This window comes from Sphingomonas faeni (assembly GCF_024273235.1).
GTDB lineage: Bacteria > Pseudomonadota > Alphaproteobacteria > Sphingomonadales > Sphingomonadaceae > Sphingomonas > Sphingomonas faeni_A.
Window position 1 is genome coordinate 1 of record NZ_JANBVH010000002.1, and the last position, 57,671, is coordinate 57,671.

At 66.6% G+C, this 57,671-nt stretch carries 54 protein-coding genes (1 of these 54 running past the window's edge); 29 read left to right on the forward strand and 25 right to left on the reverse strand.

The window, feature by feature from the left end; genetic code table 11:
- Positions 1–184: 184 nt before the first annotated feature.
- The 10 genes from NLI89_RS01005 to NLI89_RS01050 form a co-directional block, all read right to left on the reverse strand.
- Entirely contained in the window at positions 185–865 is a 681-nt protein-coding gene (locus tag NLI89_RS01005) for a class I SAM-dependent methyltransferase (RefSeq protein ID WP_254685289.1), read from the reverse strand.
- A complete protein-coding gene (locus NLI89_RS01010) occupies positions 862–1,515 on the reverse strand; it encodes an aspartyl/asparaginyl beta-hydroxylase domain-containing protein (protein ID WP_254685290.1) in 654 nt (217 codons plus the stop codon). The genes NLI89_RS01005 and NLI89_RS01010 overlap by 4 nt, the downstream gene beginning before the upstream one ends.
- A 75-nt stretch (positions 1,516–1,590) precedes the next feature.
- On the reverse strand, positions 1,591–2,355 hold the full coding sequence (gene fliA, locus NLI89_RS01015; protein WP_254685291.1) for a FliA/WhiG family RNA polymerase sigma factor: 765 nt from the start codon (positions 2,353–2,355) through the stop codon (positions 1,591–1,593).
- Complete coding sequence (flhA, locus tag NLI89_RS01020; protein WP_254685292.1) at positions 2,352–4,412, reverse strand: flagellar biosynthesis protein FlhA; 2,061 nt, start codon at positions 4,410–4,412, stop codon at positions 2,352–2,354. Before flhA ends, fliA begins: the two co-directional genes overlap by 4 nt.
- Positions 4,413–4,415: 3 nt before the next feature.
- Complete coding sequence (locus NLI89_RS01025; protein ID WP_254685293.1) at positions 4,416–5,261, reverse strand: lytic transglycosylase domain-containing protein; 846 nt, start codon at positions 5,259–5,261, stop codon at positions 4,416–4,418.
- Positions 5,262–5,472: 211 nt separating this feature from the next.
- Complete coding sequence (locus NLI89_RS01030; protein ID WP_254685294.1) at positions 5,473–5,790, reverse strand: flagellar protein FlgN; 318 nt, start codon at positions 5,788–5,790, stop codon at positions 5,473–5,475.
- A complete protein-coding gene (flgM, locus tag NLI89_RS01035; RefSeq protein WP_254685295.1) occupies positions 5,777–6,076 on the reverse strand; it encodes a flagellar biosynthesis anti-sigma factor FlgM in 300 nt (99 codons plus the stop codon). The genes NLI89_RS01030 and flgM overlap by 14 nt, the downstream gene beginning before the upstream one ends.
- 100 nt (positions 6,077–6,176) lie before the next feature.
- Positions 6,177–6,671: a flagella basal body P-ring formation protein FlgA gene (locus NLI89_RS01040; RefSeq protein WP_254685296.1), complete on the reverse strand. Its 495-nt coding sequence runs from the start codon at positions 6,669–6,671 to the stop codon at positions 6,177–6,179.
- Positions 6,668–7,189, reverse strand: coding sequence for a hypothetical protein (locus NLI89_RS01045; RefSeq protein ID WP_254685297.1), 522 nt, complete (start codon positions 7,187–7,189; stop codon positions 6,668–6,670). The genes NLI89_RS01040 and NLI89_RS01045 overlap by 4 nt, the downstream gene beginning before the upstream one ends.
- Complete coding sequence (locus tag NLI89_RS01050; protein ID WP_254685298.1) at positions 7,186–7,860, reverse strand: motility protein A; 675 nt, start codon at positions 7,858–7,860, stop codon at positions 7,186–7,188. Before NLI89_RS01050 ends, NLI89_RS01045 begins: the two co-directional genes overlap by 4 nt.
- 646 nt (positions 7,861–8,506) lie before the next feature.
- Here NLI89_RS01050 and NLI89_RS01055 point away from each other — a divergent pair.
- The 13 genes from NLI89_RS01055 to NLI89_RS01115 all read left to right on the forward strand — a co-directional run bounded on the left by NLI89_RS01055 (position 8,507) and on the right by NLI89_RS01115 (position 19,195).
- Entirely contained in the window at positions 8,507–8,845 is a 339-nt protein-coding gene (locus NLI89_RS01055; RefSeq protein WP_368077231.1) for a flagellar basal body rod protein FlgB, read from the forward strand.
- Between the two features lies 1 nt (position 8,846).
- Complete coding sequence (gene flgC, locus NLI89_RS01060) at positions 8,847–9,257, forward strand: flagellar basal body rod protein FlgC (protein WP_254685300.1); 411 nt, start codon at positions 8,847–8,849, stop codon at positions 9,255–9,257.
- A gap of 2 nt (positions 9,258–9,259) precedes the next feature.
- Positions 9,260–9,940, forward strand: a complete 681-nt coding sequence (locus NLI89_RS01065) for a flagellar hook assembly protein FlgD (RefSeq protein WP_254685301.1) — start codon at positions 9,260–9,262, stop codon at positions 9,938–9,940.
- A gap of 28 nt (positions 9,941–9,968) precedes the next feature.
- Complete coding sequence (locus tag NLI89_RS01070) at positions 9,969–11,237, forward strand: flagellar hook protein FlgE (protein WP_254685302.1); 1,269 nt, start codon at positions 9,969–9,971, stop codon at positions 11,235–11,237.
- A gap of 23 nt (positions 11,238–11,260) precedes the next feature.
- Positions 11,261–12,013 (forward strand): flagellar basal-body rod protein FlgF, encoded by a 753-nt coding sequence (gene flgF, locus NLI89_RS01075; protein WP_254685303.1) that lies wholly within the window; start codon positions 11,261–11,263, stop codon positions 12,011–12,013.
- A gap of 13 nt (positions 12,014–12,026) precedes the next feature.
- Positions 12,027–12,815, forward strand: coding sequence for a flagellar basal-body rod protein FlgG (gene flgG, locus NLI89_RS01080; RefSeq protein WP_254685304.1), 789 nt, complete (start codon positions 12,027–12,029; stop codon positions 12,813–12,815).
- Positions 12,815–13,495 (forward strand): flagellar basal body L-ring protein FlgH, encoded by a 681-nt coding sequence (locus tag NLI89_RS01085; protein ID WP_254685305.1) that lies wholly within the window; start codon positions 12,815–12,817, stop codon positions 13,493–13,495. Before flgG ends, NLI89_RS01085 begins: the two co-directional genes overlap by 1 nt.
- A gap of 131 nt (positions 13,496–13,626) precedes the next feature.
- Positions 13,627–14,721 carry a flagellar basal body P-ring protein FlgI gene (locus tag NLI89_RS01090; RefSeq protein WP_254685306.1) on the forward strand — a complete coding sequence of 365 codons (1,095 nt, stop codon included), beginning with the start codon at positions 13,627–13,629 and terminating at the stop codon, positions 14,719–14,721.
- Positions 14,718–15,041, forward strand: coding sequence for a rod-binding protein (locus NLI89_RS01095; protein ID WP_254685307.1), 324 nt, complete (start codon positions 14,718–14,720; stop codon positions 15,039–15,041). The genes NLI89_RS01090 and NLI89_RS01095 overlap by 4 nt, the downstream gene beginning before the upstream one ends.
- Positions 15,038–16,384 (forward strand): flagellar hook-associated protein FlgK, encoded by a 1,347-nt coding sequence (gene flgK / locus NLI89_RS01100; RefSeq protein ID WP_254685308.1) that lies wholly within the window; start codon positions 15,038–15,040, stop codon positions 16,382–16,384. Before NLI89_RS01095 ends, flgK begins: the two co-directional genes overlap by 4 nt.
- 5 nt (positions 16,385–16,389) lie before the next feature.
- Positions 16,390–17,310: a flagellin N-terminal helical domain-containing protein gene (locus NLI89_RS01105; RefSeq protein WP_254685309.1), complete on the forward strand. Its 921-nt coding sequence runs from the start codon at positions 16,390–16,392 to the stop codon at positions 17,308–17,310.
- A gap of 111 nt (positions 17,311–17,421) precedes the next feature.
- The gene (gene motA / locus NLI89_RS01110) at positions 17,422–18,285 is read left to right on the forward strand and encodes a flagellar motor stator protein MotA (protein WP_056061555.1); all 864 of its coding nucleotides are present in this window, start codon (positions 17,422–17,424) and stop codon (positions 18,283–18,285) included.
- 4 nt (positions 18,286–18,289) lie between these two features.
- The gene (locus NLI89_RS01115; RefSeq protein ID WP_254685310.1) at positions 18,290–19,195 is read left to right on the forward strand and encodes a flagellar motor protein MotB; all 906 of its coding nucleotides are present in this window, start codon (positions 18,290–18,292) and stop codon (positions 19,193–19,195) included.
- A gap of 86 nt (positions 19,196–19,281) precedes the next feature.
- Here the strand turns inward: NLI89_RS01115 and NLI89_RS01120 are convergent, their stop codons facing one another.
- Together NLI89_RS01120 and NLI89_RS01125 are read right to left on the reverse strand one after the other, a co-directional pair.
- On the reverse strand, positions 19,282–19,782 hold the full coding sequence (locus NLI89_RS01120; protein ID WP_254685311.1) for a MucR family transcriptional regulator: 501 nt from the start codon (positions 19,780–19,782) through the stop codon (positions 19,282–19,284).
- Between the two features lie 48 nt (positions 19,783–19,830).
- Positions 19,831–20,142 carry a hypothetical protein gene (locus NLI89_RS01125; protein ID WP_254685312.1) on the reverse strand — a complete coding sequence of 104 codons (312 nt, stop codon included), beginning with the start codon at positions 20,140–20,142 and terminating at the stop codon, positions 19,831–19,833.
- Here NLI89_RS01125 and NLI89_RS01130 point away from each other — a divergent pair.
- Positions 20,141–21,592: an O-antigen ligase family protein gene (locus NLI89_RS01130; RefSeq protein WP_254685313.1), complete on the forward strand. Its 1,452-nt coding sequence runs from the start codon at positions 20,141–20,143 to the stop codon at positions 21,590–21,592. The genes NLI89_RS01125 and NLI89_RS01130 overlap by 2 nt on opposite strands.
- Here NLI89_RS01130 and NLI89_RS01135 read toward each other — a convergent pair.
- On the reverse strand, positions 21,576–23,516 hold the full coding sequence (locus NLI89_RS01135) for an acyltransferase family protein (RefSeq protein ID WP_254685314.1): 1,941 nt from the start codon (positions 23,514–23,516) through the stop codon (positions 21,576–21,578). The genes NLI89_RS01130 and NLI89_RS01135 overlap by 17 nt on opposite strands.
- 124 nt (positions 23,517–23,640) lie before the next feature.
- Here NLI89_RS01135 and NLI89_RS01140 point away from each other — a divergent pair, with 124 nt between their 5' ends.
- From NLI89_RS01140 to NLI89_RS01180, 9 genes are all read left to right on the forward strand, one after another.
- Complete coding sequence (locus NLI89_RS01140) at positions 23,641–24,816, forward strand: glycosyltransferase family 4 protein (RefSeq protein WP_254685315.1); 1,176 nt, start codon at positions 23,641–23,643, stop codon at positions 24,814–24,816.
- Complete coding sequence (locus tag NLI89_RS01145) at positions 24,813–25,823, forward strand: glycosyltransferase (protein WP_254685316.1); 1,011 nt, start codon at positions 24,813–24,815, stop codon at positions 25,821–25,823. Before NLI89_RS01140 ends, NLI89_RS01145 begins: the two co-directional genes overlap by 4 nt.
- Entirely contained in the window at positions 25,820–27,157 is a 1,338-nt protein-coding gene (locus NLI89_RS01150) for an oligosaccharide flippase family protein (RefSeq protein ID WP_254685317.1), read from the forward strand. The genes NLI89_RS01145 and NLI89_RS01150 overlap by 4 nt, the downstream gene beginning before the upstream one ends.
- Positions 27,154–28,323 (forward strand): glycosyltransferase family 4 protein, encoded by a 1,170-nt coding sequence (locus NLI89_RS01155; protein WP_254685318.1) that lies wholly within the window; start codon positions 27,154–27,156, stop codon positions 28,321–28,323. Before NLI89_RS01150 ends, NLI89_RS01155 begins: the two co-directional genes overlap by 4 nt.
- Complete coding sequence (locus tag NLI89_RS01160; RefSeq protein ID WP_254685319.1) at positions 28,320–29,447, forward strand: glycosyltransferase; 1,128 nt, start codon at positions 28,320–28,322, stop codon at positions 29,445–29,447. The genes NLI89_RS01155 and NLI89_RS01160 overlap by 4 nt, the downstream gene beginning before the upstream one ends.
- Before the next feature lie 10 nt (positions 29,448–29,457).
- Positions 29,458–30,822, forward strand: coding sequence for an O-antigen ligase family protein (locus tag NLI89_RS01165; RefSeq protein WP_254685320.1), 1,365 nt, complete (start codon positions 29,458–29,460; stop codon positions 30,820–30,822).
- Positions 30,822–32,417, forward strand: coding sequence for a hypothetical protein (locus NLI89_RS01170; protein ID WP_254685321.1), 1,596 nt, complete (start codon positions 30,822–30,824; stop codon positions 32,415–32,417). The genes NLI89_RS01165 and NLI89_RS01170 overlap by 1 nt, the downstream gene beginning before the upstream one ends.
- A 128-nt stretch (positions 32,418–32,545) precedes the next feature.
- Positions 32,546–33,418 (forward strand): WecB/TagA/CpsF family glycosyltransferase, encoded by an 873-nt coding sequence (locus NLI89_RS01175; protein ID WP_254685322.1) that lies wholly within the window; start codon positions 32,546–32,548, stop codon positions 33,416–33,418.
- The gene (locus NLI89_RS01180) at positions 33,411–35,873 is read left to right on the forward strand and encodes a WD40/YVTN/BNR-like repeat-containing protein (RefSeq protein ID WP_254685323.1); all 2,463 of its coding nucleotides are present in this window, start codon (positions 33,411–33,413) and stop codon (positions 35,871–35,873) included. The genes NLI89_RS01175 and NLI89_RS01180 overlap by 8 nt, the downstream gene beginning before the upstream one ends.
- Before the next feature lie 16 nt (positions 35,874–35,889).
- Here the strand turns inward: NLI89_RS01180 and NLI89_RS01185 are convergent, their stop codons facing one another.
- From NLI89_RS01185 to NLI89_RS21850, 6 genes are all read right to left on the reverse strand, one after another.
- Positions 35,890–36,741, reverse strand: a complete 852-nt coding sequence (locus NLI89_RS01185) for a hypothetical protein (RefSeq protein ID WP_254685324.1) — start codon at positions 36,739–36,741, stop codon at positions 35,890–35,892.
- A 350-nt stretch (positions 36,742–37,091) separates the two neighbouring features.
- Complete coding sequence (locus NLI89_RS01190; RefSeq protein WP_254685325.1) at positions 37,092–39,212, reverse strand: GumC family protein; 2,121 nt, start codon at positions 39,210–39,212, stop codon at positions 37,092–37,094.
- 64 nt (positions 39,213–39,276) lie between these two features.
- The gene (locus tag NLI89_RS01195) at positions 39,277–40,665 is read right to left on the reverse strand and encodes an outer membrane beta-barrel protein (protein ID WP_254685326.1); all 1,389 of its coding nucleotides are present in this window, start codon (positions 40,663–40,665) and stop codon (positions 39,277–39,279) included.
- A 77-nt stretch (positions 40,666–40,742) separates the two neighbouring features.
- Positions 40,743–41,294 carry a polysaccharide biosynthesis/export family protein gene (locus NLI89_RS01200; protein WP_254685327.1) on the reverse strand — a complete coding sequence of 184 codons (552 nt, stop codon included), beginning with the start codon at positions 41,292–41,294 and terminating at the stop codon, positions 40,743–40,745.
- A gap of 124 nt (positions 41,295–41,418) precedes the next feature.
- Complete coding sequence (locus tag NLI89_RS01205; protein ID WP_254685328.1) at positions 41,419–41,961, reverse strand: glycosyltransferase; 543 nt, start codon at positions 41,959–41,961, stop codon at positions 41,419–41,421.
- On the reverse strand, positions 41,958–42,578 hold the full coding sequence (locus NLI89_RS21850) for a UDP-N-acetylglucosamine transferase subunit ALG14 (protein WP_254685329.1): 621 nt from the start codon (positions 42,576–42,578) through the stop codon (positions 41,958–41,960). The genes NLI89_RS01205 and NLI89_RS21850 overlap by 4 nt, the downstream gene beginning before the upstream one ends.
- 236 nt (positions 42,579–42,814) lie before the next feature.
- On the opposite strand from NLI89_RS21850, the gene NLI89_RS01215 reads away from it, so the two are divergent.
- The 5 genes from NLI89_RS01215 (at position 42,815) to NLI89_RS01235 (ending at position 50,109) form a co-directional block, all read left to right on the forward strand.
- Positions 42,815–43,612, forward strand: a complete 798-nt coding sequence (locus NLI89_RS01215) for a metallophosphoesterase family protein (RefSeq protein WP_254685330.1) — start codon at positions 42,815–42,817, stop codon at positions 43,610–43,612.
- Between the two features lie 104 nt (positions 43,613–43,716).
- On the forward strand, positions 43,717–43,989 hold the full coding sequence (locus NLI89_RS01220) for a hypothetical protein (RefSeq protein ID WP_254685331.1): 273 nt from the start codon (positions 43,717–43,719) through the stop codon (positions 43,987–43,989).
- A 420-nt stretch (positions 43,990–44,409) separates the two neighbouring features.
- Positions 44,410–47,007, forward strand: coding sequence for an O-antigen ligase family protein (locus NLI89_RS01225; RefSeq protein ID WP_254685332.1), 2,598 nt, complete (start codon positions 44,410–44,412; stop codon positions 47,005–47,007).
- 76 nt (positions 47,008–47,083) lie between these two features.
- Complete coding sequence (locus NLI89_RS01230) at positions 47,084–47,785, forward strand: polysaccharide biosynthesis/export family protein (RefSeq protein WP_254685333.1); 702 nt, start codon at positions 47,084–47,086, stop codon at positions 47,783–47,785.
- 137 nt (positions 47,786–47,922) lie between these two features.
- The gene (locus NLI89_RS01235; RefSeq protein WP_254685334.1) at positions 47,923–50,109 is read left to right on the forward strand and encodes a GumC family protein; all 2,187 of its coding nucleotides are present in this window, start codon (positions 47,923–47,925) and stop codon (positions 50,107–50,109) included.
- 31 nt (positions 50,110–50,140) lie between these two features.
- On the opposite strand, the gene NLI89_RS01240 is transcribed toward NLI89_RS01235, so the two are convergent.
- Positions 50,141–50,620, reverse strand: coding sequence for a Rap1a/Tai family immunity protein (locus NLI89_RS01240; protein ID WP_254685335.1), 480 nt, complete (start codon positions 50,618–50,620; stop codon positions 50,141–50,143).
- Positions 50,621–50,676: 56 nt separating this feature from the next.
- Here NLI89_RS01240 and NLI89_RS01245 point away from each other — a divergent pair, with 56 nt between their 5' ends.
- Entirely contained in the window at positions 50,677–51,792 is a 1,116-nt protein-coding gene (locus NLI89_RS01245; RefSeq protein ID WP_254685336.1) for a cell wall hydrolase, read from the forward strand.
- Positions 51,793–51,822: 30 nt separating this feature from the next.
- Here the strand turns inward: NLI89_RS01245 and NLI89_RS01250 are convergent, their stop codons facing one another.
- From NLI89_RS01250 to nagE, 5 genes are all read right to left on the reverse strand, one after another.
- Positions 51,823–52,965: an acyltransferase family protein gene (locus tag NLI89_RS01250; RefSeq protein ID WP_254685337.1), complete on the reverse strand. Its 1,143-nt coding sequence runs from the start codon at positions 52,963–52,965 to the stop codon at positions 51,823–51,825.
- The gene (locus NLI89_RS01255) at positions 52,962–53,258 is read right to left on the reverse strand and encodes a hypothetical protein (RefSeq protein WP_254685338.1); all 297 of its coding nucleotides are present in this window, start codon (positions 53,256–53,258) and stop codon (positions 52,962–52,964) included. Before NLI89_RS01255 ends, NLI89_RS01250 begins: the two co-directional genes overlap by 4 nt.
- Entirely contained in the window at positions 53,255–53,665 is a 411-nt protein-coding gene (locus NLI89_RS01260) for a hypothetical protein (RefSeq protein ID WP_254685339.1), read from the reverse strand. The genes NLI89_RS01255 and NLI89_RS01260 overlap by 4 nt, the downstream gene beginning before the upstream one ends.
- Before the next feature lie 75 nt (positions 53,666–53,740).
- Complete coding sequence (locus NLI89_RS01265) at positions 53,741–56,089, reverse strand: glycoside hydrolase family 31 protein (RefSeq protein ID WP_254685340.1); 2,349 nt, start codon at positions 56,087–56,089, stop codon at positions 53,741–53,743.
- Positions 56,090–56,256: 167 nt separating this feature from the next.
- Positions 56,257–57,671, reverse strand: the 3' portion of a protein-coding gene (gene nagE, locus NLI89_RS01270; RefSeq protein ID WP_254685341.1) for an N-acetylglucosamine-specific PTS transporter subunit IIBC. The gene runs 295 nt beyond the window's last position; 1,415 of the gene's 1,710 nt are visible here — the last part of the coding sequence; its start codon lies off the right edge, out of view; it ends in the stop codon at positions 56,257–56,259.

Sequence of the window (57,671 nt, forward strand, 5' to 3'; positions counted from 1 at the left end):
AACCAGAGCCAGCAGAGCGTGCTGAAGCTGCTCGGCTGATCCGGACCGGCACCGGCACCGCCCCCCGCAGGGTGACGGTGCCCGGTCGGACCCGCCTTTCGGTACATCTGTGAGGCGGTATGGAACCCCGGTGGCTCACGCCATCGGGGTTTTCCGGTTCTGGACCGCGGCGTGCTCGCGCGGATCAAAGTTTCCGGAACGCGACCATGTGCTGGCCGCGCGGGTGGCCCCAGTCGCCGATATGCTCGACCGTCAGCGGCAGATCCTCAACGACAAAGCCAAGGTCGCGGCGGTCGTAATGGTAAAATGCGCGGTCGCTGTGGCTCACGACGCCCTCGGGCGGGTGTACGATCGCCGCCTCGCGATCCTGGCCCGGTTCGACCTCGAAGATCGTCGCGTACAGCCGCGCATCGGTCCTCAACGATGGCGCCAGCCGCGCGAGGCATCGGCGGATACGGTTGAGCGACAGGTGCGTGAACAGCGAGTGCGCGATGGCGACATCGAACCGCGCGTCGATCCGGTCGAACGCGAAATCGGCAAGGCACAGCAGTTGGTCGCGCGGCTGGCGATCCTGCACCCCGCAGCGGCGCAGCTCCAGGTCATAGCCGATCCGCAGCAGCGTCTCGTTCTTGTCGATGCCCCAATAGTTGCCGGGATCGAGATAGGGGATGATCCTAACGCCGGCGCGCAGCGGGCCGCAGCCGATGTCGAGCAGGACGTGATGCGCCGCCAGTCCGCGGGCGATCAGGAACTCCAGCTGGAGACGGCCGATCTCCTCCCATGCCCCGCCTATGACGGCGCGGTGCCGGCCGGCGAGAGTCTGCCGATCGATTTCCGACGGGTCGTCATAGGCCGATTCCGTCATGATCGCGGTGCGCAGGCGATGCGCGTGCGGATGACGGCGACGGCCATCGCCCGGCGATCGTCGTGATACGCGCATCGCCCGATTGCGTTCGGCAGCATGTCGACCAGCAGGTGGATGCGGCGTTGCGTGCCTGTATTGCGGACGGCGTGCGGGGCGATGTTGTTGAGCTCGTACATTATGCCCTCGGCCAGCGTGTACGGCGCGTCGTCTATCTCGAACACGACGTCGGCATTTGTGACGATCGGCACGTGCAGGCGGTGGATCGCGGCCAGGATGCCGTCGTCGCGGTGTCGCCCGATCGCGGCGCTCGGTGGCAGGTCGGCGATCTGCACGCGCAGGGTGTCGCAATGCGGGTAGGTCGGACGGATCGCGGTTTCGATCAGGCGGTCGACGATGTCGAAAATCGGATGCCGCATGTTGCGCAGGACGTTGACGATCCCGCTCGTGCGCGCCTCGTCCAGCGTGCAGCGGTCGAACGTCGCGGGCGTGTCGTTATACAGGAATATCGCGGCACCCGGCCGGTCGCCGGCGAGCGCCACCCGGTCCGCCTTGTCCAAGCTCCAGGCATCGGCGTCCAGCGACAGCACCGCGGTCCTTAGCGCAACGATATCGACGCGCCCAAGCTCGATCAACGACGTGTCGAGGTTCATCCGGTCCCGCTCCCTGTAGAGGGGAGCATAGGCTGAATTACGCCGCGGTAAACGGCTGATCGCGCAGTGGCCGGATCAATGCTGGCGGGCGAGCGCCTTCTTCAACTTGGCGTGGGCGGACGCCTTTATCTGGCAAACGCGTGCGGAGCCGACGCCGAAGACTTCGCCGATTTCCTCGAGGTTGAGTTCCTCTACGTAGTATAGCTGGATCACTTGTGCCTCGCGTTCGGGGAGTGCGGTGATCGCCTTGATCAGGGCTTCGCGCATGTCGCTGTCGGCGAGCTGCTCGAACGCGTCGGGCGTGTCGTCGGCGAACCAGGGGAGATCGTCCGCATACATCTCGTCGATCGAATCGAAGCGGATTGAGTCGGCGGTGACGTAGTCGGTGCGGAGTTTCTCGATCGTGACGCCGATATGCTCTGCGATCATGTCTTCTCCCGGGGCTTTGCCGGTGCGGGCGGTCAGCGTCGAGATCGCGTCTGCGTATTGGCGACGGCGACGCATTGCGCCGCGCGTGCTCGTGGCCTGGCGGCGGAGTTCGTCGATCATGCTGCCGCGCAAACGCGTGATCAGGTAGGTCTTGAACGGCATGCCGCGCTCGTCGAAATTCGCGGCGGCCTCGACCAGTGCGACCAGGCCGACCTGGATCAAATCCTCGACCTCGACGCTGCTGCTCATGCTGCCATGCACGTGCCAGGCGATCCGGCGGACCAGCGGCAGATGCTGTTTGACGAGCTGGTCCGCGTCGCCGCCGGGGCGTTGGTGCGGGCGGTAGGTGAGGGGCTGGCCGGTGAATGGCTGCGAGTCTGCGAAGGCACCGCGCATCGGGAGGGCGCTCATGCGGCCAGCGCCTGTTGCGAGGCGCCGATGACGGCGACGACTTCGACGGCCTTTTCCTCCGGCACCTCGAAGAACGACATCACCGGCGTATCGGGCAGGCAGGTCTTCACCAGCTTGCGGATGGCGATGCGGATGGCCGGCTGGACGACCAGCGCGAACGGTTTCGCCTCGGCGATCAGCGGCTCGGCGGCGCGTTGCAGCGCCTCGACGATGCGGCGGCCGAGATCGGGTTCGATGACGTGGCGGCGCGATTGATCGGCGCGCATCGCCTGGCCGAGCAGACCTTCCAATTGACCCTCCAACGTCATGACGCGCAGCGGTTCGCGCACGCCGCACAGTTTCTGGATGATGAGCGCGCCGAGCTCGGGACGGATCGTCTCGATTATCTCCTCGGCATCCTGCGTGCGCTGCGCCGCGACCGCGATGGCCCCTGCGATGCGCCGGAATTCCTTGAGCGGCACGTTCTCCGCGAGCAGACCTTTCAGGACCTGCGTCAGCGTCGTGATCGGCAGCGGCGCGAGCGCGGCCACCAACTGCGCGGCGCGCTCCTTGAGGCCGTCGAGCAGCGCCTGCACCTCGTCCTGGCCGAGCAGCTCGGCCGCGTTCTGGCCGAGCAGGTGGTTGAGGTGCGTCGCCATCACGGTACCGGGATCGACCACGAGATAGCCGGCCCCCGTCGCGGCATCGGCGTCGCTCGCATCGACCCAGGTCGCGTCGAGGCCGAAGGTCGGATCCTTGACCTTCTTGCCGAACAGGTCGCCGAACGCCTGGCCCGTATCGAGCGCGAGCATCTCGTCGGGCGACACGGTGTCCTCGCCGACGACGACGCCGTTGACGAGGATGCGATAGACGTACGGCGCGAGGTTGATGTCGTCGCGCACGCGGACCTGCGGCACGACGAACCCGAGTTCCTTCGACAGCTGCCGACGCACACCGGTAATCCGGCCCATCAGCGGCGACCCGCGCCGCTCGTCGGCAAGGGGGACCAGTCCGTAACCAATGTCGAGATTGACCTGCATCCCGTCGGTGACCTCGTCCCAGCCGATCCTCGACTGGTCGATCGTCTCGACCGGCACGATGACGACGGGGGCGGGGCGCAGTTCGATCTGGCGCAGTTTCCACGCGGCGAACCCGGCGATCGCGGCCGCGGAAAGGATCACCATGTGCGGCATGCCAGGCAAGATGCCGAGGAGGGCGAGGATGACCGCGACCGGAGTCCAGGTGCGGGGCGACCCGAACTGGCCGCCGATCTGGCCAGCGAGATCCTTGTCGGAGGTGACGCGCGTGACGATCGAGGCGGCGGCGATGGACAGCATCAGCGACGGCAACTGCGCGACGAGCGCGTCGCCGATCGCGAGCAGGATGTAGTTATGCGCGGCGTCGGCGATCGTCATGCCGTGGCTGACGGGCCCCAGGATCAGGCCGCCGATGATGTTGGCGGCGAGGATCAGCATCGCCGCGACCGCATCGCCCTTCACGAATTTCGACGAGCCGTCCATCGAACCGTAGAAATCGGCTTCGGTCGAGACTTCGACGCGGCGGGCCTTGGCCTCGTCCGGGGTGATCAGGCCGGCGTTCAGGTCGGCGTCGATCGCCATCTGCTTGCCGGGCAGTGCGTCGAGCGTGAAGCGCGCGCTGACTTCGGACACGCGACCCGCGCCCTTGGTCACGACGATCATGTTGATGATCATCAGGATCGCGAAGACGAAGATGCCGACGACATAATCGCCGCCGATCAGGAACGTCCCGAACGCCTCGATGACATGGCCCGCGGCGCTCTCGCCCTCGTGGCCGTGGACCAGCACGATGCGCGTCGAGGCGACGTTGAGGCCGAGGCGGAACAACGTGGCGAACAGCAGCACGGTCGGAAAGGCGGAGAAGTCGAGTGGCTTCTGTGCGTTGAGCGCGACCATCAGCACGGCGAGGCTGATCGCGATGTTCGCCACGAAGAAGATGTCGAGCATGAACGCCGGGATCGGCACGACCATGACGAGCACGAGCAGCAGGATCGCGAGCGGCAGCACAGACGCGCGAGCGTTGGAAAGGATGCGGTTCATCGCTTAGCCGCCCAGCCGTGCGAGCATCATGTACGCGAGCCGTGCGGTCTCGGGGGTCGGGCGCAGGATGCTGGCAGCGGCCTGCGTCGTCCGACCGGTGAACTTGCCCATCGCCGTTGTGGCCCAGGCGAGCGCGTCGTCGGCGCTTTCGTTGCTGCCGGTGATGACCGTGCTGCCGTCCATGTCGAGCGCCTGTGACGCGTAGCTGGTGGACGTTGCGGTCGCGCTAGCGCCGGCGGCGGCACCGCCGAGCTTGTCGGCGAAGCGGTCGTAGATCGCGGACAGCGTGCGCGGCTGGTTGTTCGAATCGTAGAAGACGTTGTGGTTGGCGCGCGCGGCGGCGGGGAACAGCGCGGCGCCGCTCGCCTGCGGGTTGGCCTGCATCGTCTTCAGGAACTTGGTCGCGCCGCCGAGCCCCATGAAATGCGCCATGTAGAGATCGGTGCCCGACGCCGGGCGGTTCAGCGTGGCTTCGAGCGAGGCCTTGTTGTCCGACGCATATTCCGCGGCCATCAGCGAGGCGGCGTTGGGATCGTTGCGCAGTGCGAGGATTGCGGCCTTGGTGCCGGCATCGCCGACCGAGAGACGCCCGCTCGACGACTGGCCGATGCTGTTCGCAGCCCAGGCCATGCCGTGCTCGGCGCCGTGCTTCTTGACGACGGAGAGCCAGCTCTGTTCGATGAACTGGTAGAGGCCGGATGCGCTCGACGTGCCGGCCTTGGCATTGGCGTTGAGCCCGCTCTCGAGCTTCGCCTGGCCCAGCAGATAGTCGAAATCCACGCCCGTCTTGCTGCTCGCAAGCGCGATCGCGGACTGGATCCGGCCGGTAGTGATAGGATTGACGGTCATGCCCGTGTGCGGTGCCCCTGGTTCAGGGGGGTCTCAGCAAGGGGCGTGCCAGTTTTGTAAGTGCAGGCTGCAATCGCCCCGGTCCACAACGTGCTCCCCTCCCTGGAAGGGAGGGGCAGGGGGTGGGTCGGCCGGCTTGTGCCTCGACGGTTCGAAGCTTGGGGAAGCCGACCCACCCCCAACCCCTCCCTTTCAGGGAGGGGCGCAGAAGTCAGGCGTACGCCGCCCTCAGGCCCGGCCGATAGCCGGCAACGGCGCCGTCGCCGGTCAGGGTTTGCAGGCGGCGGCGGACATTTGCCGCCATCAGATTGGTATAGATCCGGCAGGTCTCGTTGAGCCGGTTGGCCTCGTCGGCCAGCTCGCGGATCTCGGTGCCCGCGGGGCCGGTACCCAGCACCGCGATCTGTTCGATACCGGCGAGCTTGTCCGCCGTCGCACGCTCCAGGCTGGCGACGTCGTTCGATTTCAGCGCGGCGATCTCGGCATGGAGCGCGTCGATCACGCGGATCAGGGCATCACGCCTTGTCATTCGAAGTCCAGTCCAGGCGAAGCGCCATCAGCCGATCGGCGATGGTCGCGGGAAGGATCGGGAAATTGCCGCTGGCGATCGCCTTCTTGATCTCGGCGACGCGCGAGGCATTGACCGGCGGGGCGGATGCCATCGACTTGGCGAGCGCGATCGACTTCGGTTGTGGCGCAGCTTGCGTTGCCGTCTGTACCGGCGTCTGAACGACCGTCGTCGGCGTCGCGGCGGCGATGCGCGCGACGGAGCGATCTCCTGCTACTGACGGCTTCGCGCCGATCGAGTCCACCATGTCCGCATCCTCTGGTTTGCGCTGACATCAGGAGAAACGGCCGCACCGACAAAAGCTTTAGGCAAATTAATCTGTTGGTCGGAATTTAGTTCGACCGGGCTCAGTTCGACCAGCCGGGAAGCGTCGCGCGGCCGGCGTCGACCGCGATCGCCTGGACCGGCGTGCGGGTGTCGTCGACCTTGACCATAAAGCGGCCGCCGGGGGCTGCGTCGCCCATCGCGACGCCCTCGCGGCTGATCGAGAATCCCTCGGTGCCGGCCTCGATCACGATCGGATCGCCGCGCTTGATGACCGGGGCGACCTTGGCGGCGGGAACGAACGACGCGGCGATCGCGGCGGGGGCGTTCGCCGGCCGGATGACCGGCACGAAGATCCGCCACGCGGGGCCGGCGCAGGATATGACGACCGCATCATGCTGCTCGGTGCGCCACGACAGCGACACCGTCGGACAGGTCGCGAGGCGCAGTCGCGCGTCGACCGGCGTACGCGCGCCACCCTCGGCGCCGGTCGGGCGGCCGGTAAAGGCGGCGACCGAGCGATCGAGCGCGGCGGTATCCTGGAAGCTGGCGGCGACGAGCAGGAGCGGGAGGATCATGGGGTTGTCCTAAGCGGTTCGCCGACAAAGGCGACGGAGACGATGGCGGCGCGGCGGCCGGGCTTGGTGGCGGTGACGATCGCGACCCGAGCCGGTGCGACCGCGGCGAGCGCGGCGGCGACGGCGCGCGCGCGGTCGGCGGCGAGGATCGCGGCGCTGCCGGTCACGCGGTCGATATCGGCGGGCGTGCCGTCGGTCGAGCCGGTGACGGTGAACATCACGCGGGGATCACGCGCGGCCTCGCGCGCCCAGGCGACCAGCGCGCCGGGCGTGGTCGGCAGGATCGCCGAGCCGGGCGCGAAATCGAGGATGCCGGCGGCGGCGACGGGCATCGGCGCCGGCTCCGCATCGTTCGCACCGAAGCCTTCGCGGATACCCTTTGCCAAATCCTTGCCGCCGATGTGCTGCGTCGCCTGCAGGAGCACGAGAAAGCCGACCAGCAACAGCGCGAGGTCGGCGAGCGTGATCAGCCAGAGCGGCTTGCCGGTCGGCGAGTCGGGGTATTCGCTGGCGTTCACGCGACGGTGGCCAGGCTTGGACCTGGATGGGGTGTCACATACCCGCGCGGCGTCTCGCGTTCGGCGAGCGCCACGAGCGGCGCTTCGATCCGGGCGCGTTCGAACGCCTCGTTGCGGCCCTGCGCGCGCAGGCGGTTGGCGATCGGCATGAAGAGCAGGTTGGCGAATAGTGCGCCGTACAGCGTGGCGAGCAGTGCCACCGCCATCGCGCCGCCGATCGCGCCGGGATCGCTCATCGTCGCGAACATCTGCGCGAGGCCGATCAGCGTGCCGACCATGCCCATCGCCGGCGCGACCTCTGCCGCGCCGGCCCAGACGTCGGCGGCGGCGACGTGGCGCTCTATGCGGGCGCGACGGCGGTGCTGAACGAGCGTCGCGACGTCGGTGGCCGAGGCGCCGTCGACGATCGCGGCGATGCCCGCGGCGACGTCCCTGTCGGTGATGACCGAGCGATCGAGTGCCATCACGCCGTGACGCTTGGCGATGCGGGCGAGCGCGGTGATCTGCTGGAGCAACGGGTCGGCATCGAACCGTCCGCGGGCGAGCGTCGTGACGGCGGCGAGCGCGCGACCGAGATCGCGGAAAGGGGTGCGGAGGACGACCGCCAGCACCGTGCCGCCACCGACGATGGCGAACGCTGCGGGGTCGAGGAGTTGGGCGAGCGTGATCATGTGCGTGGGGTGATGCAAGGGGTGTGCCGGATTGGGAGGGCGCGGTCCTGCGTGATGTTGGGGCCCTGGTCTTCTGTTCCCCTCCCTCGTGAAGGGAGGGGCTAGGGGTGGGTGGGTTCGTTGCTGTCTCCGGAATTCGCCAAGCGGCCCACCCACCCCCGGCCCCTCCCTTCACGAGGGAGGGGGGAAGAAGGGTAGTGTTTGGGCCATTCAGCACCACCCCGGCGCTCCACCCCGGCGAAGGCCGGGGCCCAATTGGAGAGGTCGCAGTAACGACGCGCGCGCTCAGTGAGCGACGTCCCCCAATTGGGCCCCGGCCTTCGCCGGGGTGGTGGAGATTGCCAGCGACAGCACTCCGCTCCTTGTTCTCCCGCGAAGGCGGGAGCCCAGTCTGGGTCCCCGCCTTCGCGGGGAAACATAGTGGTCGTGCGGGCTGGCAGTTCGGTTTGCCGCTTTCAATTAAGCCATCGCATCATACGGCAACCGCCTTGCCGGCCAACCCTGCAACACCGGCAACCGCTTGCCGTTCGCCTTGCCGCCCCCTTGCCGCGACCCGGCAAACCACCATCCGCCACCCTGATCGCCAAAACTGGCACGGCCATTGCTTATGTCCGGTTGCGCAATCGGTGCGCCAGGAGACAGGTCTGTGTCAGGCGACACGCTTTTCGGAGTTCATGGGGCGGCACTCGAGGTGCGCTCGCAGCGCATGGGTGTGCTGGCGTCGAACATCGCCAACGCGTCGACGCCCGGCTTCAAGGCGCGCGACATCGATTTCCAGGCGGCGCTCGCGTCGGTCGAGAATGATGGCGGCACCAATGCGGCCACGAAATACCGCATCCCGACGCAGACCTCGATGGACGGCAACACCGTCGAGCTGAGCCAGGAGCAGACCGCGTTCGCCGAGAACGCCGTCCAGTATCAGACGACGCTGTCGTTCCTGAACGGGCGGATCGGCCAGATTACGCGCGCCTTGAAGGGGGAATAGGATGTCGAACCAGCCCATGACGATCTTCCAGGTCGCCGGCCGCGCGATGTCCGCGCAGCTCGTCCGGATGAACACGACCGCGTCGAACCTCGCCAATGCCGGCGGCACCGCCGGATCCGCCGAGGCCGCGTACAAGACCATGAAGCCCGTGTTCCGCACCAGCTTCGACGCCGCCAGCGGCATGTCCACGGTCGACGTCGAGCGCGTCGTTACCGCGGGCGACGCGCCGACCAAGCGCTACGATCCCGACAATCCGATGGCTGACAAGGATGGCAACATCTTCGAGGCGGCGGTCGATGAAACCCGCGAGATGGTCGACATGATGGAAACCGCCCGCAGCTACCAGAACAACATCGAAGTGATGAACACGGCCAAGTCGCTCATCATCGATACCCTCAAGCTAGGCCGCTGATCATGGCATCCTCCTTCGATACCACGCTGTCCAACCTCGGCATCACGCGCACGTCGACCGCCGCGGCGGCGACCACCACCAAGTCGTCCAGCACGCTAGGCCAGTCCGATTTCCTGAAGCTGATGACCGCGCAAATGCAGAACCAGGATCCGTTCAACCCGGTCGACAACACCCAGATGGTCGCGCAGATGGCGCAGATCTCGACCACGTCGGGCATCTCCGAGATGAACTCGACGATGAAGGCGATCGCCGACAAGCTGGGCGTCACCAGCACCAGTGAAGCGATGGGTTATGTCGGCAAGACCGTCCTGACCGAGGGTAGCACCGCTTACGGTCGCGCGGGCGGCGGCATCGCCGGGTCGGTCGAACTGGCCGGCGCCGCGACCGACGTCAACGTCACGATCAGCGACGCGAACGGCGCGGTGCTGAAGACCATGTCGCTCGGCAAGCAGGCCAAGGGCACGATCGGCTATGACTGGGACGGCAGGGATGCCGCCGGTGCTGATGCCGGCAGCGGGCCGTTCACGGTCGCGGTCGCAGCGCAGAACGACGGCACCACGGTCGGCGCGACCGGCCTGGTCTGGGCGCCCGTCCAGTCGGTGTCGACCACCACCGGCGCCGCCATCCTCACGCTTCCCGGCATCGGCGAAGTCCCCGCCACCGCCGTCCGCCAGATCGGCTGAACCCAGACTTTCCAGGAGCTAAATCGCCATGTCCTTCTATACTTCGCTCTCCGGGCTGCAGGCGTCTCAGACCGAGATGTCGACGATCTCGCACAATCTCGCCAACGTCGCGACCAACGGCTTCAAGAAGAGCCGCACCGAATTCGCCGACGTGATCGCGTCGAGCGTGTCGCAGGCACCGTCGCAGCAGGTCGGCTCCGGTACGGTCGTGAAGGCCAACCGCCAGCAATTCTCGCAGGGGAATTTGATCCAGTCGTCGAACAGCCTCGACCTCGCGGTGTCCGGCGACGGCTTTTTCGCGGTCAAGCCGAACGCGGAATCGGCGACCGTGAACTACACGCGCAACGGCGGCTTCCTGGTCGACGCCAACCGCTATGTGGTCGATGCGCAGGGCTCGCACCTGCAGGTGTTCCCGGTCGACGGCTCGGGCACGGTGGTCGCGACCGGCGTCGATGCCGCACTCAGCCTCCGCTTGCCCGAGACGAGCGGCGTACCGCTGCCGACCAAGACGGTCGGGATGACGCTCAACCTCAATTCCAACTCGGCGATCCCGACGACCACGACGTTCGACCGGTTCGATCCGTCGAGCTACAACCAGTCCGCCCAGACCACCGTCTACGACGCGTCGGGCAACGCGATGACGCTGACCAACTATTTCAAGCGCGTGTCCGCCCCGACGACGGGTAACGCCGACAGCGGCTGGGAAGTCCACAGCTTCGTCGGCGACAAGGAGCTTACGTCGGGTGGTACCGCCGGCACGACGATGACGTTCGACGGCACGGGCAAGATGACCGCCCCCGCGGGGACGATCAAATACGACGAGTTCACCACCGCCAACTCGACCGCGCCGCAGCAGATCGACTTCACCTTCGGCACGGGCACGACGCAGTTGTCGGGCGCGTTCAGCGTCGCCTCGCGCACGCAGGACGGCAAGGCGGTCGGCCAGATCCAGGGCGTGACGGTCGACGAAAAGGGCGTCGTCATGGCGAGCTTCTCGAACGGCGACACCCAGGCGCTCGGGCAGGTGATGCTCGCCAACTTCTCCAACCCCGAAGGCCTGCGCCAGCTCGGCAGCAGCTATTGGCAGTCGACCGGCATCTCCGGCTCGGCGACGCTGGGCTCGGCGGACACCAACGGCTTCGGCAAGCTGATGTCGGGGACGATCGAGGGGTCGAACGTCGACATCACCGAGGAGCTGGTCAACCTGATCGCGGCACAGCGCAATTTCCAGGCGAATTCGAAGGCCCTGGATACCGCCAACCAGATCTCCGAAACCATCTTCAACATCCGCAGCTAAGCACTAGCGGCAGGGGATTCTGAATGGACAAGCTGGTCTACACCGCGGCGACGGGCCTGCGCGCGCACATGGCGGCGCAGGCGGCGATCGCCAACAACATGGCGAACGCGTCGACGACGGGATTCCGCGCCGATCGCGTGGTGTTCGACCGGCTCAACCTGAAGGGCGACGGCAGCACGATCGAGGCACGCGCGCCGACTTCGGAAGAGGTGACCGACGCCGATCGTTCGCCGGGCGCGATCCAGCTGACCGGGCGTCCGCTCGACGTCGCGATCACCGGCACGACCGCGTGGCTCGCGGTGCAGGCGTCGGATGGCTCGGAGGCGTACACCCGCCGCGGTGACCTGGAGGTGGCGCCATCGGGGGTGCTGCAGACCGGCGACGGGCATCCGGTGATCGGCTCGGGGGGGCCGATCACTCTGCCGCCCTACCAGTCGCTGACGATCGCCGCCGACGGGACGATCTCGATCGTGCCGCAGGGTGGCGACGCGAATGCGCCGCAGGTGATCGACAAGCTCAAGCTCGCCGACACCAAGGGGTCGGATACCGTGAAGGGCCTCGACAATCTGCTGCGCGTGCGCGGCGGCGGGGCGCTGCCCGAGGACATGGACGCGAAGGTTCAGGGCGGCGCGATCGAGGGATCGAACGTCAACATGACGCAGGCGCTGGTCGACATGATCGAGAACCAGCGCAGCTACGAAGTCCAGGCCAACATGATGAAATCCGCCAAGGAAATCGACGAAAGCGGTGCATCGCTGATGCGCCTGCCGAGCTAGAAGGAACAGACGAATGTCATCCGCAGCCATGCATATCGCGCGCACCGGGCTCGACGCCCAGGACATGCGCATGCGCGTCATCTCGAACAATCTCGCCAACGTGAACACGACGGGTTTCAAGAAGGACCGCGCCGCGTTCGAGACGCTCGCCTATCAGACCGTCACGACGCCCGGCACGCAGAGCACCGCCGAGACGAAATACGCGACCGGGCTCAACCTCGGCACCGGCGTCCGCATCCAGGGCACTGCGCGGATGGATACGCAGGGCGCGATGCAGACGACCGGCAACAGCCTCGACCTCGCGCTCGACGGCGACGGCTATTTCCAGGTGCAGATGCCCGGCGGCACGCTCGGCTACACCCGCGCCGGCAATTTCTCGCGCTCCGCCGAAGGCCTGCTGGTCACTAGCGAAGGCTATCAGGTGCAGCCCGGCATCACCGTGCCCGAGGGGACGACGGGGATCACGATCGGCCGCGACGGCACCGTCTCGGCGATGGTCCCCGGCCAGACCGAGGCGTCGCAGATCGGCCAGATCCAGGTCGCGAGCTTTCCGAACGGGGCAGGGCTCCAGGCGACCGGCGACAATTACCTGGTCGAGACCGCAGCGAGCGGCGCGGCGAACGTCGGCGTCGCTGGGCAGGACGGTCGCGGCGGGATCAAGCAGGGCATGCTCGAGGCGTCGAACGTCAACGTCGTCGAGGAACTGGTCGACATGATCGAGACTCAGCGCGCGTACGAGGTCAATTCGAAGATGATCTCGGCGACCGACGACATGCTCAAATACGTCAACCAGAACCTGTGATGCGCACCGTCTCAACATCGCTTGCCGCGCTCGCCGCGATCCTCGCTGCGCCGTCGGCAGACGCCAGCCTGTTCGGCAAGAAGGCGCCGCCCGAGGATTTCTCGGTCGCGCGGCCTCTGCCGGTCCAGCCGGTCCCGGTCGTCGCGACCGGTTCGATCTTCCAGGCGCAGGACGGCTATGCCGCGCTGTACGAAGGCTGGCGGGCGCGGAAGGTCGGCGATCCGCTGACGATCGTGCTGGTCGAGCGCACAGCCGCGTCGAAGTCGTCGGGCTCGAAGCTCGACAGCAACGGCTCGGGCAGCATCACGCCACCGACCACGGGCTTCCTCAACCTGTTCAACAAGAGCGACGCGACGCTCAGCGGCGGGCGGACCTTCAACGGCACCGGCGCGGCGGACCAAGCCAACTCGCTGTCGGGTGAGGTCAGCGTCACGGTCGCCGCTGTCTATCCGAACGGCACGATGCTGGTGCAGGGCCAGAAGCGCGTGACGCTCAACCGCGGCGACGAGTTCCTGAAGATCAAGGGCCTGGTCCGCACCGCCGACGTCGACGCCAACAACCGCGTGCAGTCGACCCGGGTCGCCGACGCGCAGATTTCGTACACCGGCAAGGGCGACGTCGCCCGCGCCGGCCGCCAGGGGTGGCTCAGCCGCTTCTTCTCCGTCGTCAGCCCGTTTTGATGATCCGGCGTGCCCTCACCCTTCCCACCCGGCAAGCGCCGGCCGGGCCCCTTCCCTCTCCCCCAAGGGGAGAGGGAGAGACGCCGAAGGCGGCGAAGGGTGAGGGCACGCGTTCCGGCTTGAGGTTTCCCATGATCCGCTTTCTCTTCGCTATCCTCGCCGGTTGCCTCATCGCCGCGCCAGCCTCGGCCGACCGGATCAAGGACCTGGGCGGGTTCCAGGGTATCCGCTCGAACCAGCTGACCGGCTATGGCATCGTCGTGGGCCTCCCCGGCACCGGCGACGACAATCTCGAATACACCGTCCAGTCGCTGAAGGCGGTCGCATCGCGCTTCGGGCTCCAGCTGCCGCCGTCCGCGAACCCCGGCATGAAGAACGCGGCGGTCGTGATGATCACCGCCGAACTGCCGCCGTTCGCCAAGCCGGGCCAGCGGCTCGACATCACCGTCGCATCGATGGGGAAGGCGAAGAGCCTCCGCGGCGGCAGCCTGATCATGACCCCGCTGCTCGGTGCCGATAACCAGATCTACGCGATGGCGCAGGGCAACCTCGCGGTTGGCGGGCTCGGCGCGGAAGGCGCGGACGGGTCCAAGATCGTCGTCAACGTGCCCTCGACCGGGCGTATCCCCGAGGGCGCCACCGTCGAACGCGCGGTCGCGACCGGGTTCGACAGCGCGCCGACGCTCACCTTCAACCTCGCACGCGCCGATTTCACGACTGCGCAGAACGTCGCTGGCGCGATCAACTCGAAGCTCGGCTTCGGCAGTGCGCAGGCGATCGACGCGGTCTCCGTCGCGGTGCGCGCACCATTCGGTGCCGACGTCCGCGCCACGCTCATGTCGACGATCGAGAATCTCGACGTCGTCTCCGCCGAGCCCTCCGCCAAGGTGATCGTCAACGCGCGCACCGGCACCGTCGTCATCAACTCGGCGGTCCGCGTGGGGCCTGCGGCGATCACGCACGGCAAGATGACGGTGCGGATCGACGAGAAGCCACAGGTCAGCCAGCCCGCGCCGTTCAGCCAGGGCCAGACCGCGATCGTCCCGAACAGCCGCGTCGCGGTCGAGGAGGAGCGTCGCCCGATGTTCCTGCTGAACCCAGGCCCGAAGCTCGCCGACATCGTCAAGGCGGTCAACGCAATCGGCGCATCGCCGGCCGATCTGGTCGCGATCCTCGAGGCGCTGAAGGAAGCCGGCGCGCTCAAGGCCGAGTTGATCGTCCTGTGAGCCCGCTTTCCGCACCCGCCCCGACGACCGGCATCTCGACCGATACGAGCCGCCTCAAGTCGAAGGACAATCTCGACAAGGCGGGCGAGAAGTTCGAGGCGGTCTTCACTGGCATGATGCTGAAGAGCATGCGCCAGGCGAAGCTCAGCGATCCGCTGTTCGATTCGAAGGCAATCGACACCTTCACCGATATGCAGGACGGGCTGATCGCGAAGTCTATGGCGGAGCACACGCCGCTCGGCATCGGCAAGGCGATGACGGACTTTCTCGCCAAGTCTCAATCCGATCTTAACCAGACCGGCGCAGACTCGCCGCCATGAGCGATCTCCTTTCGATCGGCGCCTCGGGCGTGCGCGCGTACCAGACCGCGCTGTCCACGGTGTCGGAGAACATCGCGAACACCGGCAATGCGGGCTATACAAGGCGGACGACGACGCTTGCCGAAGTGTCGTCGGTCGGCGGCGGGCTGAACGCGCGGACCTCGGTCAGCAGCAGCGGCGTCACGGTTACGGGTACCGGTCGCAGCGCCGACGCATACCGGTCGCAGGCGGTCCGCTCGGCGGGCACCGATCTCGCCAAGACCGAGACCGGCGTGACCTGGATGAACCGGATCGAGACGGCGCTGGGCGACAACCAGCTCGGCGACCGGCTCACCAGCTTCTTTACTTCGGCGCAGAAACTCGCCGCCGATCCGACCTCGGAACCGGCGCGGTCGGTAATGCTCGAATCCGCCGGGACGGCCGCGGCGGCGTTTGCCGCGACCGGGCAGGCGCTCGATACCGCGGCCGCCGATCTCGATTCGACCGCATCGCAGGCGGTACAGTCGCTCAATGCGCTCGGCACCGCGCTTGCCAAGATCAACGACGGCATCGCGCGCACCGCGCCGGGATCGTCGACCGCGGCGCAACTCGCCGACCAGCGCGACCAGATGCTCGAACAGATGAGCACGATCACCGACATCACCACGTCGTTCGACGATCTCGGGCGGACGACCGTGCGGCTCGGCGGCGCGGCGGGCTCGGTCTTCGTTGCCGGCGGCGAGAGCGCGCAGGCGTCCTATGCGCGCAACGACGAGGGCGCGGTGCAGTTCGCGGTCACGCGCGGCAACGTCACGTCCGCGCTGTCGCCGACCGGCGGCGCGCTCGCCGGTTTCGCGGAAGGCGCGCAGCGGATCGCCGCGGCGCGCGGGTCGCTCAACGCGATCGCCACCGACTTCACGACGCAGGTCAACGCAGTCCAGGCGCAAGGCCGGGACCTCGACGGCAATGCGGGCACCGCGCTGTTCGCAACCGGCGACACGCCGACCGACATTTCCGTCGCACTCGTCGATGGCCGCAGGATCGCCGCCGCGAGCGTGACCGGCGGCAAGCGCGATGCGTCCAATCTCTCCGCTTTGCACGGAGCACGCACCAGCGGCGGCTTCGAGACACGCACCACGACGCTGATCGCCGGCAACGCCGCCGCGCTCGAACAGCGCAAGGTGGTCGCCGATGCGCAGGTCGCGATCCGCGACGGTGCGGTCGGTGCGCTCGCGTCCGCGTCGGGTGTCGATCTCGATAGCGAGGCGGTCGACCTGCTCCGCTTTCAGCAGGCCTATCAGGCATCGAGCCGCGTGATCCAGACCGCGCGCGACACGCTCCAGACCATCCTCGATCTACGGTAACGCGCATGCAGATCGCCACCAGCCTCTTCTACGATCGCTCATCGACGTCGATGAACTCGCTCAGCGCGAAGACGGAGGCGTTGCAGAACCAGATTTCGACCGGGACCAGGCTGACCGCGCCGTCGTCGGACAGCGCCGCGTATCAGCGGCTGGCGGGCTTGAAGCGGGATACCACCAACGACACGGTCTATGCCGCCAATCTCGGCACCGCCGAATCGGTACTGAAGCAGGGCGATACCAGCCTCACCGCGATCACCGACCAGTTGCAGTCCGCGACCGAGCTGGTGACGCAGGCGAAGACCGGCACGCTGAACGCGGCCAACCGCAAGGCCATCGGCGAACAGATCGCCGGGATCGTCGCGACGCTGGCCAACCTCGCCAATGGCAAGGACGTGCGGGGGCAGGCGCTGTTCGGGGGTGCCGACGGCGCCCCTGCGGTCGCGACCGACGGAACCTATGCGCTCGCGTCGAAACCGGTCTCGGGCATCCCGATCGGCGACGGCCAGAGCATCCAGGCGAACGAGACCGCGGCGCGCATCTTCACTGTCGGCGGCAAGGTCAAGCCCGATGGCAGCATCGAGGGCGGTACCAACACGCTCGCCATGCTCTCGGCGATCGCGACCGCGCTGCAGTCGGACGATTTCAAGGCGAGTTCGCTCGATACGTCGCTAGCGGACATTACCGCCGCGTCCGATCAGGTATCGACGGTACAGGCCTCGCTCGGGGCGCGTGCTGCCCGCGTCGACCTGGAGACGTCGCGGCTGACCGATGTCGCGGCCGACCGCGAGGCGACCCGGTCGGGGCTTGAGGATACCGACATCACTACGACGGTGGTCGAGTTGCAGAAGACGATGACGATCCTGTCGGCGACGCAGGCGAGCTTCTCGAAGCTCTCGGCGCTGTCGCTGTTCGATTATCTGCGCTGATCCGAATTTAATCGCGTGCGACGGCGTCCTGGTAACCGGTTGGCTACCAAAGGCGGTTAATTCTGTGGCGACGCAAGTGCCGCCATCGGCCCTGGGGGAATTTCGAACACCATGTTTCCGGTCATCGGCATCGTCGTCCTGCTCGTCATGGTGTTTGGCGGATTCGCCTTCACCGGCGGCGCGCTCGGCCCCGTCATGGAGGCCATCCCGCACGAGATGCTGATCATCGGCGGTGCCGCCGCCGGCGCGCTGATCATCGGCAATTCGGGCAAGGAGCTGAAGGGCCTCGGTGCCGGACTCGGCAAGGTCTTCAAGGGCCCGAAGTACAAGAAGCAGGATTATCTCGACGTCATCTTCCTCGTCAGCAAGCTGATGAAGATGCTGCGGATGGACGGGCCGATCGCGCTCGAGCCGCATGTCGAGGATCCGCAGTCCTCCGCGGTGTTCGCGGAATACCCGAAGCTTCTCAAGGACAAGGCGCTCGTCAACCTGATCGCCGATACGCTGCGCCTCGTCGTGGTGTCGTCGGGGACGCTCGACGTGCATGCGGTCGAGGAGGTGATGGATCACTCGATCAAGACGCATCATCACGAGGAGGAGGCTGCGCACGGCACGCTCGCCAGCCTCGCCGACGCACTCCCCGCGCTCGGCATCGTCGCCGCCGTGCTCGGCGTGGTGAAGACGATGGGCTCGATCGACAAGCCGCCGTCGATCCTGGGGGCGATGATCGGCTCGGCGCTGGTCGGCACGTTCATGGGCGTGCTGCTGGCGTACGGCATCGTCGCGCCGCTCGCGAACCGGTTGAAGCAGGTGCTCGATGCCGATGCGTCGATCTACGACGTGGTGAAGCAGATCATCATCGCCTCGCTGCACGGCCATCCGCAGCCGCTGGTGATCGAGGCCGCGCGCTCAGGGATCGCGCACAAGAACCAGCCGGGCTTCGCCGAAGTCTTCGACGGGCTGAGGGGCAAGTAACGTCGTGGCCGCGCGCGCGCCTCACGGGACGAACCAGCCGCCCAAGGTCATCGTCAAGAAGATCTATATCGAGGGGCATGGCGGCCATCACGGTGGCGCGTGGAAAGTCGCGTACGCCGATTTCGTGACCGCGATGATGGCGTTCTTCCTGCTGCTGTGGATCGTCGGCGCGACCACCGAGAAACAACGCAAGGGCATCGCCGATTACTTCGCGCCGACCATCCTCAACACGCGCTCGCTCGGGATCGGCGGCGGCGGGCTGTTCGGGGGCGAATCGATCCTCGACAAGAACCGCATCGGGCCGAAGCCGGGCCAGACCAGCATGGCGCAACTGGCGATCCCCGATGCCGGGCTTGGTGGGCCGTCGGCGGGGACGGGGCCGAAGGGTTCGCTGAAGAGCCGCGATGCGCTGACCAAGGAAGACCGGAAGAATTTCCAGGTATTGCGTCGGCGCGTGCTCGGCGAGATCGCGGGCAACGCCAAGCTCTCGCGCCTCGCAAGCCACGTCCGCTTCGTGCCGACCCAGGACGGGATGCGTATCGATCTGGTCGACGACGCGGATTATTCGATGTTCGCGCTCGGCACCACTGCGCTCGACCCGGAAGCATCCGCGTTGATCGGGATGATCGCGGGGTCGGTGCAGGGCATGCAGAACCCGATCATGATCCGCGGCCATACCGACAGCGTGCCGTATGGCGATCCGCGCGCGATGAACAACTGGATGCTGTCTTCGGGGCGCGCCGAGGCGACGCGACGGCGCCTGTTGTCGGGTGGCACGCCCGAGGAGCGGTTCGAGCGGATCGAAGGCGTCGCCGACCGCGAACCGCTGATCGTGAAAGACCCTGCCGACCCGCGAAACCGGCGGGTGGCGATCACGTTGCTCTACAGGCGTGGGATCTTCGCCAAGTAACGCCGCCGCGTTCCCACGGTACGAGCAACAAAAAAGGACCGGTGCCTCGCGGCGCCGGTCCTTTTGGCCGGCATTGGCTGCGTCGCTTATTCGGCGGCGGCGGCGATGTCCGTCTTGCGCTTGCGTGCAGCGGGCTGGGCCGGCGCCGAATCGGTCTTGCGCGGGCCGGGCTTGCGTCCGAGGCCGATCTTCTTCGCCATCGCGCGACGGCTTTCCGAGTAATTCTCGGCGACCATCGGGTAATCGGGCTTCAGGCCATAGCGTTCGCGATACTCGGCGGGAGTCATGCCGTGCGTCGCAAGGTGACGACGCAAGGTCTTGTACGACTTGCCGTCGATCATCGAGATGATGTGATCCTTCGACGCCAGCGATTTACGTGCCGTTACGGCAGGCGTGTATTCCGTCGCAGTTTCGGCGGCGACTGGTTCGCTCGACGTGCCCAGCAACGCGGACACGGTCTCATGCATCTTGCCGAGAAAGGCAGGGACGTCATCGGCCGAGCTGCGCGTATTCGGGTTCCCCAGCCAAGCAATCGTCAGCTCGGTTGCGAGTTCGACCGCATTCAGGTCGGTGGTATCTTCGGCCATATAGCACTCCATTGTCTGCGGACGCCGTAACGGCGTGCGACATCGGGTTCAACCATTCACCGGGCCAAAAGCCTCAATAAGTTGTAAAAATCGACATTGGAAGCTCCGAGTTGGCGAGATGCGTTCATTTTGACTGCTTTGGGTTAAGTAGAGTCGGTCGAACAAACCGGGTACGCGACACAGTACAAGTCGTGTCCACGGATCGATGGCAAAGTGCTTGTCCGGCGCGAAGACGACGCCATGGTCGCGCGCCGCTGGACGCCCGAGATCGCGACCGGTAGAAATGCTGTCGACGATCGTGCGCGCATCGTCCGCCGTGTCGGCGACAGCGACCTGTTCTATCGAGAGAATCCTCCGCATGGTTTCAAGCCCCGACAGCGCGAAAAGACGGTCCGGACGACCCGCCTATTCGGGGAGCGACTGGCTGATCGAGCGCGGCAAGGGCGTCGCCCGGCGCAGCAGTGGATCGATCGCATCGCCGGTATCGCAGGGGGACGGCGACCGGCTGATGCCGCTGCGCATCGCCATCCTCGCGCTGATCAGCCTCGTCATGCTCGGTCCGTTGATGACCAATGTCGAGGGCGGCGAGGCTGGCGAGGGCAGCGTCGTACGACAGATCGGGTATCTCGCGATCCTGGCGCTCACCGTCTACGCGATCCGGCCGACGGCCACGCCGCGCTCGCTGCTCGCCTTCTCGTGGCCGATGCTGCTGGCGCTGGCGTGGTGCTGGATCAGCCTGAGCTGGGCGATCGATCCCGGCACCGCGTTTCGCCGCGTCCTGCTGACGACCTTGGTCGCGTGGATGGTGTTCGCCGTGGTGCGAAACGGCGGCTACCAGCTGAACGTCGAAATCCTGCGCTATTCCTTGCTGGCGTCGGTGCTGATCTCGTACGTGGTCGTGGTGCTGGATCCGATGGTCGGCATGCATCTGATGAGCGAGGACGGCATGGCGACCGCGCTGATCGGCAATTGGCGCGGGTTCCTGGGGCACAAGAACTTTGCCGGCGCGGTGTGCGCGTTGTGCATCATCATGTTCCTGTTCGATGCGAAACGGATACCGCCGACGATCCGCATCGTCGCGATCCTGGTGGCCGGGTATTTCCTGTTCAAGTCGCAGTCGAAGACGTCGGCGGGGATGGTCGTGCTCGCGTCGCTCGGCGGGATGATCTTCGAACTCGTCAGCATCCGCCTGCGCCGATACCTGATCCCGATCCTGATGGTCGTCGGATCGGCCGTCTGGTTCCTGACCAGCGCCTATGCGGGCATGGTCCAGTCCAATTTCCTGGAACCGAAGGCATTTACGGGACGCGGCCAGATCTGGGCGGCGTTGTTGAAATACTCCGGCGACCACCCGTTGCTCGGCGCCGGGTTCGGGTCGTTCTGGAACATCGAATCGGGCAGCCCGATCTTCGAATATGGCCAGGGCTATGTCACCAAGATCACGGTCGGCCATTCGGGCTATATCGATCAGCTCGTGACGGTCGGTATCCCCGGCGTCCTGCTGATGGTCTTCGCGATGGCGGTCTGGCCGCTCGCCAAGCTGCTCGCGAGCGAGGAGGTGGCGAGGGGGCGGGGTGCGCTGATCTCGGCGATGCTGATGTTCTGCATCGGGCACAACATCACCGAGAGCGGCCTGTTCGAGCGCGACGGCATCGTCAGCACGATCTTCTTCTTCGCGGTCGCCTTTGCGCATTACTGCACGATGGACGAGAAGCGGGTCGATCCGTCGAAGCAGGCGGGCGACGACGTGATGCGCGAACTGCGCAAGCGCAAGCGCAAGCATCGGCCGGTGCTTATGGCCGGCGAATGACCGGGTGATGTGCCAGGATCACTGCCAGCGTGTCTCGCGCGCCGGCCGGCGTGAAGTGCGAATGATCGAAGTGTAGCGGTGTGCCGTCTGCGGTGGTCAGGCGGCAGGTCTTGCCCGTGCACTCGGTTTCGATGGCGGACGCGTAATCGGCGCCGGCCGCGCGGACCGGCCCCGCCATCGCGCGGTCGAGCGCGATACGGTCCATAAGTCGCAACCCATCCGCGAGCGTCGAGTTGCCGTCGCCGTCTGATCGCACGATCAACGCCGGAAGGTCCGCATCATACTCGACCGAGGGTCCGATCACGAGGACACGTGTTCCGTGGGCGCGCAGCCAGCGGATCGTGTCGAGCAATGCCGGTTGTTCGAAGTCTAGCCACCGAGCGGACAGGACCACCGTATCGATCCTGGCGAAATCCAGCGTGCCGAACGCTGCGTCCATGGTCGTGCGGCAGATCGGCAGGCCCTTCCCATGCAGCAGCGGCCGACACCCCGCCGCGGTAGCTTGCACGATGTTCGCGCCCGGCAGCAGCGTGCGCAGCGCCTGCGAGAAATGCGCGCCATGGCTGTCGCCGAGCAGCGCGATATTGGGCTTGGTCGCCGACAACCGCAGGCAGTCGGGTGAGAAGGGGCGACCGGTCGGCAGCGCGAAACAGCGATCCGTGCTGAATTGCCGTTTGCCGGCGTCCGTCGAGTCCCAGCCGAGATAGCTGGCGGCCAGCGCCTGGCGCGGCGAGAGCGGGCGGATGTCGTCGGCCCTGGCGGCGATCGTCAGCCCGGTGATCGCCATCGCCACGAGCAGCACGACCGCGACGGCATGCGGGACGAGCCCCGATCCGCTGCGCCAACGCCGGCTCGCCGGACGCTCGACCAGCGCAAAGCTCAGCCATGCCGCGCCGAGCGACGCGCAGAGCAGCCCGACCGTCTCGACCGGCGCGAGCGTCGAACCGTGGCGGATCTGGTAGAAGGCGATGATCGGACGATGCCAGAGATAGGCCGAATAGGAGATCAGTCCGATCGTGCGCAGCGGCCACGCGCCGAGCAGCCGCGCGGTTGGGCCTTGCGCACCGTAAGCCAGCAGCACTGCCGCCGCGACCGCGGGCGGCAACGCGAACGGCACCGGGAACGGCCAGCCGCTGCTGATCGCGACGCAACTCGCGGCGATCACTGCGATGGCGAGAATGCACAGGGTCGCCCGGACCGAGCGGTTCTCGATCGTCGGTACGGCGCCGAGCGCGACCAGCGCGCCAAGCGACAATTCCCAGATGCGCGCGGGCAGTAGGAAGAACGCGGCGGAAGGGTAGGCGGTCGCCAGCCACCCGCCGATCGCGAACGACGCGACTGCAAGGCCGGCGATCACCTGCGCGAGACGCTGGCGCGACAGCCCCCGGAGCGACCAGAGAAGTAGAGGGTAGAGCAGGTAGAATTGCTCCTCGACCGCCAGCGACCAAGTATGGACGAGCGGCTTGGCATCGGACGCCGCCGCGAAATAGTCCGACGTCAGGTAGAAATAGACGTTCGACCCGAACACGCTGGTCGCCGCGGCGCTCCGCCCGAGGTCGCGCAACTGGTTGGGCAGCAGGATCACGCAACCGAGCGCGAGGATGACGGTCATCATCACCAGCAGCGCGGGCAGGATGCGGACGATCCGGTGGCGATAGAAGCGCAGGATCGAGAAGCGCGCCTCGGCGATGTCGCGCACCATGATCGCGGTGATCAGGAAGCCCGATATCACGAAGAAGATGTCGACCCCGACGAACCCGCCGCGCAGCCGGGTCACGCCGCAATGCAGCAGCAGGATCGGCAGGATCGCCAGCGCCCGCAACCCGTCGATATCCGGCCGATAGCGGAGCGCGCGCCCGTCCTGCGGCGCGGGCGTTCGCATCCCCGCGGTCGCGGCCGATCCTGTCGCTATGCTCTCGCTCACCTGTGCCGACGCCCCCACTCGCGCCGCCGGTCTATAGTGCGCGACGGCACGCTGCTAGGGCCGCGATGGACGCGCGTGCCGGGCGTTGCTACGCCACGCGGTGATGCGGGGGGCGGATCATCTGGTGACGGGTACGAACGACGAGCCTTCGCGACCGGCCGCCGCGCCGCCGCGGATCCGCGTGATGCACGTCATCACGCATCTCGACATGGGCGGTGCCGAGAATGTCGCGCTGGGGTTGATCGATGCCTTGCGCGACCGGATCGAGTTCTCGCTGTTCGCGGTGCTGCGCCAGTCGCCGCTGAGCAAGGTCGGGCAGGACATGGCCGATCGACTGGCGCGCTGGCACGTGCCGTTCCGGTTCGGCACGGAGCGCGGGTTCAAGTCGGGCGGCGTGGTCTTTGCGGCACGGTCGCTCGCACGCGCGGTGGCCGAGCAGCGGCCCGACCTGATCCATGTCCATACCGAGATACCGGAACTGACGCTGGCGGTGGCGGGCCTCATCTCGCGCCGTGTCCGCCGCACGCCGTTGCTGCGCACCGTCCATAACAGCGAGTTGTGGATCGCCTGGGGCGGCATCGGGCGCTGGGTGACTCAGCAGCTCGCCGGGGGTGACGCGGTGGCCGTGTCGCGCAACGCTGCCAACGCCGACGCGGCGATCTTGACGCGTAGCCGCCGACCGGTCGCCGACGTCATCTATAACGGCGTGTCGCCACCGCCGGCGTCTCCGATCGGGAGGGAAGCAGGCCCGGTACGACTGCTGTTCGCGGGACGCCTGGTCCACCAGAAGGGCGCCGACCTGCTGCCTGCCATCCTCCGCGACGCCCATGCCCGCACGGGGCGCCGCGACGTCGTGGTGACGATCGCCGGCTCCGGCGCGATGCAAGACTTGGTGGGCCAAGGGTTCGCAGACGATCTGGCGGGCTGGGATGTCCGGATGACCGCGCCGATCGAGCGCCTGTCCGAACGCCTTCACGAGTATGACGCGGTCCTGCTACCGTCACGGTTCGAAGGATTTGCGCTGCTCCCGCTCGAGGTGTTGATGGCAGGCATCGCGCTGGTGACGACCGACGCTCCGGGCCTCGATGAGGCGATCCCGACCGACTATCCGTTCAAGGCCGCGGTCGACGACGTCGCGGGGATCGGTGCGCAACTGGCGAAGGTCATCGACGATCCGGCGACCGCGCGCGTGACTGCGGCTCGCTACGGCAAGGACCTCGCCCGCAGCTTCAGTCCGGAGGCGATGGCGTCCGCGTATCTGGCACGCTATCGCTCGCGTGGGGACACGGGGGCAAAGTGACGGTCGCAGTCGGGATCAAGGCGCTGAACGAGGCGGCGCATATCGACGCCGCGATCGGCAGCGCGCGCGCCGCGCTCGATCGCGTCGGTGGCGGGCTGGTCGTGCTCGCGGACAGCGGATCGTCCGACGCCACGATAGCGTTGGCGCAGGCACATCCCGGCACGCGGATCGCGCAGCTCGCCGATCCTGCCGAGCGGTCCTGCGGCACCGGCGCGCAACTCGCATTCCAGGCCGCGTCCGAGACCGCTGGCATCGACTATTTCTACCTGCTCGACGGCGACATGGTCCTCGACCCGCACTTTCTCGAAGCGGGCATCGCGTTCCTCGAGGCGAACCCCCGCCACGCCGCGGTCGGTGGCCGGGTGCGCGAGGTCAATACCGACAGCATCGAGTTCGAGCTGCGCGCGCGCAACGATCGCGTGAAGGGCAGCGCGGTGGCGGGCGATGTCGACCGGCTCGATTGCGGCGGGCTCTACCGTGTCGCGGCGGTGCGGAGCGTCGGGCATTTCGCCGACCGCAACCTCCACGCGTTCGAGGAATATGAGCTTGGCGCCCGGTTGCGCGCGGACGGCTGGCGACTCGCACGCATCGACGTGCCCGCGGTCGAGCATCACGGCCATGCCACCGGCGGCTACCAATTGATGTGGCGACGGTTGCGCACCGGCTATGCCGGCGGTCCGGGCGAAGTGATCCGCGCAGCCTGGGGCCGCCCGCACTGGTCGCAGGTCCTGCGCGGGTTCGCCCAGTTGCGCTACAGCGTGATCGTCTATGGCTGGTGGCTGGCGATGCTCGTCGCGCTGGCGATGGGCCAGGGTCTTGCCCTGCTCGCGATCCTGCTGCTGCCGGTCGCGTTCCTGACGATGCGCCGCCGAAGCCTGCGGGTCGGGCTCTACTCGCTGGTGACGTGGAACGTGATCGCGATCGGCATGCTCCAGGGCCTCGTCCGCGCCCGCCGCCCCGCCGATGCACCCGTTGCCGCGCGCGACCTGTCCGCGCCGGGGCGATGAGCACCGCGTCCGGCTATCTCGGCAAGTTCGTCTGGACGGCGGGCACCTTCGTCGTGTCCGCCGGGCTGAAGTTCGGGCTCAACATCGTCCTCGCCTATCTGCTCGCGCCCGAGATCCTCGGCGTAATGGTCGTCGTCAACGCGATCCGCCTCGGGGTCGAATTGCTGACCGATGTGGGGATCGAGCAGAACATAATCCACCACCGCGACGGGCTCGACCGCCAGTTTCGCGACACCGCCTGGACGCTGCAATTGCTGCGCGGCGTGCTGTTGAGCCTGGTCTTCCTGATCGCCGCGCCGTTCCTCGCGCACGCTTACGGCATCGACGTCCGCATCTTCCTCGTCGCGGCGCTGTCGCCGATGATCGGTGGCGCGCACTCGACCGCGATCTTCGTGCTGGTCAAGCAGATGGAGGTCCGCCGCCGCAATTTGTTCGAGCTGTCGTGCGAGGCGCTGGCGTTCGCGGTGCAGGTCGCGCTGGCGGCGTGGTTGCGCTCGGTCTGGGCGTCGGTCATCGGCCTCGTCCTCGCGGTCGCGATCCGCTCGGCGCTGAGCTACCTGCTGCCTGACCCCGGCCAGCGCCTCCGCTTCGACCGCGATGTCGTCCGGCGGATCATCCATTTCGGCAAGTGGATCGCGATCACCTCGCTGGTGATGTACGCCGCGACCAATCTCGACCGGCTTTATCTCGGCCGGGTCGCGCCGCTTGCGCTGCTCGGCATCTACGGCATCGCGCGCGCGATCGCCGAGCTGCCGACCACGCTCGCGCGGCGGATGAGCTATCAGATCATCTTCCCCGCGCTTGCCAGCGTTTCCGAGGACGATCGGGCGGGGCAGATGGCGGCGATCGCCGGCTCGCGCGCCGTGTTCACGCTGGGCGTCTGTGCGGCGCTCGCACTGGCCGCATCGGTCGCCGACGGTCTGATCCTGTTTATCTACGACCCGCGCTACCAGGCGGCGAGCTGGATGCTGTCGGTCCTGCTCGGCGGCGCGGTGTTCGCGGTGCTGTCCAACCTCAACGAGGCGTTGCTGCTCAGCGCCGGGCGGCCTTTCTATGCGAGCGTGGCCAATTTGATGCGGCTAACGACGCTCGCGGTGTTGCTGCCGACCGGTCACCGGATCGCGGGCTTCCCCGGCGCGGTCGTCGCGGTCGCGGTCACCGAGCTGCTCCAATATGGCTATATCGCGGTCGGGTTGCACCGCGTGCGAATGAGCTTCTGGCGGCAGGATGCGCTCGCGATCGGCGCTGCTTGTGCGGTGTTCGCGGTGATGCTCGCGGTGCGTTGGCAGCTCGGGTTCGGCACGCCGCTGGCGGGGCTTGGGAGGATCGGATGACGCGGCTGCTGATCGTCCATTATGCCGGCGACTACCGCGAGGCCGATCGCCTGCGCCGCGCCACCGGTGGGGAGACCTATTACGGGCACGGCTACGTCCTCGATCAGCTTGCCGCGTTGCAGGCGCAGCACGAGGCGGTCGGGTTCCTCTGCTCGCTCGCGCCCGCCTATTGGGAAACGCTCGACAGCGGCGTGACGGTGATCGGCGCGGACACCAATCCGGATCAGAACCCCGCGCCGGTGCTGGCGTTGATCGAGCGGTTCGCGCCGACCCACCTGATCGTGTTCGGGCCGATGCTGCCGCTGATCCGCTGGGGACTGGAGCACGACGTCCGTCTGGGCGTCGTGATGGCCGATTCGTTCGCCAATCCCTATTATCGCTGGATCAGGTTCCGGCGACTGCCGAAGCTGCTCAACGACCGCCGCGTGACGCTGGTCGCCAATCACGGCGCCAATGCCGCCCGCGCGCTGGTCGGCATCGGCGTGCGCGCGGACAAGGTGCTGGCGTGGGACTTTCCGCATCATCGCACGCCCGAGGCGCAACCGTGCAAGACCCAGGCCTCCGGTCACCCCAGCCGACTCCTGTATGTCGGCTCGATCAGCGCGAAGAAGGGCGTCGGCGACATGGTCCGCGCGGTTGCGTTGCTCAAGGACCGCCTCGATGTCCGGCTCGACGTCGCTGGCGTCGGCACAACCGAAAAATTTGCGGCGCTTGCGACACGCCTCGGCGTCGCCGATCGTGTCCGGTTCCTCGGGCTGGTTCCGAACGGTGCGATCCCGGCGGTGATGCAAGATGCCGATGCGGTGATCGTGCCCAGCCGCCCCAACTTCCCCGAAGGCCTGCCGCTGACGCTGTTCGAGGGGCTCGCCTCGCGCACGCCGGTGATCGCGTCGGACCATCCGATGTTCCACGGGCATCTGGAGGACGGCGAGAGTGCAATTGTGTTCGCAGCCGGCAAGCCACGCGCACTGGCCGATGCGATCGTGCGGCTGATGACCGACCGGGCCTTGTACGCACGTGTGTCGCAAGGATCGGCGGCGGCGTGGCACCGGATGCAGAACCCGGTCAAATGGGGCGAGATGATCGATCGCTGGGTGCGTGACGCCGCCGAGGATCGCGCCTGGCTGTCGGCGCATACCGTCGCCGCGCTGGACGGGCCGGCATGACGGATCGAACCAGTGCGATCCATTTCGCGATCACGCATTCGGCGGCCGGGGGCTTGCGCGAACTCTGGGACGACATCGCCGAGGGATTGATCGCGCGCGGTCATCCGGTGAAGCGCTTCGTCCTCTATCCGCCCGCCGATGCTGAGGGCGAAGGCGTCGACATGGAGGTCTGGCACCATGTTGCCGACGCCCGTCCGCGATCGGTGCTCGGCGCGGTCCGCACCTTCGCGGCGCTGGTCCGCTATCTGCGGCGCGAGCGACCCGCCGCGGTCGTGTCTGCGATGCCGGCGGCGAACGTGCTGCTGCCGCTCGCGGTAACGGTCGCGCGCGTGCGCACCCGCGTGTTCCTGTCGCATCACTCGCCGACCGATACGCACAACCGCCTGCTAGACCGGATCGACGGCTGGACCGGCGGCCTGCCGTGCGTCGCCGGAATCATCAGCGTGTCGGACGCGGTCGGCGCGACGCTGGCACACAAGCCCGCGACCTACCGCGCGCGGACGCTCACGATCCACAACGCGCTGTCGGAGCGGGTCGAACGGATCCTAGATGCCCTGCCTCGGGTAAAGGCGGGGGGCGATCGGTTGCGTGTCGTCGCCCTCGGGCGGCTGACCTACCAGAAGAACTATCCGATGCTGATCCGCGCGATCGCCGCCGTTCCGGGCGCGATGCTGGAGATCGTCGGCGGGGGCGAGGATGAGGCTGCGCTGCGTGCGCTCGTCGCGGACCTGGGCCTCGGCGACCGCGTAGCCTTTGCCGGGCTGATCCCGCGCGAGGCCGCGCTCGCCAAGGCAGCCTCCGCCGACGTCTTCGTCCAGGTCAGCCGCTACGAGGGGCACAGCCTCGCATTGATCGAGGCGGCGCGGCTCGGCCTGCCGCTGGTCGTGTCGGACGTGCCGGTGCAGGTCGAGGGCATCACCGCACGCGACGGAATGCGGTGCGGGATCGTCGTGGCGCTCGACGATCCCGTCGCCTTGGCCTCGGCGCTGCGAGCCTTGCACGACGATCCGGCGCTGCGATCGCACTGGAGCGGGCTCGCGTCGCGGCTCGGCGCCGAGGCCTCGAACGCGCGAATGCTGGATCGTTACGAGGCGGTGCTGGCTCCGCCCGCGCAGGCGGGATAGGAACGACCCGATGGCCACCACGATCACCGCAGTTCAGCAACGCCGATCGGGTGCGGCACGGTCGGCGGTCCTGCGTGGTCGCCGCCGCTACATCGTCGCCAACATCTGTTTCGCGGTCTTCATGTGGCTGGTCCTGATCGGCACGTCGCCGGTCCAGGAATGGGCGTTTCGCGGCAAGATCGGCGAGGGCGATGCTGTCAACCAGGTCCTGCACATCGTCATATTCCTCGCCCTGCTGATCGCCAGCGGCATGCCGAGCAAGCGCGAACTGTTCTGCATACCGCTCGGGCTCGCGATCCTGCTGGCCTATTGCTTCGTGACGGTATCGTGGGCGATCGAGCCGTCGATCTCGTTCCGCCGGGCGACGCTGACCGCGATCGTGGTCTGGGTGACCTTTCGACAGGTTAACGACCTGGGGCCGGATCGCGCGCTGAAAATCGCGCGCTATGCGCTGCTGATCCTGCTGGCGATCAATTACCTGATGGTGTTCTTCAGCCCGTACGGGATCCACTCCGAGGTGTTCGGCGAGGTCTCGTCGGTGGTCGGCGACTGGCGCGGCATCATTCCGCACAAGAACGTCGCGGGCGCAGCGTGCGCGTTCACGATCCTGCTGTTCGTGTTCGACAACCGCCAGTTCCCCCGGGTGGTCTCAGCGCTGGTCGTCGCGGCCGCCGCGATCTTCCTGTATTTCACGCATTCGAGCACGTCCGAGATATCGCTCGCGCTGGCGCTCGTGGCAGGCATCGCGATCCGGCCCTACGATGCCAGCTACCGCGTCGTGCTCGGCATCGTCCTGCTGATCGCCGCGGGTCTGGCGATCGAGATCCTGCTCACCAACATCACGGTCCTGACCGACATCCTCAACGATCCCGGCGCGCTGACCGGGCGTGGTGCGATCTGGCCGCTGCTGCTGGAATATGCGCGCGACCATCTCTGGACGGGGGCAGGGTTCAGCTCGTTCTGGCAGATCGGCGCGGACAGCCCGATCTGGACGCTGACCAGCGGCTGGGTCGCGATCTATGCGGCGCACGGCCATAACGGCTTTCTCGACCTGCTGGTCACGATCGGCCTGCCGGGGCTGATCCTGGCGGTGATCGCGCTGATCGTGTGGCCGCTGATCCGGCTGCTGTTGAGCCAGTCGATCGCCAAGCCGCGCCGCTCGCTGCTGCTGGCGCTCATCATCTTCTGTACGGGGCACAATCTGGCCGAATCCTCGCTGCTGAACGCCGCGTCGATGACCCAGGTGTTCCTGCTGATCGCGATCGCGATCACCTATCGCCACTCCAACGCGAGTGCCGGGGCGCATCACGGCCTGCGCCAGCGGATGACTCGTCTGGTGCGGAGGCCGGCGCGGCTGTCGCTGTCGCGGCGCTGATGCCGCGGCTAGGGGTCGTCGACCGGATGCTCGACCGGCTGTTCCCACGGGGCGAGGGTGCGGCGCCACCGCGTCGCCGGTCCTTCTGGACGATGCGGCTGGCGATCATGCTGGTCTGGCTCGTGCTCGTGGCGTTCCTCGTCGCGCATCACGTGATGTGGCGCGACGAGGTCCGCGCGCTCAGCCTGGCGACGCAGGGCGAGTCGATCTGGGCGATGCCCGCGGCGGCGCGGGGCTATGGTCATCCGCTGCTGTGGCACGCGCTGCTCCGCATCGGCACGGACCTGTTCGCGACCAAGCTGGTCCTGCCGGGGGCGGCTCTGGCGATCGGCATCGCCTGCGCCGCCCTGCTTTTGTTCGTCGCGCGGCTATCGTTGCCGGTGACGATCCTCGCGCTGTTCGGCGGCTTCGCGACCTACGACTATGTCGTGATGGCACGGAATTACGGGCTGGCGATGCTGCTCCTGCTGCTGCTCGCCGCCACCTATCCCCGTTTCCGAAAGCGCGGCGTGACGCTGGGGTGCCTGCTGGCAATGTTGTGCAACGCCAATGTCCATGCAGTCGTGCTGGCGGGCGCGTTCGGGGTCTTCTGGCTGGCCGACCTGATCGCGGAAGAAGGCTGGGGCTGGAGCCCGGCGAAGCGTCTGTGGCTAATAAACATGATCCTCGCCGGCGCCGGGGCGCTGCTGGCGTTCGTATCGGTCTACCCCTCGGTCGAGGATGCACCGGCCGCCACGCAGCGCTCGATCGGGCAGACGCTGCTCCACCTGATACCCGGCATGGAATTCCAGCGTATCTTCGGCAATTTCAATGCGAACGTGCCCATCACGATCGTCGCGGCGCTGCTGGTGACGGGCAGCGTGGCGGCGTTCGCACGACGCCCGGCGGCGCTCGCGGCCGCGATCGCGGCACTTGGCGGGCTGCAGCTCCTGTTCGTGTTCGTCTATCCCGGGCATTACCGGCATGTCGCGCTGCTGATCGTCTTCTTCATCGTGCTGCACTGGTTGACGGCGAGGGGCTTTGGCGGCCGCTACGACAGCCCGTTCGCTCGCGCGGCCGAGCGAGTCGGCCGGATCGCGTTTCTCATGCTGCTGGTCGCGCAGTTGCCGGCGACCGCCCGCGCCGTGGTCCAGGCTGCGAAGTCGCAGCCCCAGAGCGAGGCCAAGGCACTTGTCGACCTGCTCGCCCGCCAGGGTCTCGCGCGGTCGACCGTGATCGCGGATCCCGACTTCGTGATCGAGAGCCTGCCCTATTACGGAACGAACCCGACCTGGTCGGTGCGCCGCGACCGCTTCACGCCGCTGGTGCCGATGACGCTCGCCGAAACCGCGCCGATGTCTCCGGGCCGGTTGCTCGCGACCGGGCGCCGCCTGGCCGACGTCACGCGTCGCCCGGTGGTGATCCTTCTCACCGCCTCACTCGATGATCTGACGCAGCGGCAGGTGATCGATCGCGGCACGTTCGGGCCGTTGGTGCTCGATCCCGCCGACATCGCCAAGTTCCGCGCGGCGACCACCAAGCTTGCCACGCTCAGGGCTGCGTCGGGGGACGAAGTCTACGATGTCTATCGTCTCGACCCCGGCGTTTCGCGATAATGCTTGCGGGGTTGCAATTGCTTTGTCCCCCCGCGCATAGCATGGCCAACAACTTGATGTGGGTCAGATGTTTACGGTCTCGGCGGATCGTGAAGGCCGGCAAAACCAGTCGACGGGGGTAAGATCGGGTGGGAGACGAACCGCTGTTCGATCGCGACGCAGATATCGCGCCGGCGACCGGTGCGCATGGCCAAGTCGAAGCCGGATCAAAACTTGAATCTCAAGACGAGCACGCTGTCGATCAGGTCCCGACCGCGACGATCGGCGGCATGAAGATCGCGCGGCTCCGTCGGGACGAACTGGCCGCACGAATGCTCGCCGATACGCGTCGGGCCCGTGCCGGCGAGCTGCCGGTGCCGCGGATCGTGACCTCGGCCAATGGCAGCGTGGTCGCCGCGTACAACCGTGACGCGCGGTATCGGGCGATCATGGACGGCGCGGATATCGTCGATGCCGACGGCATGCCGTTGGTCTTCGCCAGTCGCCTGTTGTGCCGCGAGCCGCTGGCGGAACGCACCGCGACGACGGATTTCCTGCTCGACGCGGCGACCATCGCGGCGCGTGACGACATCCGGTTCTTCTTCATCGGCTCGCGTCCGGGCGTCGCCGCCCGCGCCGCCCAGCATCTGCGCAGCCGCTTTCCTGGGCTCAAGGTGGTCGGCACACGACACGGCTTCTTCCCGCCCGAGGCGATCCCGGAAATCTGCGCGAAGGTGCGCGCATCTGGGGCCGACGTGCTGTGGGTCGGCATGGGCAGTCCTGCGCAGGAGCGGTTCGCGCTGGAGAACCGCCACCTGCTGGGCGGCGTCGCGTGGATCCGGACCTGCGGCGGGCTGTTCGACCATTATGGCGGCGGCGTATCGCGTGCGCCGGACTGGATGCAGGCGATGGGCCTCGAATGGCTGTACCGCGCCGCTCGCGAACCGGTGCGGCTCGGATGGCGCTATCTCGTGACAAGTCCGGTCGCTATCTACTATCTGGCCACAAGAACGCATGACTGACCGCCGCCGGGCGAAGTCGGGATCGGCAGGGAGTTCGATGGAACCACATGTTCGCCGTACCGTCCGCTACGAGGATTTCGTCCAACCGCGTCGCCGTCGCTGGCCCTGGATCCTCGGCGCGATGATCATTCTCGCCCTGGCCGCCGGGCTCGCCGCCTTCTGGTTCGGCGTGGATCACGAAGCGCATGCGGCGCCGCCCGCTCTGTCGCAGGCCGGCGCGCCGGTCGCGAACGAGGCGTATCAGTGGAAGCATGTCGCGATTGGCGGCGGTGGCATGATCTCCGGCCTGTCGAGCGATGCGTCGGGCAAGACCTTCGTCGCGCGCACCGACGTGTATGGCGCCTATATCTGGGATGCCGGCGCGAACCGCTGGGCGCAGCTCGTCACGGCGGCATCGATGCCCGACACCATCCGCACGCAAAACGGCGCCGCCGCCGGGGCCTATGAGATCGTCGTCGCGCCGTCGCGGGCGCAGCGCCTGTACATGGCGCTGCAGGGCAGGGTCTATCGCTCCGACGATGCGGGCAGGCATTGGACGCAGCCCAACGCCGGCAATCCCTTCCCGATGGTGTGGGATGCGAACAGTGAATATCGCCTGCACGGGCCCTTCATGGCGGTCGATCCGGCCAACCCCGACCTGGTCCTGCTCGGCACGCCGGGCACCGGACTGTGGCGATCGGCCGATGGCGGGGCGAACTGGGCGCATGTCGGCTCGGTCCCGGTCAGCAAGGACCTGAAGCCCGACGCGGGCGTGCAGGCGCCGGGCACGATGATCTGGTTCGAGCGGCCGGCAGGGGGCAAGCCTACCGGTCGCCTGTTCGCACTCGCATCGGGCAGCGGCATGTTCGTCTCGACCGATCGCGGCGCGACGTTCAGGCCTTTGCCTGCGCCCGGCGTCCAGCCGCTGACGCTCCAGCGCGGCACGTTCGATCGCCGCGGCACGTTCTTCGGTGTCGATGATCTTACAAAGTCGATCTGGTCGTACCGCGACGGGCGCTGGCGCGACCTGACCGCCGATCTCGGCCTGACGGTGCGCGAATATGCCGCGGTCGTCGCCAACCCGCGCGCGGACCAGGTCGTCGTCGTCGATCGCGGCGGGCAGGGCTATGCCAGCAGCGACGGTGGCGCGACCTGGAACAGCGTGTCGCACAGCGCGAAGGCCGGGGAAGGCGATCCCCCCTGGCTTCGCGTCGCCAACGCGCCGTTCTTCACCTCCGCGGACATGATGTTCGATCCGGTCGTGCCGAACCGGCTGTGGGTCGCGGCCGGCATGGGCGTGTTCTATGCCGACGTGCCGCCCGGGACGGGGGCGCTCGACTGGGTCAGCCAGACGCGCGGGATCGAGGAACTGGTCGCCAACGACGTCATCCAGCCGCCGGGTGGCTCGCCGATCTTCGCAGGCTGGGATTTCGGCATCCACGTGAAGGACGATCTCAACGCGTATTCGACGACGTTCGCACCCGGCGAACGCGCGCTGATGACGGTGCCGCAACTCGACTGGACGCCCGCCAGGCCCGGCTTCGTCGTCAGCAACGCGTCCGATGCGCGGATGGGATGCTGTTCGGAGGACGGTAACGCGGTGATGGCGGGCACCAGCACCGATGGCGGACGGAAGTGGAGCAAGTTCCCGACGCTGCCGACACCGCCCGGCACCAAGGATGACGACCCCTGGCGGATGTCGTTCGGGACGATCGCGGTTTCGTCGGGCGATGCGCAGAATATCGTCTGGGCGCCTGCGTTCAATCGGCAGCCCTTCTACACCAAGGATGGCGGGCGCACCTGGACCGCCGTCCGCCTGCCCGGCGCGACCGGCGATACGCCCGGATCGTTCCAGGCGCAGTGGATGCAGCGCAAGACACTGACCGCGGACAAGGCCGTCCCCGGCACCTTCTATCTCTACCATAGCGGCGGGGGCGCCAACGCGGGACTCCAGGGCTTGTGGCGGACCAGCGAAGGCGGCACGAGCTGGAGCAAGGTTTTCGAAGGCGAGATCGCGCCGTCCAGCGAACTCGCGGCCAAGCTGCGGTCGGTGCCGGGCCATGCGGGTAATCTGTTCTTCACCTCGGCGTTCGAACACACCAGCGACACCGGCCTGCGTCGCAGCATCGACGGCGGCAAGACGTGGCAGGTCGTGGCCAATGTCACCCGCGTCGACGACATCGCGTTCGGCAAGGCGGCGAAGGGCAAGACCTTTCCGACGATCTTCGTCTCCGGGCGCGTGTCGGGCGAATACGGCATCTGGCGGTCGATCGACAACGCCGCGAGCTGGCAGCAGCTGGTGGATTTCCCGGTCGGGACGCTGGATCAGGTCAGCGCGATCGGCGCGGATCCCGACGTCTTCGGCCGCGTCTATCTCGGTTATGTGGGCTCGAGCTGGATCTGGGGCGAACCCGCACCGTGCACGCCGGCCGCGTACCAGCCGCTGGCGGAGAAGCAGTGTTCGAAGGTGCGCTGACACGTAGCTTCGGCCTCTATCCGGTTGCCGGCGCCATCCACAGGGATTCGTGAGGAAATGGCAGGCGAATGTGTGCGGCCCATTTTCTGCCGTCGATCTCGACGGCACCTTTCGTTGCTCGGCGTGCGAGAAACACCCGCAAGGCCGGTAGCTCTGCGGAAGGAAGGGCGATGCTGTACGAATCGCCGCGCTGCCGCGTGGTCGGGTCGTTCAAATCCGGCCAGCGCTTCGGCCAGGCGATCGATGGCTCGCGTGCGTTCTCGTACGGCGTCAGCATCACCTCGACCGCTTCGGGCAGCCATGGCCTTGAATTGGACGCGGAGAAGCCACGGAGCCGATCATAGGCCTTCAGGACCGATGACGGCAGCTTGGACCGGACCGATGCGTTCTCCAGCGAGCCATAGACCGTGATGTAGACGGGCGGCGTGCTTCCATAGATCAGCAGGGCGTTGTCGGGCTGGTCGCTGGCATTCGCTGCGCGATAGTCTCCGGAAAGCGCCGCCAGTGCAGGATCGCCGAATGTCTGGACCAGATCGTCCGTCCGGGCACGGTCCAGTTTGACGGAACGGAAGCCGCTCCTGGTTTGGAAAATCGCCGTTCCGTCGCTGTACAGTGCGAAGGTCGGCGAGTCGGAACCGATGACCATTCGCCACGGGTTCGATTGCACCATGACGACCAGCGGTGTCGGGCTCGAGGATGCTCGTACCGCGGCGAGCGCCTTGGGGCGGTCGAAGAAGGCGGTCCCGACTTTGTCCGCCTTTACGAGAACCGTCTTTTCAGCGGGCGGTGCATCTCGACATCCAGCGACGGTAGCCGTGAGTAACCATATCGCGACTGGCACCGTTCGATTGAGAGCGCCGCTAGTCATGAAGCAGGATGGCCCAGCGATCATGATCGGGCAAGTCTCAGGTCCCGACGAGAGGGCGACCCGTCGGAAGCGCTGCTACGCTGTCGGGGGCCAGATCTTCGTATCCGTCAGCATCGCCGCGATGGTCTCCGGCCAGATCTGCTCCGTCGTCGACAGGAAATCGCGTCGATGCCACCAACGATGCGCGTCCGACACCGCCGGCGTTTCGAGCCGAACCAGAGAAGAACGCTCGTCCGCCCTGACCATGTTCGAACCGGAACAGGACGAGACCGTTGTCGCCGTCCACGACGAACAGGCGGGATGCGGGGCGACCGGTCATGATACGGTGACCACGACCGGTCTCGTTAGTGTCAGGCTTCCTGGTAATATTCGGAATATTGCTTCGAGTAATAATAATAGGAGCCGACCGCCTGCGAGTTGGTGTCGACCATCGTGAACATCGAGCCGACCAGGTTCGCGCCGTCCGACTTGAGCCACTGCGTCGCCGACGTCACCGCATGCTTGGGCGTCTTGTTCCACCGGATCACGAGCGTCACCGCATCCGCCAGCGCGGCGAGGAAGCGGCCGTCCGCCAGACCGACGAGCGGCGGCAGATCGAGGATGATCGTGTCGTAACGCCCCGAAAGCTCCTCGAGGATCTTCGGCATCAGGTCGTTGCCGAACAGGTTCTCCGACGAGAAATACGGCTTATGGATGATGATCTGGTCGAGACCCTGCAGGCCGCTCGGCTCGATCGCCTCGTCCAGCGTCACATCGCCGTGCAGCAGTTCGACCAGCCCGACGCCGTCCGCCTTGGTCGGCGTGATCATCCGCAGCTGCGCGCGGCGCACGTCGGCGTCGACGATGATCGTCCGGTCGCCGTTCATCGCCATCACGCGCGCCAAAGCCAGCGCCGTGGTGGTCTTGCCTTCGCCCGGCAGTGCCGAGGTGACTGCGATGATCTTCGGCCGCTCCTGACCACGGACGCCGAGCAGCGACGCACGGGCGTTGCGCAACGCCTCCGCATATTGCGAGGTCGGCTTGTCGATCACGACATCGGCAGGCTGATCCTGCCGGATGTTGGGGATCGCCGCGATCAGCGGGACGCCTAGTTCGCTCTCGACCTCGTCGATGCTGCGCAGGCCGGTGACCATCATCTCCTGCGTCACGATGACCGCGATGCCGACGCCGAACCCTGCTATGAGCGACAGGAGGAACAGCAGAGGGCGGTTGGGCCAGCTCGGCGACTGCGGCGGCTCCGCGTTGTCGATGATCTGCGCCTGGGCGATCGAATTCTGCGCGGCCTGGCGCGATTCGAGTGCCATCTGCGAGATCTTCTCATACGCATCATGCTTGCTGTCGGCATCGCGTTGCAGGCTGGCGGCGATGACCGAGGCACGCGCGTTTCCGGCCTGCTTCTGCTCGAGTTGGGTCATCGATTGGCGCAAGCTGGCGGCGCGGGCATCCGCGGCGCCGGCGTCGGAATTGAGCGACCGTACGACGCGGCCCATTTCCTTGTTCAGTTCGGCGTCGATGCCGGCAACCTGATCGCGGACCTTGATGAAATCGGGATGACGTTCGCCGTAGCGGCCGCGAACGTCCTCAAGCGTCTGAGACAGGCTTGCGCGCTTGCTGCGCAAATCCTGGATCGTCGCCGATTCACGCACGTCGGAAATCGAGTCCAGCGCGCCGCGACGGACTTGCTGTTGCGCGGATTGTTCCTTCGAACGAGCCTCTGCTGCAAAAGACTCGGCGGTCGCCAGCTGGAGCGAAAGCGGCGCGACCTGCTGGTCGACGATCGTCCCCATCTGGTTCGACGCGCCCCGCACGATCCCGGCCTGTGCCTGGTATTGGGCTACTTTCTCGTCGGCGACGCGAATTTCCGCCGCGAGCTCGTCCATGCGCTTCTGATACCATTTGGTCTGACGCTCGGCGGTACCGATCTTGTTACCAACCTTGGTATCGAGATAGGCGGTGGCGAAAGCGTTGGCGATCTTCGCGGCTTTTTCGGGCGACTGCGAATTGAAGCGGATCGCCATGATATACGTCAGCCGATCGCGCGCGACGTCGAGATGGCTGTTGACCGACCGGGCGACGACGTCGAGCTTGGCGGCCGGTGACAGCGCGGGCTGACCTTCCGGCGTGGGGCCGCCGCCGAACTCCGGATCGTTCAGCAGGTTGAGCCGCTGGACGACGATCCGCGACAGATCGATCGACCGGATGACCGAGACCTCGGTCTCGATCGCCTCGCTCGCGAGCTGCGCCTGTGCTTCGCTGGCGGTTCGCGCCAGCGGGTTGCGGCTCGGATCGATCTGGATACGCGTCACGCCCTGATAGACGGGCGTGATCCGGAGCGTCAGGACGATGCCGATTGCCGCGATCACCGCGGTGATGCCGAGCAGCACCAGGAACCGCCGACGCACGACATCGCGCACCGAACGGATCACGTCGCTCAATCGGGTTTCGGACTCCGCCGCGTTCACGACCTTCATGTCAGGATGTTCCTAAGTATCTGGCGAAGAGGCCATTGTTCTTTGAGCGAAACATGCTTCGTCCTTATCGTCTGATACGGATTGAGAAACGCGCACGCAACTCGTCAAACGGATTGCCAAGCCCGGCTCCGCTCGGTTTGTTCGAGCCGTATCCGATATTCGCATCCAGCCCCAGCCATCGCGTGACCTGGTATCGACTGCCGACTTCGGCGCGATAGACGTTGGTCGAGGTAGATCGCTCGGGATATTCGCGCTTGCTGACTTCGCCGCCGATCGTGACGATCATGTTGTAGAGGAGTTCATGATCGACCGTCACGCGGATGCGATTGTCCCACGAACTGCCGACGTTGGTAAGATCGACGTCGATCAATCGACGTTGAACGAGAACCCCGACACTCGTTAGTTCGCTCGGAAACCAGTCCGCGCGGGCTTCGACGGACATGCCGCTCGTGTTGCGGTATGTCCCGCTCGCGTCGAAACTGCGGTAGCTATAGCCGATGCCGACGGTCCCGCGCGCAACCCCTGCGATGTCGAAATTGGATCCGAACACGGCGCGATAGCCGTTGGAGTCGCGGTTCGGCAGGTCGAACGCCCGCGCCGTCCGATAGTTGTTTCGGTCAGCCTCGAGCCGCGCGTAAAGTGACAGGCTCGGCGTGAAGCCCAGTTCATACGTGCCCGTGCCGGCGTAGGTGACGCGGTCGCGATAGCCTTGGTCGCGAACGACGCCGTCGGCGAACTGTACCGAGCTGAAATCGTACGATGTCCGGTCCACGGTGCCGATCAGCCGCGATCGTCCGGTGTCATAGATCGTGCGCGTACCGAGGAACGTCCGCAGGTACCGGGACGGTACCGTTAGATTCGCCACGACATCCGCGGAAAACGGCGATTCGTACGTGCGGTCGGCCTGCGCATCGAGCCTGACGGTGAAGTCGCGGGTCACGTCGACGCGCCCGCTGCCCTGTACGTTCCACGCATCCTGATCGCGCAGCGTCTGTTTGGCGAAGCGGCGGATATCGGCAGCTCCGGTCAGGCGCAGCTGATGCACGGACCAGTCGGACGCGACGTTCACATAGGGTTCGAACGATGAATAGACGTCGGACTTCTTGTTCGAATTGTCGTTGAACACGTTGTCGCTATAGCCGATCGAGCTCGTCAGCTGCGGATTGACGATGAAGCTACCGAGGCGAACGCCGAGCGCGTCATATTCGGGGTGGGGGCGCTCGGTCACGCTGATGTTGTGGCCCCGATCATATTCGTCGCTGCTGGTCGTTGCGGAGGGCAGCAACAAACTGCTCGTCTGCGCCATCGCCACGCATGGCGCGACCATCCCGGGTACGGCGAGCAGTGCGCCGCCAAACCACGACGTCGCCGCCGTGCGTTTTGCCGATACGCACTTCGCCAAGACGCGCTTCGACGCAGCCCGCGTCAGTGTGATGTTCGATGCCCCCATCATGTCGTCCGCGTTCCAGGTCCGTGCTGCCGAGAGCGATCGATGGCGTTTCGACTTGCTTGCCCGGATCGGGCTCACGATCAGAAGAATCGTTCGGTCAGACGAATAGTGTCGCCCGGATAGATACGGAGATTGGGCGTCAGGACGTATTCCTGTTCGTATTGATCGCCGAACCGCCGGATCCGCACGGTCGCTTTGCGCGCACGGGGGGTATAGCCCTGCGCCGTCGCGATTGCGTTCAGCGCGGTCAGCCCGCTCAGATACGGATACTGCCCAGGCGAGCGAACTTCGCCGAGGATGAAGAAGGGGCGATAGGTCGCCACTTCCATGTTGACGCGCGGATCGCGCAGATAGCCGTCGGAAAGGCGTGCCTGGACTTCCTGGGTCACGCGCTCGATCGGCTTGCCGGCGACCTGGACGTTGCCGATCAACGGCAGCGAGATCTCGCCATCGCTGCTGACCGAGAAGTCGCCGCTCAACTGGGGTTCGTTGTAGACAATGACGCGAATCTTGTCGCCGGCACCCAGCTTGTAAATATCTTCGCTTGCCGCACCTTCAGCATAGCGTTCGCCACTCGAGATGGGGGGCGGTCCAGATTTCGAACAGCCGGCGAGCACGATGGCGGCTAGCAAGACAAAAGCCGCTCTTTTCTTCACGCAAACCCCCATTTACACAGTCGGCGCTTGGCTAACACGCCGCTAATAAAGCATCAAGGATATTTGTTGCATCGCGGTATCAAGGCGACACTGACCGAGATCAGGCGGCGTCTGCGCGTTTTCCGGACAGGAGATGCCGGATGCGCCTGATTGCCGGCGGTTTTTCCGGTCGGTGCACGAATGTGGCCAGTTGATCGATGAAGGACGTGGGCGCCTTCGCGTTCAACGTCGGATAAGCCGTGAGTTCATCGACACGGTCGAGCAGCTGCAACAGCTCGACTTCGGTATCGGCGGCGTAGATGCCGGGGCGATTGCCGAACTGTCGAAGCGTCGCGAACTGATGGCCGTTGCGATGTTCGCCGAGCTGATGGTTTCGCGGCATGACGATGATCGGCTTGCCGAATTCCATCGCGGTTATGATCGATCCCATGCCCGCATGGCATATCATCACCGCACACCGTTTCTGAAGATCCCGGAACGAATCATAGGGAATGTGCGAAAAACTCTTCATCGTGACCGGGCGATAGTGCGTCGGGCCGATCTGCGCGATCACGTCACCGCGTCGGTGGTCCGTCGCCCATTGGTCGACTGTGCGAATCAGGCGGTCGAATGGCAATTGCGTGCCGACGGACACCAGGATCACAAGATTTGTCCAAGATACCGCAGCGACCGATTCTTCTCGGCGAGGTGCTGCCACTGCGTGATCCGCAGGTCGGCGATCGGACGCACCAGTCGTCCGGACAGCGATAGGACTTCGCTGTTGGCGATACTGTCGATCCAAATCGTGCGTGCACCGAACATCTTGCCCACCAGCAGGGCCATCGCCCCCGGCGCTGCGCCCGTCGAGACGACCAGATGTGGATCGAACGCACGAAATATCCGGAACAGACCGGCGAGCGTGGGGGCCATGGTCCACGCCGAGTCCCGTGCGGTGTCGGGTATCTCCAGCACCTCTCGATCGCCGAGCGGTGGGGTCATCCCCTTCGACGTGCTGACGAATTGGCAGTCCGCGCCGACGAATGCCGCTTTAAGGCGGTGAAGTTCTATCCAATGCCCTCCGGCCGAGGCGACGAGCAGGATGCGCATCGGCGTGCCGCTAGCCCCAATCGACTTGCGGCGCAAATCGTCGGACGGGTCGCGGCATGGATCGCCGGTGTTTGCGGTGTGTTGTTCGACATGCCGAACGCCGTCGCGTCTGCCCGGTTTCCTGAAGAACCGCTCGGGCGCGGCACGGGCCGACGCGGATCTAACCTCAGCCACTACGTCGCGTCCCCTTTTGAGCCAACAACTAGGTCGGAACCGTCCTCGATCGCGCGCATACTGCCCGAAATCGATCGATTTCCATACCCGATCAGACCATCCAGCCTCCGATATTCCACCGGCGCGGTCTTGTACAATCCCGAAATCTATCAATTGATTGCACGAACCCGTTCACGCTAGATCGTCGTGCTTTCCCCCCACGACATCACGGGGAACGCTATACTGGAGATATTGCGTTGCCAAGCACCGATTCGGGTGAACGAATATACGCCATCGGTGACATTCATGGGCGATATGATCTTCTCCAGGTGTTGATCGAAAGGATCGGGGAGCATTCGCGAGCGCTGCCGCCGGTGCGCTCTCTTTATATCGTGCTGGTCGGCGATCTGGTCGATCGGGGTCCGCAGAGCGCCGAGGTGCTGGCGATGCTCTATGATCTCCAGCAGCGGAACAGCGACGTGATCGTCCTGCTCGGCAACCACGAAGAGGCGATGCTCCAGGCCCTGGACGGCGATGTCGACGCGCTGCGCCGGTGGCTGGCCGTGGGGGGCGATGCGACGCTTGCAAGTTTTGGGATTCCTCCGCGCGATCCCGATCAGGACGTGCGTGATTATCTGATCGGGGCGAGGCGGATCGTTCCGAAGGCTTTGCTCGCCTGGCTTCGCCACTTGCCGCTGAGCGCGCGATCGGGGGACTATTATTTCGTCCACGCCGGCGTTCGCCCCGGTGTCGCGCTCGATCGTCAGGCGCGAGAAGACATGTTGTGGATCCGCGACGACTTCCTGCACGACGACCGGGATTTCGGGGCGGTCGTCGTGCACGGCCACAGCATCACGGCAGACGTGGACATTCGCCACAACCGGATCTGTATCGATACGGGAGCGTATCGAACGGGCGTATTGAGCGCGATCTATCTCGAGGGGGATAAACAGGACACGCTTGCTGTCTCTTTGCCGCCCAAGGGAGTCAAGGTGCGCCGCCGCCGCACAATTGTAAGGAATGAAACTACTAGTTGTAAGGAACGAAAGGACTAGTGGCGGCCGATCCGGTGATCGGGTTTCATCTCTACTTGACTCATCGACTGGCAGATGGATAACTAGAGGTAAGGCGCAGACGCGTCGTCAAAGGGGTCGACAAGATGTTCAAAAAGATGATTCTTGGAGCCGCGATTGCAAGCCAAGCTCTCGCAGGTGCAGCATACGCAGCGCCGGCGCGGCCACAGGCCGTCAGCTTCGACAGCGTCAAGTCGGTTGGTGCAGTTGGTTCACCGGCGCGCATCGGCTCCGCAACGAAGCGCAACAGCGATCTTGCAGGTACGCCGTTCCTCCTGCCGCTTCTCGGTGTCGTTGCTCTGGTCGCAGTCGTTGCTGTCGTAGCTAGCGGCGGCGATGATGACTCCAGCCCCAATTGATTGGCTGAACCGGTCACGCGACTCGCGGGATCGCAAAGTTGAAGTTCGGTACGATTGAAAAGGCGAGGTGCTCGAGATCGGGCGCTTCGCCTTTTTCGTTGCGACGCAGCGTGTGAATATGGTCGTGACCTGCTCGGGGGCTCGGGAAGACCTACGGTGCCGACCGGGTAAGTCTTCGCAGCATTAAAGTGTGTGCCGATGGGCCGGCGTTGCATCTTGCTATGACTTTGGTCGGAGTGCGTATCGGGTCGGCTTCGCGCTGTGCCCCCGCAAACGCAGCGCGACACCGTCCTGAACGGCGGCACATCATTATGACGATCCCTCGCGGCGCTGCCCGAAGGTCGATCGATTGGGACGGGGGGCGGCATTGCAACGTCTGGACAGCGGATATCTCGCGGCACTCCTCATGGAGTGCGGCCTGTGAGCCGGGCCCGCGTCCGTCGCCGCGGCAGCGGCGTGCGCAATCGGATCGCATCGTGGCGCGATGACGCGATCCCGCTTCTCTTCCTGGTCGTCCTGCTGTTCGGCGGCGGTGCGGGGATGGGATATCCGCTGATCGACCTGTGTGCGCAGGTGCTGGCGCTCGCTTTGATCGTGCGCGCCGCTCGTCCGCGGACGAGCCCGACCATCGGCGGAACCGGCGCGATGGGGCTCGGGGGCTTCCTGCTGGTGTTCGCCGCCGCCGCCTCGCTGCTGATCCTGCAAATGATCCCGCTGCCGTCAGCCTGGTGGCACGGCCTGCCCGATCGCGCGACGGCCGTGCAGATTTTTTCGCTGCTGGGATGGGCCGATCGCTGGCACGCGTTCAGCCTGACGCCCGACAATACGCTCGTCGCCCTGCTATCGCTGCTCGTGCCGCTGGCGGCGATGCTGACGATCGCGTCGCTTCGCCTGTCGGACCGCGTGATGGTGTTGCGCCTGATCGTCGGCGGCGCGGTGATCGGTACGATCCTCGCGACGCTGCAGGTCGCGGCGGGGATCAGCAGTGCGCCGATCGTCTACGACACCGCGCACCGCGGCTACGGCGTCGGGTTCTTCGTCAATCGCAACCATCAGGCGACACTGTTGCTCGTGGCGATCGTCTTTGCGGCGGTGCCCGGCGTCATGGGCGTCGGCGCCCCGCGACGGCTGGCGACGCTCGCGACGATCGTCTTCCTGTCGCTGGGTATCCTCGCCACCAGTTCGCGGACCGCGTTGCTGCTGCTGCCGTTCGCGCTGATCGTCGCAGGGGCGCTCGTCGGTGGCGTCCGGCGTACCGGCAGGCGTCTGCTCGGCGCGGCGGCACTGTATGTCGTTGCCGGTGTCCTGGTATCGCGGACCGACCTGTTCCAGCGCGTCTTCATCCGCTTCTCGACGGTGGCGGAGGAGCTGCGCTACCAATATTGGGAAAACTCGGTCTACATCCTGCGCGAGACCTTTCCCTTCGGGACCGGGTTCGGCAGCTTCGAGCGGGTCTATCGCACGGTCGAGCCGCTGGGGCAGGTGTCGCCGCTCAGCGTCAACCACGCGCACAACGACGGGCTAGAGCTGCTGCTGGAAGGCGGATTGCCGGCGCTGATCATCATGCTGATGGGGGTGGTCGTCCTGATCGTCGCGCTGCGATCGGGCTGGACAGCGGCCCGCGAGCGTCAGGAGCGCGCGACACTGGTCGCGGGCGGCGCGGCGATCCTGCTGATTCTGCTGTTCTCGCTGGTCGATTATCCGTTGCGCATGGCGGCGATCGCCGGGCTGTTCGGTGCGGCGCTGGGTCTGATCGCGGCCGTCGGACGCACCGAGCCATCGCGGACGTCCGGCGCCGCAGGCGCGCCTCCTCAACCCCGTCGACGGTCCGCGCCGTGGATCGCAGGCGGTATCGCGGCGCTGGTCGGGATTGTCGCGAGCGGGGATGCGCTCGGCCGGTTCCTGACGCTTCGTGGGCAAAGCGGGGCGGCGACGGTGGTTGCGCCCTGGTCGGCGGGCGCATGGTCCGCGCTCGCGAACGGCGAACAGCTGGCAGGGCATCCCGCATCATCGCGGGCAGCGGCGGCGCGCGCGCTGGCGATTGTCCCGATCGACGCGCAGGCGGTCCGCGCACACGGCTTTGCCGATCTCGTGCTCGACCAGCCTCAGCGTGGCAGCCGCCTGCTTCAGACCGGCGCCGCGCTCGGCTGGCGCGATACGCTGCTGCAACTCTGGCTGGCGGAACGGGCGCGGGAGGTCGGCAGCGCCGGGATCTCGGCCGAACGGATCGATGCGTTGCTGCGCCGCGGACAATTGCCCGACGCGCTGATGCCGGAGATGCGCGCGACCTACATGGCGCCCGGTGGGGTTGCCGCCGTCGTCGCCCGGCTGGCCGATCGCCCATCGTGGCGACAGGGGTTCTTCAATGCGATCTCGCGCGATGCGGCGCTGTCGGTGCCGCGCACGCTCGATTTCCTCGCGACGTTGCGCAAGGCCGGCGTCCCGGTGACCGCGAGCGAGACGATGCTGATCCGCTGGCGGCTCGCCGATTCGGGCGACATCGCCGGCGCGCGCCAGGTGTGGCTGGCGAGCGGCGGTCGCGGCCTGATCGCCGACGGTGGCTTCGAATCGGTGCCGGCACCCTTGCCGAGCGGCGTCATCCCCTATGCCTGGGGCGCGCCGAAATTGCCGGGGATACGCGTCGTACCGGCGGACCGCGGTGCCGACGGTACGGGCCACGCGGTCCAGATCATCTCGGACGGCCTGTCGAGCGGTACCGCGCTGGCGCAGGCGATCACCCTGCCGCCCGGGCGCTGGCGCCTCCAGGCGATGGTCCGCGGCGCCGACGTGCCGGCAACGCTGTCGATCGCCTGCGCAGGTTCGCCCGTGGATCCGGTAGCGACCGGTGCGGTCTCGCTGGACGGTCAGGGCACCGGATGGCGGAAGGTCGAGGGCGCCGTCTCGATCGGCCCCGCATGCCGGTCCCAGGTGCTGGGCGTCTCGGTGCGCGAGCGCGCCGGCCAGACCGGTACATTCTGGATCGATTCGGTCCGAATCACCCCGCTATCCAGGCCATGACAAATTGGTGTGCAGGCTTGACCAAATGCATCGGGTAATGCGAGTGGACGTTAGTCGGAAGGGGCAAGATCAACGGATGCGAGCGACCTGGATAGGGGTGGTCGCGCTTGGCACTATGCTTGGCGCCTGCGCCGACGATAATATTGGCCCGAACCTCCGCACTGGCGAGAGTGCCTACGAGACTATTCCGGCGCCGCAGGGAGAGCCGCGGGTCCAGGATTATCGTATCGGCGCGCTGGACACCGTAGACATCACCGTGTTCCAGGAGCCCGATATCTCCACGCGCGGGGTCGTCGTCGATGCCGCCGGAGTCATCTCGATGCCGCTGATCGGGCGGATCCAGGCCGCCGGCAACACCAGCACGCAACTCGCCGACCTGCTCGCCGCCAAGCTGGCCGAGCGTTTCTACGTCAATCCCCAGGTCACGGTGACCGTGGCCAGTTCGGTCGCGCAACGCGTCACCGTGCAGGGCGACGTCAAGGAGCCGGGCATCTATCCGATCTCCGGGCCGACCACCCTGCTCGACACGATCGCTTTGGCCAAGGGCGAGAGCGAGGACGCGGCGCTGCGCCAGGTGATCGTCGTGCGCTATATCGACGGCAAGCGGATGGGCGCGGTGTTCGATCTCAAGCGGATCCGTCGCGGCGACGACGCCGATCCGGCGATCGCGCCGCGCGACACGATCATCGTCGGTCATTCGGCCAGCAAATCGGCATGGCATGACGTCCTGCGGGCGGCACCGTTGCTGTCCGGCTTCGGCATCTTCGCGCAATTCTAGGTTTACAGGAAGAGATCCGATCCATGGGGAGTGTCGATGTCCCTCTAGGCGCTCCCAACCCGGGGCCCACCCCGGGGCCCACGCCGGGCCCCACGCCGAATGCCTTTGCGCCGGATGACCGGCGAAATGCTGGCGCGGTGCCGTCGGCCTATGCCCATCCGGGCGCGCATGCGTATGAGCCCCATGCGGGAGGCCCGCTTGAGGGCGAGGACTATGAGCCCGCGATCGATCTTCGCGCGGTCTGGGCGACGGTGTTCCGCAATCGCTACATGATGATCGCGATCGTCGGCGTCGCGTTGCTGCTCGGGATCGCGTCGGCGGTGCTGATGCCGCGCAAATACACCGCGCAGTCGAGCATCCAGATCGACCAGCAGGTCGCCAAGGTTCTCGGCACCGAGGATTCGGACCCGCAGGCGTCGGGCAGCGACGCCGATCGCTTCCTGCAGACGCAGGTCGACGTGCTGACCAGTCGGGCGATCGCGCGGCGCGTTTCCGAAAGCCTCGGGCTGGGCGCCAATGACGATTTCCTGAAGCGGATGACCGGCGCGCGCCAGATCGAGATCAAGCCAGGCGACGCCAGCCTTTCCGACCAGGTCGTCGACGTCCTGCAGAACAACCTGACGGTCGATCTGCGGCGCAATTCGCGCGTCGTCCACATTATCTTCACCAGCCGCGACCCTGCGCTCGCCGCCGAGATCGCCAACAGCTACGCGACGAATTTCATCGAGGGGAATATCCAGCGCAAATTCTCCGCCTCGTCCTATTCGCGCCGGTTCCTCCAGAACCAGCTCGGCCTCGCCAAGACGCGACTCGAAGGATCCGAGCGGGATCTGATCGCCTATGCCCGTTCGGCTCGGCTGATCGATGCCAGCGCCGGCGCGCGTCAGGCCGAGGGCGACAACGCGCCGCGCTCGCTCGTCACTGCCAACCTCATTCAGCTCAACGCCGATGCGGCCACCTCGGAAGCCAACCGGATACGCACCCGCGAGCGCTGGGAACAGGCGCGCCGCGCACCGCTGATGTCGCTACCCGAAGTGCAGGCCAACGAGGCGGTCCAGCGCCTGTCGCAGAAGCGCGCAGAGGACTTCGCCAGCCTGAGCGAGGTTCGCCGCCGCCTGAAGCCGGACCATCCGGTCGTCATCCAGGCGCTCGCGGAGATCGCCACGCTCGACCAGCAGATCCGCCAGCTGGCCGAGGAGACCCGCAAGTCGATCGAGAATCAGTATCTGACGGCGGAGCGGCAGAACCGCGCGATCACGCAGCAGGTGCTTTCGCTCAAGGGCGCGACGCTCGCCGAACAGGGGCGCAGCGTCCAGTACAACATCCTCCGGCGCGAGGTGGACACCAACCGACAGCTCTATGAGAGCCTGCTCCAGCGCTACAAGGAAGTCAGCGCCGAGGCGGGGATCACGTCCAACAACGTCTCCAGCGTCGATCTGGCCGAACAGCCGCGCAAGCCGACCTCGCCGCGCCCGTTGCTCAACATCGCGCTGTCGCTGATCGCCGGGATCGGCCTCGCGATGCTCTATGCGTTCGGTCGCGACTATCTCGACGACTCGATCCGCAACCCGCAGGACGTCGAGGAAAAGCTGCGGATTCCGCTGCTCGGCGTCGTGCCGGACAGCGGCGGCGAAGCCCCGCTGGCGGCGCTGAACAACCCGAAGTCGGAGATCGCCGAAGCGTATCACGCGATCCGCACCTCGATCGAACTGTCGTCCAACCAGGGGCCGCCGCGGTCGATCCTGGTCACCGGCAGCAGTAAGTCGGAGGGCAAGTCGACCACCTCGTTCGCCCTCGCACGCGACTTCGCAGGGCTCGGGCGTCGCGTCCTGCTGATCGACGCGGATCTGCGGCGACCGTCGTTGCACCGCACGCTCGGGATTCCGCTGCCCGACACGGGGCTATCGTCGGTGCTGGCGCGGATGACCGAGTGCAGCGCGGCGATCCTCCCGACCGGCCTGCCGGGCATGAGCTTCCTGCCCAGCGGTCGATTGCCTCCCGATCCCGCGACGCTGTTCGCGGGGACGGCGATGCAGGACCTGCTGGCGTCGCTCGAGCCCGATTACGACGTCGTGATCGTCGATGGCCCGCCGGTGCTGGCGCTTGCCGACGCAGCCCAGCTTACCGCCGCGACCCAGGCGACGGTGTTCGTCGCCGAGGCGTCGAGCGCGCATTTCGGCCAGGCGCGCAACGCCGTCTCGCGCCTGCTGCGCGCGGGGGGCAACGTGATCGGTTGCGTCATGACGAAGTACAACGCGAAAAAGGCGGGCTACGGCCAGTCCTACGACTATTACCGGTACCGTTACGACGAAACGTCGAAGTAGGGCGAGGCCGGGTTAGCGCACCCGCCGGGGTTCAGGGCTTGGTGCCGCGGGCGGGCGCCGCAGGGGGCGCCGCGCCCGCCCGACCGTCGGCGGTGCAGGGATAGCGGATCTTCAGCGCGACCACGACGACCGAGGCGGCCTCGCCCGACAGGTCGGCGCCATGGTCCCTGAGGTAGCCGATGAACGCCTCGCGCAGGTCGCCTTGCGGGACATGGCGGGGAACGCAGAACTCGCGCTGGTTCAGCCATGCCTCGTAGGCGCGCACGGTATCGTGCACCCCGGTGATATAGGCGAAGCAATAGGATGCGTCGGCCGCGACGTTCGAGAGGCAGCGCTGGCGAAGCTGGTTGGCGCTGAACAGTCCGCCGGCAAGCGGCGCGGTCGACGAGCCCGCGGGTGGCGACTGCCTCGGCACGGCTTGCAGCCCGGCAGTCTGCGGCATCGGAAAATGCTGGGGAAGGGCCTGCAAGACCGACGGCACGGCAAGCAGCAAGGCGAGAGGCATAACCATAGCGGCCGTCGTTACGCGCTGGCGTGGCGGGCTTCAACGGACTAACTCACGAGGAAATGGCGCCTACCGACCCCAATCGGCGACAGCCGGATGCTCCCGAAGAGCCGGTACCATCGATGCTGCTGCTCGATCCGGCGATGGTATCGGCGTTGCCGCCGGTGCGGCGTTTCCATCCGGGCGTGGTGATCCCCGCGGTGATCGCGGTGCTCCTGATCGTCGGTTCGGTCACTGCTGCGATCATGAGCCTGAGACAACCGCCGGAGAACGACACCAGCTGGGCCCGCACGGCGGTTCGCGCCGCGCGAATCGAGGCACCGTTCGCACCCCGGACGCTGCGTCCGCTGTCGCCGGAGCAGGCGGTCGCGTGGAACGCCGCGACGCCCACCGCGAACAGCGCTGTCGAATCGGCCTCCGCGTTTCGCCTGCGGACCAGCGCGCTGACCGACTATCAGCGCTCGCTCCAGTGCCTGACGATGGCGATCTATTACGAGGCCGGCAGCGAGACCGACGACGGCGAGCGGGGGGTGGCGCAGGTGATCCTCAACCGCGTGCGACATCCCGCTTATCCCAAGACCGTCTGCGGCGTGGTGTTCGACGGATCGCAGCGCAGGACGGGCTGTCAGTTCACCTTCATCTGCGACGGTGCGCTGGCGCATACGCCCGCGCCGGCCGGATGGAATCGTGCATCGCGGATCGCGGCGGCGGCGCTGGGGGGCGCGGTGTTCGCGCCGGTCGGCTGGGCAACGCATTACCACGCCAATTACGTCGTCCCCTATTGGGCTTCCAGCCTCGACAAGGTCGCGGTGATCGGCGCGCATATTTTCTATCGCTGGCTGGGCCCCGCCGGACGAACCGCCGCGTTTCGCGGGAAATATGCCGGGAATGAGCCCAGCCTGCCCTTGCCGACCGTCGCCGGTGCGGCGCCCTCTCCGGAGGTAGGCACTGCGCCTCCCGCGGGACCACCCGCCACCGTCGCCACCGCGGATCGCCCCGTACTCACCGGCTCCCGCGCGGCGCCCGATACCGCGTCGCCCGCGCCGACCGTAGGGCTGGGCGAGCGCCGCGTGTTGCCACGTGCCTGGGAACCGGGAACGCCGATCACGCCCTTGCCGCCCTCGCCCGACCGCCGCGTCCTGCCGGTGGCACCGATCACGAACGGGGCGCCCGGCTAGGGCGCGACGGTCAAGGTTGCAAAACCCGCGTCACGGCGCGACGAGTTCGGCTCTCGACGGGCGGCGCCGGTTGACGAGGGTCGCGATGGGGCGCTCGATCAGCCGCCATGACGCCCACCCGATCGCGAAACACAGCAGGCACGCCAGCAGCGCCATCGCCACGAGCGCCGGGGTGCCGCGCGCGACGATCGATGCGGTTGCCGAGGCGAAGGCGCCGAGGATGAAGCTGTGGGTCAGGTACATGCTGTAGGAGGCATTGCCGAACACGCGGGAGAAGGTGGAGAACGCTTCCGACGTCTTGGATGGCGCGGGTGACAGGAGGACGGTCGCGGCCAGTGCTACGGCGGTGGCAAGCATCGCCATCCGGTCGCTCGGTGCGAGCGCGGCGCCAGCCAGGGCGGCCAGCGCGATCGCCGCGATCAATGACATGGGGACGGTAGGCAGGCGATCGCCGAAGCGGTGGCGGATCAGCGCGATGCCGATCCCGACTGCGAAATAGCCCATGATCGGGCGCGTGAAGACATAGACGGCGAGCGGCAGGCTCAGCGTGTCGGGCGGGGCGTTGATCCGGGTTCCGGCGATCACCAGCAGGCACAGCGCCAGCAGCACGAGATACGCGCCGCGCCTTGCGCCGAGCGCGAGACCTGCGGCGAACAGCAGGTAGAAGAACATCTCGTAATGCAGCGTCCAGCCCAGCCCGTAGATCGGCTGGATCAGGCCGTTGCCGCCGCGGTGGGGGATGAACGCGAACGACAGCAGAAACTCGGCGGCGGTCGGCATGCGGAAGTCGCTGGCTGCTCCGATCCGGTGCGCGAGCCAGCCGAACAGGACGATCAGCAGCGTCATGAGGTAATAGAGCGGCGCGACCCTCAAATAGCGGTTGCGCAGGAAGGCGCGGCCCGAGGGCGGGCGTCGACCGTCGCGCAACGAGATGTGGACCATGATGAAGCCGCTGATCGCGAAGAACGTCGCGACGCCGACCTGGCCGAGCAGCGAGGTGAACTCGGGCAAGGTATCGGGGATCGCGCCTCTCCGGAGATAGCGTTCGAGCAGATGCTCGATCACCACGCCGGAGGCGGCGATCCCGCGCAGCAATTGAAGCGGGGCGATCTGATCGCGGTCGAGTTCGGGTTCGCGCGGCCTCAGTCGTGCGAGCAGCGACCGGCCGATCATGACAGCCGGAGCATGACGATCGTCGCGTTCAGCGCGACCCCCAGCGCGACGCTCTTGATCAGCTCGCGCGGCGTGACCGGCAGGTTGGCGTTGACGATCGCCGCCACTAGCGAGGTCGAGGCCGCGAACAGCAGCAGCGACCACCAGCTCGGCCAGGTGGCATCGCGGTCGTGCGTCCAGTCGGTGATCAACGGCAGCAGCACGACCAGGAAATGCCCGAAGCACGCCGCCAGCCAGTGCGACAGGAAGCGCGGCAGGTTCTCGCCCAGTTCGAGATGCGGATCACCGCTCACGGGTAATGCTCACGGGCAATGTCCTGTTCGTCCTGCTCCGCATGTGCCACCAGCGTGCCGATCAGCACCTCGTAATATGCCGCCGAATGCGGCTCGATCTCATCATCGGATTTACCCGCAGCCGCCCGGGCCGCCCGTATCTGCCATTCCGCCATGTCGCGCCACGTCGCAACGTCGCGCGCCGCGATCGCCTGTTGTGCCAGGCCGATCAGGATCACGAACGCGCCCAGGATCGCCACCGCCACCGCCAGGTAATAGCCGTGCGCCCACATCGCCCGCAGCCAGAACCCGTAGATGACCGTCATGAAGACCGCGATCAGCGCCACCAAGCAGATCGCATCGATCAGTCGACCGATCCGCTTGGGCCAGCGCGACTGGGTGAGGCCATTTGGAGCGGGGTCGGACACGGGGGCAATCCTGTCAGAGATGATCCGGATCGGCAACTGACCGGACAGCACCGGTCGGTTGCCGCACGACCGGTCTTACCGCGCCACGATCTTCACGAGTGTCTTCACGTCCTGGCGGGTCGGCAAGGGACCGGATGCGGTGAGCGTTCCGGACGCGTCGTTCCACTTCAGCACGGCGCTGGTCCCCGACTTGGTCTTGCCCGCAGTGGTTTTGTAGGCGTTGGTCACGCCGTCGTCGTCGTACAGCGTGAAGGTCGCGTCTCGTCCCGGATAGACCTTGATCGTCTCCAGCGCCTGCTTCGTCGCGGTGCTTGGCACCTGGACGCCCATCGGGACGATCGATCCTGCGCGGACGAACAGCGGGATGCGGTCGATCGGCGCCGCGGCGACGATCGACTGGCCGCCGGCATAACGCTGCTCGGTCCAGTAATCATACCAGTCGGCGCCAGCCGGCAGATAGACCTTGCGGCTGGTGACGCCCTGCTCCGTGACGGGCGCGACGAGGAACGCTGGACCGAACATGTATTCGTCGCCGATCGTCGCCACCGCGGGATCATTCGGGAAATCCATGAACAACGCCCGCATGAACGGCGCGCCGGTCCGGTAGGTCTGGTATCCCAGCGAATAAAGATATGGGATCAGCGCGTACCGGAGCCGCAGGAAGCCCGCGAGCACCGGCTCGGCAGCCGTTCCGTATTCCCAGATCGCCGTTGCCGGACGCTGGCCATGGATGCGCAGCGTCGGCGTGAAGCTGTTATAGGCGAACCAGCGCGTGAACAGTTCGGGATAGTCGGTGTAGCTCGGCGACATCGCGGTCGCACCCGCCGGATCGAGCAACGGCGAACGCTCCGCCTTCGGCCCGTTCGGATACTGCCAGCCGCCGGTATCGCTGCTCCAATACGCCATGCCGCTCGCGGTAAAGCCGAGCCCGGCCGGAACCTGGCGGTGCAACGTCTCCCAGGTCGCCTGCACGTCCGAAGACCAGAACAGGGCGCCGTTGCGCTGTGTGCCCAGATAGGCGGCGCGCGCGAGGATCAGGTTGCGGAAGTCGGGCCGGTCGCGCGCCGAGCCTTCCGCGACGCCGCTGGTGTGCACCAGCGGATAGAGATTGTGATACCGGTCGCCCGACCCGATCGAGAAGAAATTGCCGTCCGGCACCAGATCCGGCTCGGTCTCGTCGAGCCAGAACCAGTCGAAGCCTTGCGAAGCAATATTGTCGCGGATCCGATCCCAGAACCACGCGCGGGCATCCGGGTTGGTCGAATCGAGCAGCGCGCCGGCGCGGTCGGAGCGGATGGCAAGTCCATCGACAACATCGCCGTCCTTGTCCTTGAGCAGCCAGCCCTTGGTGCCGAGAAAGTTGAAGTAGCGCGATTCCTTCTCGAACCGCGGCCACACGCTGATGATCGAATGCATCCCCATGCTTTTGAGCGTGTCGTTCATCCCCTTGGGATCGGGGAAATAGGTCCGGTCGATGTCCAACTGGCCCATCCGCGACCAGTAGAACCAGTCGAGCACCATGACGTCGAGCGGCAGGCCGCGCTTGCGGTAGCCGTTCGCGACGCCGAGCAGTTCCGCCTGCGTCTCGTAGCGCGCCTTCGACTGGATCAGCCCGAACGCGGCCTTTGGCGGTAGCGGCGTCGCGCCGGTCAGCTTGGCGTAGCCGGCGTAGAGTTCGTCCGTGGTGTCGCCGGTGATGACGAAGAACGACACGCGCTCGCCGACGTTCGATTGCCAGTGCGTTGCGTTCGACAGGCCGGGGGAGACGGTGGTCGCCGACGGGTTGTCCCAGACGATGCCATAGCCCTTGTTGGTGACCATGAACGGCACGCACACCGTCTCGCCCGCAGGCGCGTCGTAATTGTGGCGGCAGTCGATCGTCCGGCCCTTGAGGTCGAGCACGCCTTCCTGGTTCTGGCCGAGCCCGTAATAATGCTCGTTCGGCTGCACTGCGAAGCTCGCACCGACGCGGAACGTCTTCTCGCCGTTGACGGTTTGCGGCGACATCTCCCAGCCGGTCATCTCGGCGATCGTCGAACCATCGGGCTTGCGCACGGCGATCGACACGGGCGGCAGCGACGGCGCGAAGTAACGCTGCATCTGCGACGGCGCCTTGGGCCAGGGCTGCGCGGCGACGGTCAGCGACAGCGCGCTGGAAGCGAATACGTCGCCGCTGGCATCGGTACGGTGCGTCCAGCCGGTCGCGTCGGACTTGGCATTGGGGCCCTCACCCGGCGGCGCGTCGGCGAGCGTCCGGTCGAGCGAGATCGTCACGCGGACGATGTTCGGCGCATAGGGCTCGATCGCGACCAGGCTGCCGTTTCGATCCACCGTCGCGAGCGGATTGGCCTTTGCCTGTACCGTGAGGGCCGATGTCAGGCAGGTGCCGATCAGCAGAAGGCGTGCAGCGGACAGAAGAGACATCGGCGTGGGTTTCCATAGGCATAGGCCACCACGCATGGCGCGCTCGGCGTTATGTCAGACAATATGCTCGGTTCTCGAACCGAACGCCAGACATGAGGATAGCGGAAACCTCGGTATTTCTTCCAAGCCTGGTGGTTTTCCGATCGACGCCGTCTCTTTTACTGACCTCAATCGGCGATGATCGCTGAGCCGGCATCACCGGTGACAAGCAGGTGGAGCAGTCCGGGGGCGGGCCGGGCGATCGCGTGGATGCCGAGCGCTTCGAGTGCGGGCGTCGAGGCGCGGTCGGTATTTTCGAGCCGGACCCGCAGGCGCGTACCGTGCTGCGTCGCCGCCTGCACATTGTCCGCGCCGCCGAGCGCGGCGAGCGTGGCTGGAGTCAGCCGGATGTCGGCTGCGGTCGTCGCTGCGGGTACTGCCTGTACGGGTGCTGCGCCGCCGGCAGCGATGGCGTCGCGGATCTCGACCGCGACCGAATCGGCGATCGGACCCAGCACGATCTGGAGCGCGTTGGCGGACGGGCGGATCAGGCCACGCGCGCCGAGTGCCTTCAGCCTCGGTTCGTCGACCAGCTTCTGGTCCGCGACGATCAGGCGCAACCGGGTCGTGCACGCGCCGACGCTGGTGAGGTTGGCGGCGCCGCCGAGGGCCTCGGCAAACGCAGCACCGCGTTCGCTCTTGGCGACGGTTGCCGCTGCCACGGGTGCGTCGCGCTCACGGCCCGGCGTGGGGAGATCGAGGCGCTTGATGACGGTGCGGAACAGGACATAGTAGATCGCGGCATAGGCGAGGCCGATCGGGAACAGCAGCAGCGGCTTGGTCGCCTTGCCGTAGTTCAGCACGTAATCGAACAGCCCCGCGGAGAAGCCGAAGCCGAGCTTCACGCCGAGCGCATCCATCAACGCCATCGACACGCCGGTCAGCACCGCGTGGATCGCGTAGAGCACGGGTGCGAGGAACATGAAGCTGAACTCGATCGGTTCGGTCACGCCGGTCAGCATCGAGGTGAGCGCGAGGCTGAGCAGCATGCCGCCGACCGCTTTCCGGCGTTCGGGCAGCGCGGCGTGGTACATGGCGAGGCAGGCGGCGGGCAGGCCGAACATCATCACCGGGAAGAACCCGGCCATGAACGCTCCGGCCGTTGGGTCGCCCGCGAAGAAGCGGCGGAGATCGCCGGTGGTGCCCTGGTAATCGCCGGCGACGAACCAGACGATGTTGTTGAGCAGATGGTGCAGCCCGGTGACGAGCAGCAGGCGGTTGAGCAGGCCGAACATGAACAGGCCGAAGCCGCCCGCGCCGCTGATGCCGTAGCTGAGCCCGTCGATGCCCGCGCTGAGCGCGCCGAAGCCGAGGCCGACGACCAGCCCGAGCACGAGGCCCGCGACGCCGCTGACGATCGGTACGAACCGGCGCCCGCCGAAGAAAGCGAGATATTCGGGGAGCGCGATCGCCGAGAAGCGGTTATAGAAACTGCCGCCGATCAGGCCGGAGATGATGCCGATCGGCACGTCCAGACGCGCGATCGCCTTGGCCTTCCACGCCGCAGTGGCGAGTGCGATGGTGTCGCCGGTCAGGCCTTTCA

What these genes read in the sequence shown, in the direction of transcription:
- NLI89_RS01220 (WP_254685331.1), top strand. Translation starts at nt 43,717, where the DNA reads ATGTTCAAAAAGATGATTCTTGGAGCCGCGATTGCAAGCCAAGCTCTC.
- NLI89_RS01120 (WP_254685311.1), bottom strand. Translation starts at nt 19,782, where the DNA reads ATGGCCGAAGATACCACCGACCTGAATGCGGTCGAACTCGCAACCGAG.
- NLI89_RS01180 (WP_254685323.1), top strand. Translation starts at nt 33,411, where the DNA reads ATGACTGACCGCCGCCGGGCGAAGTCGGGATCGGCAGGGAGTTCGATG.
- NLI89_RS01165 (WP_254685320.1), top strand. Translation starts at nt 29,458, where the DNA reads ATGGCCACCACGATCACCGCAGTTCAGCAACGCCGATCGGGTGCGGCA.
- NLI89_RS01040 (WP_254685296.1), bottom strand. Translation starts at nt 6,671, where the DNA reads ATGATCCTCCCGCTCCTGCTCGTCGCCGCCAGCTTCCAGGATACCGCC.
- NLI89_RS01050 (WP_254685298.1), bottom strand. Translation starts at nt 7,860, where the DNA reads ATGATCACGCTCGCCCAACTCCTCGACCCCGCAGCGTTCGCCATCGTC.
- flgM (WP_254685295.1), bottom strand. Translation starts at nt 6,076, where the DNA reads ATGGTGGACTCGATCGGCGCGAAGCCGTCAGTAGCAGGAGATCGCTCC.
- NLI89_RS01160 (WP_254685319.1), top strand. Translation starts at nt 28,320, where the DNA reads ATGACGGATCGAACCAGTGCGATCCATTTCGCGATCACGCATTCGGCG.
- NLI89_RS01085 (WP_254685305.1), top strand. Translation starts at nt 12,815, where the DNA reads ATGCGCACCGTCTCAACATCGCTTGCCGCGCTCGCCGCGATCCTCGCT.
- flgC (WP_254685300.1), top strand. Translation starts at nt 8,847, where the DNA reads ATGTCGAACCAGCCCATGACGATCTTCCAGGTCGCCGGCCGCGCGATG.
- flhA (WP_254685292.1), bottom strand. Translation starts at nt 4,412, where the DNA reads ATGAACCGCATCCTTTCCAACGCTCGCGCGTCTGTGCTGCCGCTCGCG.
- flgF (WP_254685303.1), top strand. Translation starts at nt 11,261, where the DNA reads ATGGACAAGCTGGTCTACACCGCGGCGACGGGCCTGCGCGCGCACATG.
- NLI89_RS01265 (WP_254685340.1), bottom strand. Translation starts at nt 56,089, where the DNA reads ATGTCTCTTCTGTCCGCTGCACGCCTTCTGCTGATCGGCACCTGCCTG.
- NLI89_RS01250 (WP_254685337.1), bottom strand. Translation starts at nt 52,965, where the DNA reads ATGATCGGCCGGTCGCTGCTCGCACGACTGAGGCCGCGCGAACCCGAA.
- NLI89_RS01230 (WP_254685333.1), top strand. Translation starts at nt 47,084, where the DNA reads ATGCGAGCGACCTGGATAGGGGTGGTCGCGCTTGGCACTATGCTTGGC.
- NLI89_RS01105 (WP_254685309.1), top strand. Translation starts at nt 16,390, where the DNA reads ATGCAGATCGCCACCAGCCTCTTCTACGATCGCTCATCGACGTCGATG.
- flgG (WP_254685304.1), top strand. Translation starts at nt 12,027, where the DNA reads ATGTCATCCGCAGCCATGCATATCGCGCGCACCGGGCTCGACGCCCAG.
- NLI89_RS01005 (WP_254685289.1), bottom strand. Translation starts at nt 865, where the DNA reads ATGACGGAATCGGCCTATGACGACCCGTCGGAAATCGATCGGCAGACT.
- NLI89_RS01190 (WP_254685325.1), bottom strand. Translation starts at nt 39,212, where the DNA reads ATGAAGGTCGTGAACGCGGCGGAGTCCGAAACCCGATTGAGCGACGTG.
- NLI89_RS01030 (WP_254685294.1), bottom strand. Translation starts at nt 5,790, where the DNA reads ATGACAAGGCGTGATGCCCTGATCCGCGTGATCGACGCGCTCCATGCC.
- flgK (WP_254685308.1), top strand. Translation starts at nt 15,038, where the DNA reads ATGAGCGATCTCCTTTCGATCGGCGCCTCGGGCGTGCGCGCGTACCAG.
- NLI89_RS01170 (WP_254685321.1), top strand. Translation starts at nt 30,822, where the DNA reads ATGCCGCGGCTAGGGGTCGTCGACCGGATGCTCGACCGGCTGTTCCCA.
- NLI89_RS01125 (WP_254685312.1), bottom strand. Translation starts at nt 20,142, where the DNA reads ATGCGGAGGATTCTCTCGATAGAACAGGTCGCTGTCGCCGACACGGCG.
- NLI89_RS01065 (WP_254685301.1), top strand. Translation starts at nt 9,260, where the DNA reads ATGGCATCCTCCTTCGATACCACGCTGTCCAACCTCGGCATCACGCGC.
- NLI89_RS01010 (WP_254685290.1), bottom strand. Translation starts at nt 1,515, where the DNA reads ATGAACCTCGACACGTCGTTGATCGAGCTTGGGCGCGTCGATATCGTT.
- NLI89_RS01090 (WP_254685306.1), top strand. Translation starts at nt 13,627, where the DNA reads ATGATCCGCTTTCTCTTCGCTATCCTCGCCGGTTGCCTCATCGCCGCG.
- motA (WP_056061555.1), top strand. Translation starts at nt 17,422, where the DNA reads ATGTTTCCGGTCATCGGCATCGTCGTCCTGCTCGTCATGGTGTTTGGC.
- NLI89_RS01070 (WP_254685302.1), top strand. Translation starts at nt 9,969, where the DNA reads ATGTCCTTCTATACTTCGCTCTCCGGGCTGCAGGCGTCTCAGACCGAG.
- NLI89_RS01185 (WP_254685324.1), bottom strand. Translation starts at nt 36,741, where the DNA reads ATGACTAGCGGCGCTCTCAATCGAACGGTGCCAGTCGCGATATGGTTA.
- NLI89_RS01240 (WP_254685335.1), bottom strand. Translation starts at nt 50,620, where the DNA reads ATGGTTATGCCTCTCGCCTTGCTGCTTGCCGTGCCGTCGGTCTTGCAG.
- NLI89_RS01245 (WP_254685336.1), top strand. Translation starts at nt 50,677, where the DNA reads ATGGCGCCTACCGACCCCAATCGGCGACAGCCGGATGCTCCCGAAGAG.
- NLI89_RS01195 (WP_254685326.1), bottom strand. Translation starts at nt 40,665, where the DNA reads ATGATGGGGGCATCGAACATCACACTGACGCGGGCTGCGTCGAAGCGC.
- fliA (WP_254685291.1), bottom strand. Translation starts at nt 2,355, where the DNA reads ATGAGCGCCCTCCCGATGCGCGGTGCCTTCGCAGACTCGCAGCCATTC.
- NLI89_RS01130 (WP_254685313.1), top strand. Translation starts at nt 20,141, where the DNA reads ATGGTTTCAAGCCCCGACAGCGCGAAAAGACGGTCCGGACGACCCGCC.
- NLI89_RS01155 (WP_254685318.1), top strand. Translation starts at nt 27,154, where the DNA reads ATGACGCGGCTGCTGATCGTCCATTATGCCGGCGACTACCGCGAGGCC.
- NLI89_RS01150 (WP_254685317.1), top strand. Translation starts at nt 25,820, where the DNA reads ATGAGCACCGCGTCCGGCTATCTCGGCAAGTTCGTCTGGACGGCGGGC.
- NLI89_RS01025 (WP_254685293.1), bottom strand. Translation starts at nt 5,261, where the DNA reads ATGACCGTCAATCCTATCACTACCGGCCGGATCCAGTCCGCGATCGCG.